Source organism: Pseudoalteromonas porphyrae, assembly GCF_001298125.1.
Lineage (GTDB): Bacteria > Pseudomonadota > Gammaproteobacteria > Enterobacterales > Alteromonadaceae > Pseudoalteromonas > Pseudoalteromonas neustonica.
Window position 1 is genome coordinate 1 of the sequence record NZ_LHPH01000023.1, and the last position, 57,671, is coordinate 57,671.

Genomic DNA, 57,671 nt, shown 5'->3' on the forward strand with positions numbered 1-57,671 from the left:
GGCTGAGGCTGAGTTTAAGTAAATGCTCGCAGTAACTTTTACAGGTACTTTGTGAATAACCAAGATAGGCTATTTCAGTTTTGACTTGTTCAATGAGTGTATTCATTACTTACCTCCAAATATGGGATAACCCCAAGGTAAGTGTGGCTCAAATGATAAGAATAGGATCTCCGCGTAGCGGCTTAGTTCAACAATTAAATAGTGCGCTCATCGGGCATATTTCTGCCGACTTAACGCTCATTTATCTACTTTATATAGTTTTAACAAATTACCTAAGGTATTACTATCACTAAGTTTTCTAAAACTTTAAAGCAAAGTTAAACAGAATAATATGCGCGCGCCGCTCATTTTCATGAATATATGCGCAAAGGGCTATTTGGCCAATTAATTAACTACGATATTTATCCAATCTCGATGGCCGCTTATCACTCAAAGCCGTCATTTAGTTTAATCTTTCACCGTTGGGTTTCGTTGCCCTCAACCTAACCCACAGTAGTGAATTAAACGCCGAGTTGATTGGGCTTTTCCTAGGGCGTGTTGACCTTTCGTGATTGATTTTGCAGCTGTATGTTTGGTTTTTAGGCAAGGCAGAGCCTATGTAGTGTGGTTATTCCCCATTAATAGGCGATAACGCAGCATAAATGCCAAACATGCGCTACCCTCCGGGTTCTTTCTAGGGACAATTAACTCTTTGTTGCTCGGTTTTTACTTAGCCCACTAGGTTACAAACCTCGCGCCGCGATTAAATTTCCCCTAGATTGAACAAATTTCAATCCACAAAGGTCAACACGCCCTAGCGCCCAGAATCTAGCAGCTAGGCTATTTTTCTTCCCAATTTAATGACTAGCTTGCAAGCAATTAAGCCACTCATCGGGTTCGGCTAAAATAAACTCTAAGTGGTGGTTCTCTTTGGTGGTTATTTTGATTCCCGCGGTGGTTATGGGGATTAAACCGCCAGCTTTACCTGAACATTTCTCAACGCGGGAAATATTATTAAGTTTGATGGCATAACTGCCTAAATTAAGTTGTTTATTTAGGGCTTCAAAATGCAGTAGGTTATCAGTGAGTGTTAAACGACCATCTGCTTTAGCAACACCCAGTTGTAATGTTGCATAACAGCGTTTGAGCTGTGTGAGTTTGGATTGTGCTGCTTTCATTATTCATTCCATCGATTTTTTATTTTATTCAGTGTAAGTTGCACAATTAGATGTGTCAATTATGTAAATTAATTGTTTTTATTTGTATTTTAAAATAAGCACTTACAAAAAGTTTTTTGCTCTGTGGTGTTGTTTTTTCTGCTTATTTACTTTTAAAAAAGCATAAACGACTAACGCCATTTGCATGGCTAATGCACAAAGAGTAAGTAATAGCTCTATGCGGTTAGCAGCCCTCGTTGGTAAATATAATTCGATAAACCATGCGAGGATAAGCATAAAAATAAGTGATGCATGTAAATAACGCTGTAACATTATTTTAAATTGCAGATGCTTCCAGCGGCTAAATACTAAAAGTAATGTACTCGCTAATGGGGTTAATAATATACAGCTAAACGCTGCCATTAATAATGGTTGCAAGGTGTGTGTTGTTATCATTATGTGTCGTGTCTTTATTTTGTGGTTATAGTCGCTTTGCAGTACAGCCATACAAAGCTATGTTTATATATTTTTTTAGCTAAAACGTTTTTAAACGTTAAGCTAAATAGTCATTAAGCGTGCGCCATTATAAGCTCTTTGGCGTTAGCTTTGGCGGTTTTACTAATGTTATCGCCACCAAGTAGGCGCGCTATCTCATCAATTCGGCCATGTTTATTCAGTGGAAGCATGGACGTATAGGTTTCTCCATTTGCAATTTCTTTCGCTACAAAAAACTGTTGATGCCCAGAGCTGGCCACTTGCGGTAAGTGAGTGACACAAATTACCTGAGTAGATTTGCCTAGTTGTCGTAAAAGCTTACCAACTGCTGATGCTGTGGGGCCTGAAATACCTACGTCAACTTCATCGAAAATAAGTGTTGGCGTTACTACTTTTTGTGCAATGATCACTTGAATAGCTAAGCTAATACGTGATAATTCACCACCAGAGGCAACTTTTGATAATGGTTGTAATGGTTGCCCTGGGTTGGTTGACACTAAAAACGAGACATTATCAAACCCTAGATTGTTAGGGGCTTTGTCTGGTTGCGGTGATAACGCAATTTCAAATACGCCATTTTCCATTGATAAATGCGCCATACTTGCACTGATCAATTCATTTAATGTTTGTGCAGAAATAAATCGGCTGTCACTTAAATTTTGTGCTGCAAGTTGGTATGCGTCAAATGCGTTGGCTATTTCGCTTTCCAGCTGAGCTAATCGGGTAGAGTTGTTGCTTATTGACTCAAGCTCTTGCGTTATATTTTGGTGAAACTCAACCAATTGCTCAGGTTTTATATGATGTTTACGCGCAAGGTCCATTATGCCTGCTAGGCGTGCTTCTACTTCATCAAGGCGGGCTGGATCAAGATCTGTTTGCTCGCCATAGTTGCGAATTTCACGGCTGGCTTCTTCAACTTGTACTGCTGCCTCTTCAAGTAATGCGGCAACACCTGATAAGCTTTCGTCAAAACTAGCAAGTTCAGCAAATTGCTGTGCACTGTGTTGCAGTAGTGAGCATGCATTTTGTTCTTCATTTTCATACAAGCTTTGCAATTCACGTTGGCACGCGTCGATGATGGTTTGGCTATGGCTGAGCTTATAATGTTCGGCTTCAATTTGTGTAAATTCATTTTCTTGTAAAGCAAATTCATCTAGCTCAGCCACTTGGTATTCAAGTAGTTGTTTTTGTGCAGCTTGCTGTAATTGTGCTTGTTCAAGAACCGTAAATTCTTTTTGTAAATTATGATAATTACGATAGTGCGTACGTACAGTATCCACTAATGTATGGTGTCCCGCGTAGGCGTCAAGTAGCTGTAACTGATGTTCGCTTTTTAGCAGATGCTGATGAGCATGTTGCCCGTGAATAGAAATTAAATGCTGACCGAGCTCTTTAAGTTGTGCTGCGGTGACAGGGCTGCCATTAATGTAACTTTTGCTTCGCCCGTTTTTGCACACTACACGTCGTAGTAGGCATTCTTGCTCATCATTAGAGAGTAAGTTTTGCTCTAAAAATTGCTTAGCGAAGGGCAGTGAGGTCAAATCAAACGCGGCACAAACTTCAGCGCGTTCAGTGCCAGGACGAACGGCTGAGGCTTCAGCACGTTCACCTAAACACAGTGATAACGCATCAATAGCGATAGACTTGCCGGCACCTGTTTCACCAGTTATAGCGGTCATGCCACTGTGCCATTCAGTGCTTAAATTACTTACAATCGCAAAATTTTTAATTTCTAACCCAATTAACATACTGTTTATCCATCCAGTCAATTAACTGTTAATTTATACAGTGTTTTGGGTTTTTGCAAATAAATTTTTATTATTAAGCTAAGTTTATTTCTTGTGTGTCTATTTTAGGAGGTGAAATAGGAGGTGTAATTTCAGTTTGTTCTGTTGCGTTTGAATAGTCTTCGTTATCATTATTTTGCAGCTCAGGAGATTGTAATATTTTGATCAGGGAGGGAAGTATTTCACGATAAAACCCATGGTTATAAGCAATACCAGTTTGGGGTAAGTCTGCAACAAAGTAATCTAACTTTTCGGCTAATGCGTCACGCTCACCAGTCACATAGGTTTTTGCAAGTTCACTGCTTATGGTGCTTATTAATGACTCTATAATTCCTTCTAGGTACAATAAATTTTCATCAGTGTGTGGCTGTACAACAAAAAAATTACTGGCGATAACTTGAGTGCGTGCGATATATTTTGGGCGTAGTATTTTTGCGTCACTAAACTCATTGAGCTTCGCTTTCAAATTGTTTGTCACTTCTGTGACGCGTGCATTAAATAACTTTTTTTTCGCTTCGACCGCTTTTCGACGGTTATTCTCAATCACCAAATAACTGCCAAGCAGGGTGATAAGTAATAATATGGCAAAAAATACAACGTAAGTCATTGTGTCGAATTCCCTAATATGGGTATTAAATTAATTTTAGCTATTTTGCAATAAAGTATGGGAAACCGCAATAGTGTTAATACAAACGACTACCCCAATTTAATTTGGTGCGCAGTACGTGGTAATAAGAGTAATCTTTAGGGTGAATAAGACGTAGTTTTTTGTCTGCTTTTTTAATAACCACTTCGTCCCCGGGTAAAACAGCTAATACAACATGGCTATCACAACTAACTTGTAAGCTATCCGTATTTTCTAAACTGAGTTTTAAACGCACTTCATTATCAGCGTCAACAACTAAAGGGCGACTTGATAGTGTATGCGGAAACATTGGCACCAGTGACATTGCATTGAGCTCAGGGGTTAATATTGGGCCACCACCAGAAAGAGAGTAGGCGGTCGATCCTGTTGGCGTAGATACAATAAGGCCATCTGAGCGCTGCGAAAACACAAAGTCGTTATTAATGAAGGCTTCAAACTCAATCATATGGGCGACTTTATCGGCATGCAGTACCGCTTCATTGACTGCTGAATTAGCGCTTTTGAGTTCACCATGGCGGTATACTTCAACTTCTAATAAAAAGCGTTTTTCTTCAATATATTGGCCGCTTAATACTTGCTCTAAACTTGGTTCAAACTCTTGCGGATTCAAATCGGTCAAAAAGCCCAAATTACCCCGGTTAACGCCAATTACAGCCACATCAAAGCGTGCTAACACTCTCGCGGCACCAAGCATATTTCCATCACCACCAACAACAATCGCTAAATCTGCTTGCTCGCCAAGTTCGATCAATTTAACGAGTTTTTCTTTTGGAACGCCAGCTAGTTGATGCCCTGTACGTTGCTCCACAATAACATTAAAGCCAAGTGCGTTTAAAAATGTATAAAGTCGCTGTAATGTTGCAGCTGCGCCATCGTGATTTGCTTTTCCAATTAAGCCTATGGTTTTAAACGGTGATTCCATGATGTTTACGCAAATAGTTATAATATTACTAGAGTAACTCAAAAATGATCGCTTTGAAAACATCGGTGCCTTGAAATAACTTCTCTTTGCCCCGATATACCTTGTATGCAGCAAGATGTAGAAATTATGAATTTAAATCCCCGAGATCAACAAATATTTTCAGCGGTAATGAGCCTTTACTGTAATGGTGAAGGGCAGCCTGTGGCGTCTAGCCGTATTGCTAAACAAAAAGGCATGGCTGTGTGCTCTGCGACAGTGAGAAATGCCATGTCGCGTCTTGAAAAGATAGGCCTGTTGTACTCACCGCACACTTCCGCTGGGCGCGTGCCTACCAATGCCGGGTTCGATTATTGGTTGAATGAGTTTTTCCCATTGACTGAAATTGCTCAGTATTGGCAACCAGCACAGGCGCAACTAGTCGAAATGGCGCATGGTATTAGTCAGCGCTATCAAGTGTGTTGTTGCGTTGGATTACCACAGGTTAGTTCGCAACAAGTGTTTAGGGTTGAAGTGCTAGACTTTGATGGTAATGACTGGCTTATTTTGTTGCTTGATCGGGCAGGGCAAAGCCATAATATTTGTATTCATAAGCCAGATGACGCGTCAGATACAATACGCTATCAATTTGCTACGTGGTTAAATACAGTTTTTAGTCAACAAACGTTGATGGAAGGATTGTATCGAATGCAAGCAATGGCGAATACCGCACCACGAAACTGTCATGATTCATTAAATCAATGGACACGTGAATTAAGCCAAAAGTTAGGCTCAGACAACAGTATTGTTGTTGGCGAAAATTATTTATATCGTCAAATTGATTGTGAACAAAGTTTAAATATCGGTGTCTCATTTTTGAACTTTGTAGAAGATAAATTAGCGTTCAAAAATGGCGTGTCGGTTTTAAATACAGCGCAATTGCCTTTTACTGATTGCGATGAGTTAATGGTGATAAGTGTGCCGTATTTTCAAAATCATGAATACCAAAGTCGTTTTTGTGTAATTTGCCCTAAATCGGCGCAAATTGAAGCAATCATCCAAGAATTTAAATTAATCGAGTCACCTGACTCTTGAATCTTTTGATTCAATCCCCATAATTACCGCAATTGAAAAGAATTGGAGCATTTAAACTATGTCTGAGCAGACAAAATCACCAGAGCAAGAAGTTGAACTAAACGAAGAGCTAGAGCAGATGAAAGCAGAAGTTGAAGCCGCTGTAGAAGCTGCCGATGCACATGAGGGCGAAGAAGTAAGCCCTGAAGCTGAAATTGCTATGCTGTATGCAGAGCTTGAAGATGCTAAGCAAACAATCGCTGATCAAAAAGATGGTGTAGTTCGCGCTGCTGCAGATGTTGACAATATTCGTCGTCGTGCTGCACAAGATGTAGAAAAAGCACATAAGTTTGCACTTGAAAAGTTCGCTAACGAATTATTACCTGTTATTGATAACTTAGAGCGTGCTATTGAGTTTTCCGATAAAGAGAACGAAACCTTAAAGCCATTGCTTGAAGGTATTGATATGACAGTTAAGAGCTTTAATGATGCGGTTGCAAAGTTTGGTGTTGAAATTGTTAACCCACAGGGTGAGCAGTTCAACCCTGAGTTTCATCAAGCCATGTCTATTCAACCGAGTAATGATGTAACACCTAATACTGTTTTAGCTGTTATGCAAAAAGGTTATACATTAAATGGTCGTTTATTACGCCCTGCAATGGTAATGGTATCTAAAGCTGCTGACTAAGCAATGCTTAAAGTAACAAAATAAAAATGCCCGTTATAAACGGGCATTTTTTTTGTTTCGAGCTCGATGCCAAAGTTGGGCAATTAAAGTAAGTACCAGTGCGCTAAACATTAAACTTGAGAAGGGGACCGCACTTTGCGCATGCATAAGCGCGAGTATGGGGCCCACTAATGCGCCACTGCCAAATCTAAGCGTACCGATGACAGCCGTTGCTGTACCAGATTTTTCTTCAAATTCCATTAATATTAGCGCATCTGCGTTACTTGCTGTAACACCTAAGCTCATCATCAAAGGTGCAATTGCGGCTACAATAAAATACAACGATAAATGTAAAATACTAAAGGTGAGTAATGCGCCGCCTGATATAAAGCCTACCGTTAATCCGTAGTAGAGCATTTTTCGTGAGCCTATACGCGGCACTAGTCGAGTGTTTAAAAAATTACCCACCATTAATGCCATCACATTAAAAGCGAAGAGTAGCCCAAAAAGTTGTTCTGATACTTTGAAGTAGTCGAGGTACACAAAAGGCACCGCTGTTAGAAAGCAAAAGAAACCGAAAGACACAAACATTGAGCTTGCTATATCAGCGCGGGTATCTTTATTTTTAAAAACTGTTTTATAGCTATCAAAAAATAACGCAAAACCTTTTAAGGGACTTTTGAAAATAGGGATATCAATTAAATAAATTTGCACTAAAGCTAATATGGAAAAGCTGTAGCTGGCTAGCACTAAAAAGATGGTTTGCCAGTGAGAAAACCCTAAAATTAATGATCCAACAGTGGGGGCGACTAATGGCGCAACCATCATAATCATTGATACGTAAGACATTCCTTTTGCGGTATCTTTTTGGTAAATATGGCGGATGATCCCGGGCACAACCACGGTAGCAGCAGCGCCGGTAAAAGCTTGTACGACTCTTAAAAACCAAAATAGATGAATGTCACTGCAAAATGCCAGCGCTAACGAACTGGCACCAAATAAAGCCAACCCGACTTTTGCAAGTACTCTGCGTCCAATTTGATCCGCTATAGGGCCAAAAAATAGCATCCCAAGCGCATAACCGGCTAAATATAGGCTCAATGATATTTGTACATTTGGCATTGTGGTATTTAGATCGTTAGCAATGACTAACATTGCTGGTAAATACATATCAATAGCCAGTGGAGTGATGGCAACAATACTTGCTAATAAGGGAAGTAGAATACGTTTATTTAAATAGGCAGCTGAGGCTTGCATCACGAATCCATCCATCTGAAAAAGAAGCGCATTGTAGCAGTGCCGAACACCCTTGTGTACTTAGTTTGGCTGATATTGATTGCCTTTAACATCGGCGTAACATATGTTCCTTTTTATAGAACTTATGGTGATGTTAAATTGATAATTGGTTTGTTATTCTATAGGGAATCAAATTGTGATTTTTGGAAATACAATGAAAAAATTAGTTATAGCAATCCTTGCAACAGCGGTACTTGCCGGTTGTAAAACATCGCCGACAGGGCGCACGCAAATTGCACTTTACTCAGATCAGCAAATGAGCCAGATGGGTCAGCAAAGTTTTGTTGATATGAAAAAGAATCAAAAAATAAATAATGACCCAAGAGTTAACGCGTATGTGAAGTGTATTGCTGATGATGTCATTGCTGTTTTACCACAGCAATATGCAACTCAGGCTTGGGAAGTTGTTGTATTTGAAGATGATTCAGCGAATGCATTTGCATTACCAGGTGGTTACATTGGCGTGCATACGGGGTTATTAAAAGTTGCGAAGAACCAACATCAATTAGCAACAGTAATAGGCCATGAAGTAGGCCATGTAATTGCAGAACATTCTAATGAACGTGTTTCACAAAGCGCATTGCTCCAAACCGGTATGCAAGTTGGCGGCGCTGCACTTGATATGGGTAATGTACAATATCGTGGCGAAATTATGCAGGCATTAGGCTTAGGTGCGCAGTATGGCGTAATTTTACCATTTAGTCGCTCACACGAATCAGAAGCTGATGTAATCGGTTTAGATTTAATGGCGAAAGCGGGCTTTAACCCTCAGGAGTCCGTGACACTTTGGCAAAATATGAGCCAAGCAGGCAGTGGCAATACACCTGAGTTTATGTCAACTCATCCATCACCGAGTAATCGTATTAAAGAGCTGCAAAATAAAATGCCTGGTGCATTGAACGAGCAAAAAGTAGCGGGTAAAAACCCGCAGTGTAACCTGTAATATAACAAGCCTGTGAATCAATATTTACAGGCTTTTTTAAAATCAAAAGACACCGAAATGCTTATAACGGGGACGTTTTGATTACGGCTTATCATCAATGGAATAATAAAAATAGCGAGTTAACAATGAAAAAGAACATGGCATTTATTACAGTCGCGAGTGTACTCTTGTGTGCATGTAATAGCAGCCCAAAACAACAGACTAACCCGTCTAACCCCGTAGAACAAAACAATAAGGCTATTTCGCTTACGCTAGACACTGTTGATTTTGCTTCTGATACAGCAGGTGCGAAAGTAAAAGTGGAGTGTTTGATGTTAGAGCGTTTAACGACTGCTATTTTAAAATCATCACAAAGGTATCCTTTAGTCGTTAAAGAAAGAATAGCTGGAGTCGCTCAAACAGAATTTGTGCTAAAAGCAACGTACACAAACGTAAATGCGCACAGGTGGGTATTTCCATCTTTAAGGCCTAGTTCGTCGGCAACGGTTAAAGCTGAAATACTCAAAAATGATCAGGTTGTCGCCACTATTAGTAAAGAAATTGGCTCAGGTGCAGCGTTTGGAGCATGTGATCGACTTGAAAAAATAGCCTTAGCAGGTGGTCGCTACATTTCAAAATGGGCTGCAAAACAGAATTACAATTAAATCGCTTAATATTATTAAAAATGTGATTATCTTGTCAAAGGAGGTAATTCAGTAAATGAGTTATTTCCTTATCGTTATTACAGCTCACTAATTTAATGTAATTTACCCTCTTAAATATTTAATTTGCCTTTAAATACTTTATTTTGCACTAAATACAGGTACTTCTAGTGAGTTTTTCTGTGATTAGATATGTGCATAGCTGTATGTATATATTTACAATTTGAAACTCACTATTAACCTTTTGCTTACAGCGGGGTGTTTGCAAATTATAATGTAAAGCCTTTATAAAGCAGTCTATAAAAAAGGGGGGTTGCAAATTTAGTATGGATCATTATAACTTTTTCTATTTCATTTAACGCAGTAATTGTTGGGGGGCTTTAATTTAATCATAAACTTGTTTTGTTTGTAATACGCTCTAAGTTTAGCGTGTACCTTTTAGGTGCTTTTAGTTTTAACTTAATAAATATTATTACAACAATTAAAAAGCAGGAATGAAGATGAAGTTACGTCAATGTATCCCTTTGTTAGCCGCCGCACTTTGTAGCCAGTATAGTCAGGCAGAGGTGAATGAACTACAAATACTACAATACACCAGTGAAGCAAGAAAAAGCACAATAGGTGAGAGCGCTGATATTGATTTAAGTTTTTCCAATCAATATAAAACTATGGCAGACGGGGTTGTGGTTATAAGCCATGAAGTAAGCCACCCTGGGGCCGATTTTATAAAAGTGCACTTTAAAGATTTACACTTACAAGGCAATGCTAAACTGGTCGTGAGAAATGCAGATAATTCTGAACGATACGAATACACCGCAAGTAATATGCGATTTGCTACTTTTGATTCACGTGAAGGTGATGATGGTATCCATTCTTTTTCGTCTATGTCGGTCTCAAATGACAGCGCTATCATAGAGTATTATCCAGATCCCCTTGATGCTACTTCATTGACAGAGTTTGGCCATATAGATAACTATTTTTATGGTACAGAAAGCCACACAGCTCAGTACGATTTGAGTGACGTAGCGCCATCATCAACCTGTGGCGTAAATGAACGTCAAGATGTTCAGTGTTGGGCTAATACTCACCCAACAGAATTCGAGCGAAGCCGACCTATTGCACGCCTTGTTATAGGTGGGCGTAGTTTATGCACGGGCTGGCGAGTAGGTAGTGACAATAAAATGTTTACTAATAACCACTGCGTCGAAACCGCCGCTGAACTTGCATCAACTGAAGTGTGGTTTAATTATCAACATAAAAGTTGCAATGGGACGATTCGGGAGTCGGTTGTTAAAGTGTCAGGAAAAGACTTTTTAAAAACGGACGTCATGCTTGATTACACCTTATTTAGTGTTAACAACTTTTCTTCAATAACCCAGTTTGGGCATTTGGGCCTTGATGTTCGCAGCGGTATTAATGGCGAACGAATATATATACCTCAACATGGTGCCGGAAACCCTAAAGAGCTCGCTATAGAATCTGATCGCGATACTAACGGATTATGCCAAATAAATAATGCCTCAGTGAATGGCCGAGGCACTAACACAGATATGGGCTATTACTGTGACACAATAGGAGGGTCTTCGGGCTCACCTGTTATCGCAGCATCGAGTAATAGGGTAATTGCGTTGCACCACTTGGGCGGTTGTTACAATAAAGGTGCAAAAATTAGTAGAATTTGGCCACAAGTATCTACTTTTTTCAATGGCGTGGTACCCGTTGGAGATAACGCAGGAACAACGCCGCCAGCTGTTGCACGTTTTAGTTATCAATGTAATTTTGAGCAATGCAGTTTTGATGCAACAAACTCAAGTTCATCAGGAACGGTAAACCGTTTTGATTGGCAATTTGGCGATGGCCAAACAAGTAATGGTGTAACTGCCGTACATACATATAATGCAGCGGGTAATTACGACGTTACATTATCAATTCGCGATAGCAATAATCAAACAAACACGATTACAAAACAAATCATTGTCAGCAGCGACTCTCAGCCTCCAGTAAATAAATTAACCAAAGGGCAGACGATTAGTAATCTAGCCGGTAATAAAGGCTCAGAAATACGTTATTTTATCGATATTCCATTTCAAGCAACGAACATAAAAGTTACCACGTCAGGTGGTTCAGGTGATGTTGATTTATATGTTAAAAAAGGCAGTAAACCAACGTCAGCTAGCTACGATTGCCGTCCGTATCGAAATGGCAATAATGAAACATGTAGCTTAAATACTGGCCAAGGTCGATACCATATTATGCTTAAGGGGTATGCCAGCTTTAGTAATGTCAGCATCTTAGCAGATTATGATATGCCTACAACGACACCTACGCCTCCACCAGGATCAGGTAATGGCTCAAGTTCAATCATTACCTCACGTGCTTATGGGCACCCGGGTTTATGGAATAAATATACGTATACAGTTCCTGCAAACAAAAGTAGCGTAACGATAGAAACGTCAGGACAAATAGGTGATGTTAATTTATACGTAAAAGTAGCGGGCGGGGTTAGTCTGACTAGTTATGATTGTAAGTCAGTAACGAGTGGTTCAGCACAGACATGCACAGTGCCTGTTACATCAGGACAGGTGCTTGCCATTGGGTTGTATGGTCAATCAGCATACGACTGGGTGAAAGTGTCAGCAAATACGCAATAACCATTGATGGGTTATATCAATCTGGGTAGATATGGGGTCTATTTAATTCGTTAAATTGTTCAAATATTTATGCTGATTGGTATTAATTAAGGTAGATATAAGCAACGTATTTTAATACGTTGCTTATATTATAATATTTGACGTTAAAAGGTCCATTCTACATGAAGTTGTGGCACAGACTCATTGGTATCAGTGCCTAGCTTGTTATGCCAGTATTGCCATTCTAAACCTATTAAGAGTGTGTCTTTTTTCATATCTATGGCATTGCCCAAATCCCAAGTAATAATTGGCTGCGCTAAAATCCACGCTTTAACATCATTGCCTAATTCATTTTCGCGTTCAGCAATGTATTCAATGTGGCCTGTAATATTAAAGTGTTGAGAACCAATCGTAAATGGATACCCCCACGCAATATCAAGCATCCAACTATTAGTTTCACTTGGTGCACCACCACGTGCAATACCTTCATTATCATCAATGTAGGCGGTCACTAAGGTCGATAAAAAGCTAAACCCGGGTGCTTGCCAATTAACTTTTACCCCGGGTAAGTATTTTAATACTTTAGCCTCTCCTGAGGCATTAAACCCAGCGGTTAAACCGACATCAGAAATGGCACCAAATGAAAAGTCATTACCAGATATTTTAGACAGGCTGAAAGTTGAATACCATTCGCCGTAAAAGTCACGATCTTGGTAATCATCTTCTAAATCATCATTTAAATAATCAATGAAGAAAAAGTTATCGCCGTAATCGTAACCAGATGCATGTTGTAGAGAAACATTGGTAGTGCCTGCTTCTAATGAAGTGAATGGGTTTGTAATATCACCACGATTTATATGTAACTGGGTTTTGCTCCAACTAGCTGCAAAGCTTGAAGTGCTTAGTATGCAAAGCGTAATTAAAGGTAAAGATGTTTTTAAGTTCATAACGTTATGCTTAATGGAAAATTCAAAGCAAAGTATAGCAGCTGCGCCTAGAATTGGGCGCAGCACGGGATTTATTATCTTTTATGCTTTATTTCGACGTAAGCAAATTACAGTGATGGCGGTAAACGCCAATATAAAACAGTAGTACGAGGAGGTTGATACTTCCCATGGGCTAATTTTAAATGTTGCACCTAACAGTAAAGCTTGTGCGCCATAAGGCAGCGAGCCTTGTGTTACACAGGCAAAAATATCCAACAAGCTTGCTGAGCGTTTACCACTAATTTTACCATCATCGGCTAGCTTCTTAGCGATAGGACCTGCAACAATAATCGACACAGTATTGTTGGCGATACACATATTGCTGGTCATTACTAATGCGGCAATACCAATTTGATCTGCTACCTTACGGTGCCATTTGGCAATTACCTTGGTGATAGCCTGAATTTTATGCGCTATATAATCAAGGCCGCCGTTAATACGGATAAACTCAGATAAGCCACCTATAAACATTGATAACAAGAATATCTCTTGCATATCGGTAAAGCCTTTATAAATATCTTTTACAAAGCTTGCGCCTTCATAACTGCCCGTAAAGCCCATGAGTGCGGCGAAAATAATACCACTAAATAACACCACAAAAACATTAAAGCCCATTACGGCTAACACTAAGATAAACGCATAAGGAAGCACTAACCAAATGTTGTAATCGCTCGTTTCAACAGCTTGCGCAGCTGGTGTTAAATAAAATAATAAGCCAATTGTTAGCGCTGCAGCAGGCAAGGCTATTTTTAAATTTTCGCGGAATTTATCTTTCATTTCACAACCTTGCGTACGTGTTGCGGCAATCGTCGTATCTGAAATAATAGATAAATTATCACCAAACATAGCACCAGATACAATCGTACCGGCCATCAATGCAGGGTCAATACCGGTTTTAATTGATACGGCATAGGCGATAGGGCCAATCGCGCCAATGGTGCCCATTGACGTTCCCATTGCTGTAGAGACAACCGCAGCAATTAAAAATAAACCAGGTAAAAGAAAGGCTGGTGGAATAAGCGATAAGCCCGCATTAACAACGGCATCAACACCCCCAGTGGCACCCGCTACGGCAGAAAACGCACCGGCAAGTAAATAAATCAAGCACATGGTAATGATGTTGTTATGGCCTGCGCCTTTTATAAAGGTTTCGACACTGTGGTTGATGGTATTTTTATTAAGGATAAACGCTAGCATAATCGCAGGTAAAATCGCGACGGGGGCAGGAAGTTGATAAAAGGCGTAATCAACCCCTTGTGATTGCAGGTATAAACCAGCACCTAAAAATAAGGCCACAAAGGTAAGTAGGGGGAGCAAAGATAATTTTGCTGTTGTTTTATTAAATGCTGGCTGCATCATATTCCTCGTTAGATAACTCATTACAACAGCCAAAACTTCCCTCTTTTAGCTGAATTTAGTTGTTTGTCTCATCAAAAAAGATAAGTACCTCAACAGCGCCCGCAAGCCAAAGACCAAATCGGCGCAAAGAAGGAAGTTTAAATGTATAGATGGCTAAAGTCTATGGGTATCTGTTATTATTATTTTAAAGGGTTACCTGACTATTACACGAGTTTTAGATAAAATCTAGCGAACTCAAACATGCATAGGTTAATAACATGAATCGAATCGGCGTATTTGGCGCAAATGGAAGAATGGGGCTGGCATTAGTCGAAGCCGCACATAAAAATAATAATGCAGAGCTTGGCGCAGCCTATGTCCGTAGTAGTTCGCCCTTACTTAATTTAGCGGTTAATCAGTTAAATAGTGCAGCGCCAGTTGCTATGGACTTTAGTGATGAGCGTAATGTTGAAGACATTGATGTGCTGATTGACTTCACATTGCCTGCCGGTATGCGTGAGCACTTAAAGACGGCCATCAAGCAAAAAATCCCAATGGTTATTGGTACTACCGGTTTAAATGATAATGACATGCAAACCTTACAAGCGGCAGCACAGCATATCCCGATCGTATTTGCGCGCAACTATAGCGTAGGTGTGAATTTACTGCTTAACTTAGTACAAACTGCCGCCACTAAATTTGGTGACGATTTAGACATTGAAATATTTGAAGCGCATCATCGCCATAAAATCGATGCCCCATCGGGCACTGCGTTAGCCATTGGAGAAGCCATTGCAGAGGCAAAAGGCTGGGTACATGATGATGTTGCGGTATTTGATCGTAGCCAAGTAGAAAAAGAAAAATCGCAAAATGAAATTGGTTATTCGGTGCTTAGAGGGGGGGATATAGTTGGTGAACATACCGCATATTTCGCAACTTCTGGCGAAAGGCTTGAATTAACTCATAAAGCCAGTTCGCGAATGACCTTTGCATTAGGCGCAGTAAGAGCTGCAGGCTGGTTGAAAAATAAGCCTGTAGGACTTTATGATATGCAAGATGTGCTTGACTTGAAGTAGTTTAGTTGCATTTTTGGGTGTTTGGTGGCTTTTTTAGCTAATAAGGCTTATTTCTGCTAATTATTGAAATAGGGTTAGACCTAAAAGCCAAATTGCTATAAAATAGCGCTAATTTGCCAAAAATTCATAATTGCGTGTTTCCAATCGCTATAAACGGGTAGTAAAGCAAATGACTTTACGCCCGTTTTTTACTGTTAGGAGGTTAACTTGACTAAATCCGCTCTGTTAGTTCTAGAAGACGGCACAGTGTTTCGCGGTACTGCAATCGGCGCCGACGGCATGTCTGTCGGTGAAGTAGTATTCAATACGTCTATGACTGGTTATCAGGAAATTCTGACTGACCCTTCATACGCGGAACAAATCGTAACTTTGACGTACCCACATATCGGTAATACGGGTACTAACAGCGAAGACGAAGAAGCGAGTCACATTTGGGCTAAAGGCCTTGTGATCCGTGATTTGCCACTGCTAGCAAGTAATTTTCGTAACGAGCAATCGTTAGATGATTATTTAAAAGAACGTAATATCTTAGGTATTGCAGATATCGACACCCGTAAACTGACTCGTATTTTGCGCGATAAAGGCGCTCAAAACGGTTGTATTGTTGCCGGTGACGAAGTAGACGAAAACCAAGCGCTCGCAGCTGCGCAAGCCTTCCCAGGCTTAAAAGGTATGGATTTAGCGAAAGTAGTCTCAACCAAGGAAAACTTTGAGTGGCGTGAATCAAGCTGGACATTAGGCGAAGGGTTCAAAACTCTAAACGCAGCCGATGAAAAGTTTCATGTTGTTGCTTATGACTTCGGTGTAAAGCGTAATATTTTACGTATGCTTGTAGATCGTGGTTGTAAATTAACCGTTGTACCTGCACAAACCTCGGCAGCTGACGTGTTAGCACTAAACCCAGATGGTATCTTCTTATCGAATGGCCCGGGCGATCCAGAACCGTGTACATATGCCATCGATGCAATTAAAACCTTCTTAGAAACTGAAACACCTATTTTTGGTATCTGTTTAGGTCACCAATTGCTAGCTCTTGCCTCGGGTGCAAAAACAGTGAAAATGAAGTTTGGTCATCACGGTGGTAACCACCCAGTGAAAGACTTAGACCGTGGTGTTGTGATGATCACAGCGCAAAATCATGGTTTTGCTGCTGATGAAACAACGTTACCAGATAACCTTCGTGCTACGCATAAGTCGTTATTTGACGGTACGTTGCAAGGTATCCATCGCACCGATAAACCAGCGTTTAGCTTCCAAGGTCACCCAGAAGCAAGCCCAGGCCCACACGATGCAGCCCCATTATTTGACCACTTCATCGATTTGATGCAAGCGCGTAACAACTAATTAGACCGGAGTAACAATGCCAAAACGTACCGACATAAAAAGCATTCTTATCCTAGGCGCTGGCCCGATTGTAATCGGCCAAGCCTGTGAATTTGACTACTCTGGTGCTCAAGCGTGTAAAGCACTCAGAGAAGAAGGCTATCGAGTTATTTTAGTTAACTCAAACCCTGCAACAATTATGACTGATCCTGATATGGCTGATGCGACGTACATCGAGCCAATTCACTGGGAAGTTGTAGAAAAAATTATTGAAAAAGAAAAGCCTGATGCAGTACTGCCTACTATGGGTGGCCAAACAGCATTAAACTGTGCACTAGAATTAGACAAACATGGTGTTTTAGCTAAACACGGTGTTGAGCTAATTGGCGCAACGGCTGATGCAATCGACAAAGCAGAAAACCGCGAACGTTTTGATGTGGCAATGAAAAGCATCGGCTTAGAATGCCCACGTGCTGAAATCGCTCATTCAATGGATGAAGCAAAAGACATCATCAAGCGTATTGGCTTACCGTGTATTATTCGACCTTCTTTCACTATGGGCGGCACCGGCGGCGGTGTAGCGTATAACTTAGAAGAGTTTGAAGAAATTTGTGAGCGCGGTTTAGACCTTTCGCCAACTAACGAATTACTGATTGATGAATCACTCATTGGTTGGAAAGAATACGAAACAGAAGTTGTTCGCGATAAAAACGACAACTGTATTATCGTGTGTACCATTGAAAACTTTGACCCTATGGGCGTGCATACAGGTGACTCGATCACTGTTGCACCAGCACAAACATTAACCGATAAAGAATACCAATTAATGCGTAACGCTTCTATGGCGGTTCTTCGTGAAATTGGTGTTGAAACAGGTGGTTCAAACGTACAGTTTGGTATTAATCCTGAAGATGGCCGTATGGTTATCATCGAGATGAATCCTCGTGTATCACGCTCATCTGCACTCGCGTCAAAAGCAACAGGTTTCCCGATTGCTAAAATCGCGGCTAAGCTTGCGATTGGCTACACGCTTGATGAATTACAAAATGATATTACAGGTGGTAAAACACCTGCGTCATTTGAACCATCGATTGATTACGTCGTAACAAAAATTCCTCGCTTTAACTTTGAAAAATTTGCCGGTGCAAACGATCGTTTAACGACGCAAATGAAATCTGTAGGCGAAGTAATGGCGATTGGTCGTAACCAACAAGAGTCGTTACAAAAAGCATTACGCGGTCTTGAAGTAGGCGCAACGGGTTTTAACCCAATTGTGGCACTTGATGACCCTAAAGCGAAAGAAAAAATCATCCGTGAACTACGTGAACCAGGTGCAGAGCGTATTTGGTACATCGCCGATGCAATGCGTCATGGTATGAGTGTTGAAGATGTTTACGAATTGACTAAAGTTAACCGCTGGTTCTTAGTACAAATTGAAGACATTTTAAAAGACGAAGCAAAAATTAGCGATGTAGGTATGGCTGGTTTAAATGCTGACTTCCTACGTAAGTTAAAGCGTAAAGGTTTTGCTGACCCGCGAATTGCTGAAATTGCCGGTGTATCTGAAGCTGAGATTCGTAAGAAGCGTCATTTATTAAACATCTTGCCAGTATACAAGCGCGTTGATACGTGTGCTGCTGAATTTAGCTCTGATACCGCTTACATGTATTCAACGTACGATGAAGAGTGTGAAGCGAACCCAACTGATCGTGATAAAATCATGGTTATTGGTGGCGGTCCTAACCGTATAGGCCAAGGTATCGAGTTTGATTACTGTTGTGTTCACGCAGCGCTTGCATTACGTGAAGATGGTTTTGAGACTATCATGGTTAACTGTAACCCTGAAACGGTTTCTACCGACTACGATACTTCAGACCGTTTATACTTTGAACCAATTACCCTTGAAGACGTGCTAGAAATCGTACGTGTTGAAAAGCCAGTTGGTGTAATCGTGCAATACGGTGGTCAAACGCCACTTAAACTTGCTCGTGAACTTGAAGCGAACGGTGTGCCAGTAATTGGTACTTCGCCAGATGCGATTGACCGTGCAGAAGACCGAGAGCGTTTCCAACAATTAGTTGAGCGTTTAAACCTTCTTCAGCCTGAAAATGCAACAGTGACTTCAACAGAAGAAGCGATTTTAAAATCAGCTGAAATTGGTTTTCCATTAGTAGTACGTCCTTCGTATGTACTTGGTGGCCGTGCGATGGAAATCGTGTATGACGAGCAAGACTTACGTCGTTATATGACCGAAGCTGTACAAGCATCAAATGAAGCGCCAGTATTGCTTGACCGTTTCTTAGATAATGCGATTGAAGTTGACGTTGACGCAATTTGCGACGGCGAGCAAGTGATTATCGGCGGCATCATGGAACACATTGAGCAGGCCGGTGTTCACTCAGGTGACTCAGCCTGTTCATTACCAGCACATTCGTTATCACAAGAAGTACAAGACGTAATGCGCAAGCAAGTGACTGATATGGCACTTGAGCTTGGTGTAGTTGGCTTGATGAATACACAGTTTGCTGTAAAAGAAGACAAAGTATATTTAATCGAAGTTAACCCACGTGCAGCACGTACAGTACCGTTTGTTTCTAAAGCGACGGGGGTTGCACTTGCTAAAGTAGCGGCGCGTTGTATGGCAGGTCAATCTTTAGCAAGCCAAGGTATTACTAAAGAAGTTATTCCACCTTACTACAGTGTAAAAGAAGTGGTATTACCATTTGCTAAGTTCCAAGGCGTGGATCCAATCCGTGGCCCTGAAATGCGTTCTACTGGTGAAGTGATGGGTGTAGGCGATACGTTCGCTGAAGCTTTTGCAAAAGCGCAATTAGGTGCAAGCAATACTTTACCACGCGGTGGTCGCGCGTTACTATCTGTGCGTAATAGCGATAAACCACGTATTGTAGAGCTAGCTAAAACCATGACAGATCTTGGTTTTGAACTAGATGCAACCGGTGGAACAGCTGCTGCACTTGAAGATGCTGGTATTGCGGTACGCCGTGTAAATAAAGTATTTGAAGGTCGCCCGCATATTCTTGATAGAATCAAAAATGGCGAGTATAGCTATATCGTTAATACTACCGAAGGTCGCCAAGCGATCGAAGATTCGAAGGTGTTACGTCGTGGTGCATTGCAACACAAGACTAACTATACTACGACCTTGAATGCGGCATTTGCTAACTGTACTGCTAACCAAGCAGACGACCGCAGCAAAGTGACGTCAGTTCAAGAACTACACCAGCGATTGAACTAAGGAAATGTGCCAAGGCCTTAATCGGCCTTGGGATTAAGTGAGAAAAGTATGCAGACAATTCCGATGACAGTTCGTGGCGCAGATTTAATGCGCAAAGAACTTAACGAATTAAAAACAGTTACCCGTCCAAAAATTGTTGCTGATATTGCAGTGGCACGTGAACATGGTGACTTAAAAGAAAACGCTGAATATCACGCAGCGCGTGAACAGCAGGGTTTTTGTGAAGGCCGTATTCAAGAGATTGAAGCAAAGCTTTCAAATGTACAAATCATTGATGTAACTAAGTTACCAAATACAGGTAAAGTTATTTTTGGTACGACAGTAACAATCGTTAATGTTGATACTGACGCTGAAGTTAAATACCAAATAGTTGGTGATGATGAAGCGAGTATTAAAGATAACCGTATTTCGGTAAATTCACCGATTGCCCGTGGTTTAATTGGTAAACAAGCTGATGATGCTGTGATCATTAAAACCCCGAAAGGCGACGTGGAATACGAAATCCTTGAGGTTGAGTACGTTTAATTACTTTACTGACTTTCACGTTTTATTAAAAACCGATGCTTAGCAATAAGCATCGGTTTTTTTATGCCTATGCTAACCTCGACATTTATTAATAAACTAGGTACGTTAGAAGTAATTGTTTCTTATACTTTAGGTTTTTTATGGAAAAGGTTATTTTCCCTACAGCATTACAAAGTGGCGATAAAATTGCAATCTGTGCGTTTTCTTCTGGTGTAGAAAGCCCTTTCCATAAACGCCTTGATATTGTATTGAATGGTTTAACACTGCGCGGCTACGAAGTAATAGAAGGGGAGTGTTTAAGGCAAAAAAATTGCTCTGCAAAGCAACGTGCAGATGAGTTAATGACTTTTTTGACTGATGATAGCATTGCCGCAATTATGCCACCTTGGGGTGGTGAGCTTGCTATGGAAATACTTCCACACCTTGATTTTAATGTGATTAAAAAGTCTCGCCCTAAATGGCTGGTTGGGTTCTCTGATATAAGTACACTTGCTTGTGTAATAACAGCGAAATGCGGTTGGGCCACATTGCACTGTACAAATTTAATGCAATTACATCCAGACGAACAAGATACTCATTGCTTACAAGTATTTAAAACGCTTGAGCTTGAAGCGGGCAATGAGTTTACTCAAACCCCTGCGGCCTTTTATCAAGGTGATGCAATTAATTATGCACAATCACCGGATGCGTTATTTTCACTGTCAAAGCCTAGCCAATGGCGTTGTCTCAATGTAAAAGACAACCGTGATGTTGAGCTTTCTGGGCGACTATTTGGTGGCTGTTTGGATACATTAGGTTTATTGCTTACGTCACCTTTTTTATCACTACATGAATTTAAAAAGCAGTTCGCGCCGCATGGTTTGGTCTTGTATCTAGAAAATGCAGAGCTTCAGCCGGCAGCTGTATTAAGGTTTATTATTTCACTTAAGCTAAATGATATATTTGGTCTTATTAATGGCTTAATTATTGGTCGAAGTGCGGTTATAAGTACAAAAGAGCAAGATATTGATTATTACCAAGCGCTGGAACTTGCACTCAGTGATCGTTTATTTCCAGTAATAATAGATGCAGATATTGGTCATGTAGCGCCCAATTTATGTTTAGTTAATGGAGCAAAAGTGAAGATCAGTGCAAGGCTTGAAAACACACTCGTTAAAAACGCTAAAATAATAACGTATTTAGAGTAGTACCTTCTTTTGTGAATATTAGTAAAACATGCGCGGCATAAAGCCCCGCCTACGGCAGGTTTAGATCTTTATGCATGTATCTGTATCGTAGGCGGGAGTTTACCTCGCGCAGCTCTAAGATTTGTATTATACCAATCAGCTAAATATTTGAACAATTTAACGAATTAAATCACGCTATAACGTCGTTAAAAATTTTTTATTTAGAACAACTAGATATAAAAATTTTTGCCTAGTTATAGCGCAATTTTCTTGTCATTAAATAGACCCCATATCTTCGCTGTTTGGTATTAACTGTTTTATGCTTAATTTAATGAGGCCTAAATTCGGATAATAAGTGACTTATTAGGGAAATAAGCCACTCTTTCATTTAACGTATGTAGAATCTATTAACCATACTGTAGTAGCGCGGAGGTTAATTATTTTGAATCCGACATTTGTTCCACTAACTCAACGTTGTATTTTTGTGCATTTAATTTTGGAATTATAGCGATGCATATTTGTAAGTTATAAAATGCTGATCACGTGCTCTTGGCCCAAACGTGATTTTGGTAATTTAGCATTATAGTCGGTTACCGTTTCATGATAGCCAATAGCAAGTGCAACATCACAAATGTATCCGTCGAGTTCATCTGCAAATATTTGGCTAATAAGATGTGGATCTACGCCTTCCATTGGTGTTGAGTCAATCCCTAAGCGCGCCGCGGTATGCATTGTGTTACCCAGTGCAATATATGTTTGCGCTTTTGTCCATGCTTCGTTATTGCCATTTTCATCGGTGTTAAGGTCAACAAATGCGTAAGCGCCAAATGCTTGTTCACGGTTCTCTGCTGGTGTACGACCATTTTTAATATCCGCATCAATAACTCTGGCGTAATCTTCACGGCTGTATTTAGGGTTGTGGGCAAATAAAATAATATGCGAGGCTGTTTTAACATGCGGCTGATTAAACTGAAATTTGTTTTCAAAAGTGTCATGCATACGTTGTTTAGCATGATCTGATTCAATCACAATAAATTTCCACGGCTGCGAATTGATAGATGAAGGTGATAGGCGCATTGCTTCATATAATACGGCTAAATCGTCAGCAGCAACACGTTTGGTTGCATCGTATTTTTTTGTTGTGTAACGAGTATTTAAGTCATTAATAATTGGGTGTGTCATATTTTTTCCTGTAGCGAATAGTTTAAATTAGCTAAACCTTGATTACTTAATAATCGTCATTTCATTAAGTGTAAATGACTCAATTGCACCATCAACAGCTTCAACATAGTCTTGAAGGTGTTGGTTGTTCATATGTGCTTGCCATAATTGGCGGGTTTGCCAGTTTCCATAAAACATAAAATGAGCGGGGCTATCATTATTTTGATGTAAGTCGTAATTGATACAGCCTTGCTCAGCGCGTGTTGTTTCAATAAGCTTTATTAATTGCACTTTTACTAAATCAATGTGTTCAGGTTTGGCAATAATATTTGCCACAATGGTCAGTTGTGCCACTTTAACTCCTACGAATGAATGTATCTAAGCTAGGTTTATTCTATACATGCATAGTAATCCTTGCTTTGCTTTAGATAAACACCATAATGATTGAATCATTATCAAATAAAAATAGATAATATGCAGATTGAAGATTTAAAACTGATTTTGAAAGTAGCGGAGTTTAGAAGTATTACGCGCGCCGCAGCAAAACTAGATATGCGTACAGCCACTGCCAGTGCAGCAATTAAACGAGTAGAATCAGCATTAGGCTGTGAATTATTTGTACGTACTACACGTCACCTAAGGCTTTCAAGTGCAGGCGAGCGGTACATTGTGCAGTGTGAGCAAGCGCTGACAATACTTGAGCAGGCAAAGCAAAACATTAAAGGTGAACACGATGAAATTGAAGGCGAGCTGAGGGTTGCATTGTCATCTGATCTTGGTCGAAATTTAGTGATCCCTTGGATAGATGAAATAATGGACAACTATCCTAAAGTGAGTTTACGTACTCACATAAGTGACAGTAACATAGATTTTTATCGTGATTCAGTTGATATAGCGCTTCGCTATGGCTCGCCTAATGATGCTAACGTGTATGGATTTAAAATTTGTACGGTGCCGCGTTTATTGTGTGCAACCAAAGAGTATCTTGCTGAGCACACTAACCCCATACATCCCGATGATCTTGAACAGCATCAAGGACTGTTTTATCAGCTACAAGACATTATCAATAATGTTTGGGAATTTACCGATGGCGAAAATAAATACAAAGTAAAAATGCAGGGAAGGCGAGCTTCAAACGATGGTGATTTAGTTAGGCGTTGGTGTGTTGGCGGTAAAGGACTTGCTGTAAAATCGGCGCTGGATATTGCAGATGACCTGCTTAATGACAGGGTCGTTACAGTTATGCCTGATTATCAACATACCTGCGGCGAGCTGTGGCTAATTTGCCCAAGTCGGCAATCAATTACGCCCGCAGTGCGGTTGTTGCGTGATGTATGCAGACAAAAAGCACACGAAACACTAAAACAGCTTGTTGAGAAGGGGATACTTGACACCAGTGTATTGGTAAACTAAAGCAACAAGTACACCCTAATTACGTGATCTTTGGATAATAAATTTATCGGCAGTTTCTTTTTTCGTTTATTTTAATAGCAGTTGTTTGATGGCTTTTTTTGCACTTTCACTCTCAGGGTTCAATGCAAGTGCAGTTTGATAGCTCCTTAATGCGAGTGTTGGCTTATTTGCAGTTAAATAAGCTTCTCCTAAACTGTCATGCGTGTTCGCAGAGTCAGGGTATTGCGCTGCATTGAGTTCAAAGATTGCAATGGCGGCATCAAGTTTTTTCATTGTCATTAATTCATAACCAAAGTAGTTGATGGTTCTTTCTCGAAGCGGGTTATTTTGCTCTTTTAGCTCACTATACTTACTTTTCAGTCCTGCAACTCCCCCAGCTAGTAAAGCATTATATAGTTGGCTATCAACATTTTCTGTGGCGATTTTATAGGGTTTGTCATAATAAATATTTAATAATCCTTCGGCCATCGGAGTTAATGGCGCTCCGCCAGTATTATTTAAAATAACCACCAATAATTGCTCCTCAGCAATACGACTAATAAATGCATTAAAACCATTAATCCCCCCTCCGTGTTGGATTTGAGTTAGTGGCTTGCCATACTTTTGAGTCTTTAATTGATTTACTTCCCAACCCAGTGCGTAATTACGTTGTGTTGAGGTGGTGTACATTTGACTTTTTAGCTCATTATTGAGCAGTTTATTTGTGTAAAGTGCTTGATCCCACTTAACTAAATCACGAGCAGTCGAGTACATAGAGCCTGCCGCATAGGGGATCGACATATCCAAATAAGCAGTATTAGTATAACCATCTAAGTTATTGTTGTAGCCACTAGCGCGATATTTGATGATATTACTACTTGAATCATAACCACTGTCGCTCATACCAAGAGGCGTTAAAATATTTGTTTGCAAAAGTTGTTGATACGTTTTGCCTGATGCTTTTTCAATAATTGCGCCCAATAAAAAGTACCCTGAGTTACTGTAGCGAAATTTACTGCCGGGTTCGAAGAGTAAATCATCACTGCATAGCAGTTTAATGAACTCATCTACGCTATACGGATTACGGCTATAGTTCTGGCGAAAGTTGTTAGCTTGAGTGTAATTAGTAAGCCCAGAGGTGTGGTTAAGTAATTGCCTGACGGTAATTTGCTGCGCGGTGTCTGGCCGGTAATCGGGTAAATAAGTAGCGATGGGTTTGTCTAGCTCTATTTTACCATCTTGTACTAGTTGTAAAGTCAGCATTGCGGTGAATTGCTTAGTGATTGAGCCAATACGAAATTTTGTATTGGGTGTATGTTTAATATCCCATTCAAAATTGGCATAACCATAGCTTTTTTCAAAAATCACTTTGCCTTGTTTTGCCACTAAAATATTGCCGTTAAACTGTTTTAAGTCATGGTATTTTTGGATAAAAGAATCCATTTTTTGCTGTTGATTATTGGCGTTTGCAGCACCAGAGAATAATGCGAGGGATACTATTAAAAAAGAGTAAAGTAACACGAGTTGTTTTGATAGCATGTGCGTCCTTATTTGTTTTTAGTTCGTTTTATCGTCTATTTGTAGCGTGGATTGTGTGCTAAGTAAATAATTATAATGTTGATTTTATGTACTAAATGCACGGTTGTTGTGATTATTAATATAAAAAAGCCCGCACTGTAAACAGTGCGGGCTAGTTGGTTGGGATGTTAAATTTTATGTATTGGTTGGCGTTACTGCAACAGGTTGACCATCGACTAGCGCTTCTTTACCACGCCATTTACGAATAACTCGTTTGGCATCTTCAAGCGCCACGTATTGGCATGGGATCAGTATTAAAGTGATAACCGTGGCAAACAGTACGCCAAACGCAAGTGACACTGCCATCGGAATAACAATCTTCGCTTGTAGACTGGTTTCCATAATGATGGGCATTACACCAATAAATGTAGTGATAGAGGTGAGTAGTATTGCTCTAAAGCGTCGTGCGCCTGCTTGAGTTACGGCATCTTTAATTGCAACGCCATCAGCGCGCGCTTTATTTACAAAATCAACCATAACCAGCGAGTCATTTACCACCACACCGGCCACCGCGATAATACCGAAAATTGACAAACCACTCATCGTCATACCCAGTACCATGTGGCCAAACATGGCACCTATGACACCAAACGGGATCACCGACATAATAATTAATGGCTGCGAGTATGATCGTAGCGGAATTGCTAAAAGTGCAAAAATAATCATCATTGATAAAGCAAAATCACGTACTTGCTCTGCAACGCTGTCCATCTCTTCTTGAATACGTCCAGCAACACTGCTCTGTACACCGGGGTAACTTTTTAATAATGAAGGTAAATATTCATCGCGAATTTGCTCTGCGATGGCAAACGGTTCAACTTGATCAGTATCAACAGATGCCCACACATTAATGGTACGTTTAGAGTTTTCACGGCGAATGCTATTCACACCATCAACTAATTTAACTTCGGCGACTTCAGCCAGCGGTACTTCCGCGCCACTTGGCGTAACAATACGTACACTGTCAATGTCGCTGATTGAGTTACGGGCATCTTCAGGGTAGCGGATCATCACCTTAATCTCTTCGCCATCGCGAAGAATGCGCTGTGCTTCAAGGCCGTAGTAGCTAAAGCTTACTTGGGAAGCAACATCAGCAAGGGTTAATCCCATACTGTAAGCAAGTGGTTTTAAATCAAGTTGTACTTCATCTGTTGCACTTTGCATTGAGTCATTTACATCACCCACGCCTTCCAATGTATTAAGTTTTTCTTTCAGTTTTGCGGCAACTTCTTTAAGTTTATCAACGTTTTTACCTTCAAGACGGAAGCTAATATCGCCATCATCTCGGCCCCCATTCATAATGCTATCTTGAATGGTTAATGTTTTAACACCAGGCAGAGGTGGCATTTGCTCACGCCAAAGTGCACTTAATGCAAAGGTATCAATAGGGCGTAGGTCTGGCTCAACCAATATCGCCATGATGCTGGCATTAGTACGACCGCGTAAGCTTACGGATAAATCACGAACCATAGCAGTGCCATATTGTTCTTTAAGCTGATTATCAACATTTATAATGACTTGCTCAATTTTACGCGCAGTTTCTAGTGTTGCTTGCTCTGATGATGCTAAGTTCATTTCGACGGAAATACGCGGAAAGTCATGAGGTATTTTAGGGTTAGCAACAAACTTAACGAGGCCACCTGCAAACATACCGCCGCTGACGATTAATACACAGACAAAGCCAATAATAACGGTATAGCGATAATGAATACAGCGACTAATAAACGGTGTGTAATAATTTTCTACAAAGCGTCTTAATCCGCCATCCATTACGTTACGTAAGCGGTGCAGTGGATTTTTAGGGTTTGGTTTACGTGGATTCATTGCGGCAATATGCGCAGGTAAAATAAGTTTTGACTCAATTAACGAGAAAATCAAACATAGAATAATAACGCCACCAATGGCTTTAGAAAACGCAGCACCTGGGCCTGTAGCTAAAGTTTGCGGTAAAAAAGCTGCAATGGTGGTTAATACACCAAAAGTGGCGGGCATAGCAACGCGTTTAACGCCGCGTACAACATTATCAAGACTGTGGCCGTACTTTTCTATTTCGGCACTGGCAGATTCACCTACGACTATCGCGTCATCAACGACAATTCCTAGCACTAATATAAAGGCAAACAGCGATGCTAAGTTAATTGTGACATCTAAAAAGCCCACTGGCATCATCAAAAATGCGCCAAGGAACGACACAGGTAAACCCATCATTACCCAAAAAGCTAAGCGCAGTGGTAAAAATAAGGCGAGTACCACCATAACCAAAATGCCGCCCCATACCATGTTATCGATCATCATATCTAATCGACCTTCAAGGTAGTAAGTTAGATCAACAATAGGGGTTAACTTTACGCCCGCAGGTAATGTATCGGCTTTATCTGCAAGGTATTGCTTGAGGACTTTAGCAATTTTAGTAATGTCTTGATCTTTTGACGCGTTGACTTCAAATGAGAGTGAGTTTTTACCATTGTATTTAGAGTATTGTAAGCCTTCTTCAAAGCCATCGTTGATGGTCGCAACGTCGCCTAAAAAGACTTGTGCGCCATCAGGGAGTAAAATTAGAGGAAGCTTTTCAAATTCATTACCACGGTACGCTTGTTTTTCAACCCGCATTGAAATATAGCCATTCTCAGAGCGTATTTGCCCCGCTGACATATTGGCTGAAAACGCGCGTACAGCCCCTGAAATATCCCTAAAGGTTAGGCCATATTCACGTAGTTTATCTGGACTGACTTCAATGCCTATTTCATAGTCTAAGCCACTGTTAAATTCAACGAGGTTTATTAATGGCAGGGCTTGGAGTTCATCTTTAATATTATTGCCCAGCTCTTTGAGCTGATGGTTCGACATATCGCCATACAGAGCGAGTATCATTACTTCTTGCTCAAACTTATCGTGACGAACAACAGGGCGTTCCATTTCAGCTGGAAAAGTGTTGATTGAGTCAACTTGCATCTTTATTTCATCGAGTACTTCTTGGGTGTCGTATTTTTCTGCGACTTCAATCCATGCCTGAGAAAAACTGCGGTTTGAGTAGGTGATTTTACGTTTTATACCTTCAAGGCCTTCAAGTGCTTCTTCGACCTTGATGGTAATGCCTTCTTCTACTTCTTGTGGTGCTGCACCAGGATACACCGCTTGCACGCTGATCCAGTTATTTTCAAACTGCGGAAACATTTGTTTACGAATAGAAAACGCTGTTAAAATACCGCCCACGAGAATAAAAATCATTAATAGGTTGGCTGCAACAGGGTTGCGAGCAAACCAAGCAATTAAGCCCTTTTCGCTATGAATGGTCATTTTTTATTCCTCTTTCAATGCAAGTTGGGTTGCACCAAGAGGCTTGTCAGCATCATTAATTTTTACCAGCATACCTTCACTTGGGTACTCAAGCGCAGAGGTTATTAGTTGCTGACCTTCCGTTAGGCCTTGTGATGCAATCACCATGCCGTTGTATTCTCTAACTATATCAATTGTTTTGAATGATAATGTTAAATCATCGTTGAGTACGACAATTTTGCCGTCCTTTACTAAATGGTGCGGTACAACAATCGCATTGTTTAATTCACGCCCTGAAATAGTCGCATTAATGTAAGAGCCAAAACGCAAAGGTTGCTCACTAGCATAAGGGGTTGCAATTTGTGCGACTAAATAGCTCATGCGGCTTTTTTGATCAATCACACCTTCACTGCGAACTACTTTTGCCTGCCATTGCGTTGGTTTCCCTGCAAAATCAGCACTAAGAGTGACTGTGGCGCCAATACCACCATTAATCAAATATTGCAGTTCTTTGTCTGCAACTGGAAGGCGTATTTCTGCAATGGAAGTTGAGCTTAATTCACCAAATTTATTACCTGGATTGACCACGCTGCCTAAACTAATATCACGCGCTGCAATAATTGCATCATAAGGGGCTTTGATATATGTACGCTCTAAATTACGTTTAGCTCGTTTTTCAGAGGCTTGCGCCGCACGATAGCGGGCTAGTTTTTCTGCTAGTTGTGGCTTACGTAAATACAACTGCGATGGAATTACTTGGCTTGAATTATCTTTGATGCGATCCCACTCAGCTTGTGCTACATGTGCTTGAGCACGTTCAATTTCTAAATCAGCGCTTGCTTGTGCCATGCCAGCCTGTGCTTCAATCAATGCAGCTTCATAATCATTTGGATCAATTCGTGCTAGAATATCGCCCTGTTTGACGAATCCGCCTTGAACAAATTGCTCAGAGACAAATACAACTTGCCCACTTACTTGGGCAACTAGCATGGTGTGATCTTTTGCTTTTACTACACCATAGGATTTTACATCCAAGTTTATTGGGTCAAGGTGGACAGCCGTTGTTGATACTAACGGGCGAGTATCAACTGCTGGTTTTTCTTCTGGTGGTTTCTTCATTGAAGAGAAGCCTGCAGCAAGTGCAATCCCGCCAACCAGTACCGCGATAGGTAGAATAATTTGTTTTTTAGTAGCCACAGGGCTTTCCTCATAATTAGGTGACAGAGTAATTATAGAGAATAAAATATTTTAAAACCGTATGAAGATGTAACAAGTCATTACACAGTTAACAAAGTAGATAAGTAAGGTACAAAAAGGGCAAGTATGAATACATTAACAATGACGTGTCGTTTAGGGTGTGGTGCGTGCTGTATTGCGCCAAGTATCAGCTCGCCAATTCCCGGCATGCCTAATGGTAAAAAGGCCGGAGAGCGTTGTATTCAGCTGGATGAAGGCAATTTATGCAAACTATTTGGCGATGAAAGTCGCCCTAAAGTATGCAGTGATTTTAGTGCTACTTTGGATGTTTGCGGTACCAGTAACGCACATGCTTTAACGTTGATCACAGAGCTAGAAGAGCTGACCTAACGTAAAATTTATACACACATTTTTTACGCGTCATTGGTTTGAAGAATGTTTATAGGGCGTTTTTGCTTAGGTTATATACCCAAGCCACCTCAAGATACAGAATTCAGCGTTTCACAGGAGCTTAATATCAAGGCGTTACTTTGCAACAATGGCCATCCTTTTTAAGAAGTAACAACGATGAGAGTAAGTCCCTGTGAAACGCCCAACGGGTTGGTTTTAAAGCGATTTATACTGCGTTAACTTTATAAAGCATTGATTTCAATAATAAAGCCACTATTACTTGCAATCAATACCTTGCCTAAATCGCTTTAAATTCCTACTGAAACAGCATCTTGAGATGGTTTGGTATAGGAACTAAAGCCTCCTTTGCGAAGGCTTTATATGCTGTTACCAGCTGTAGGTTGCACTGAGTGTATATTGTTCACCACGTCCTGGGGTGCCTGGGATCTCTTCAAATGATTCGCCCCACACGTTATCCGCTGCAAGCGTAATAAAAAAGTTTTCAAATTGATGTGGCGTTATTTTTAAGGTTAGGTGCGTAAATAACGCGTCATCATCACCATTTCTAAGCGTGTTTTCGTGTTGTTTACGCCATTCATTATCAATGCGAAACTCAAGTAAATCGCTTGGGGTCCAAATCGCGCCAAGGGTTAGCCTGTGATCAGGGTAGTTTAATGCGTAAAAACTGGCATCTATGTCTGCAACGCCATAATCTTCTGATTTATTTAAGAAGGTGTAGCTTGCAATAACTTCTGCGGTATCAAAATGTTTAGTGGCAAAAAATTCAACGCCAGATGTATCAATATCAACCGGGTTTGCAAAGCGAGCTGATGTTGAATTTAAACTGTAGGTCCAATCAGTTAAATTTTCATCTTGGCGATAAAAGAGGGCAGAGTTAAACACCCAATTTTGCTGCTCAAAAAGTAAGCCTAGTTCTAGGTTTTTAGTTACTTCACGTTCAAGCGAATAGTTACTTCTAAATAAGCCTCCAGAGTCACTACCGCCAATGGCAGTATAACCAGCCACTTGGCTTGCTTGTGCGTACGATAAATAAAGTGCTCGTTCAGTACCATCTTGGGTTACTGTATTCCAAGTAACATCACCAATGAGTGAAATGTCAGAATCGTCTCTATTTGTATCGTCAAAAGTGGCACCAAGGCGCATAGTAATGCTTTGATTAGTTTCAAGTGTTACTTTATATTCAGGTAAAATACTGACCTTATAGTAACTGCGCGACGTAAAGTTATTTTCTAAAGTCGTTGATTCAATCGAATCTTCAATATACTGCGCAGAGTAATTGAGCGCGAATGAATCATTGCGAGCATGACGACCTGAGAGCGCCAGTGATTTTACTTCGCTCTCATGAAACGCCTCGAACATAGATGGGTTTTCACGTGAAAAAACATAATGGTCGTTATGTTTACGATAATATGCAGATATTTCAAACTCACTGTCGGCTGCGTATTCTTGCTTATGGTTTAGCATCACTAAGCGGGTTTCAAGATCTTCGGTTTCATTTACATTAAATGGCGTATACATATTTGGCCAGCCAAAAAACTTTTCTTGATAGCCAAAGAACAGGTCGGTTTGTGATTGAGGGCCGGTTAATTGTACACGTGTTGATGCGCGGCTAAAGTCATGATCGCCATTATCAATTGAGCCATCGCTTTGAGAGTGAGAAAACTCACCTTCAACTCCCACACGCCACTCATTAACTCCCTCTAGCGGTAGGCTAACAGCGCCATGTAAGCTTTGTCGATTAAAATCATTATTACCAGCACCAAGCGATACACTACCTCCTGTGTTAATTGGTTTCCAACCAAAAGAGACCGTTCCGACTGAACTATTGACACCATAAAGTGCGTTATCTACCCCTGTTATGACTTTAGGGCTCGTTAACATCTGTGGCGCAATAGGAATTTCAGCAAAGTAATGGCCTGACTGTGGATCAAATAAAGTGGCGCTGCCGACTCTAAAACCAGTGTTTTCAAAAATACCGCCGCGAATAGTCACATCAGCTTGCGCTTCAGCCATATTGCGTGATTGTAAATCAACCCGAGGGTCGTATTCTAAGTTAGAAACTGGAGAGTCGAAGGTACCGACAGGTTCTTTGTTCGCTGTTGGTGACGCTTCAATAGTGATTTTTTCTATACTTTTTGTATCGGTCTCGTCTGCTGCGAATGACAACGTTGATATACTACATAATAAGGCTGGTAGAGTGAGGTGTACCGTTCGGATCATCTTAAGTTCTCTTTTTCGCGTAGTCTACAAAGTAGCGCTTAGGGGCTAATATTTAATAACTTTGATTGTGGCGCCATTGTATCTTAATGCGAGAAAATTGCATTTACTTATACTTTATAAACACAACATATTGCTTCAATATTTAGGCGTTTTAATCACTTAGCGAATGGGGTGGCTATACATGTAAAAGGATTTTGAACTAGGGGCGTGAGCAATCATCAAAGGCTGAATATAGCTAGGGTGTGTTGACCTTTAGTGATTGATTTTGCAGCAGTCTATTTGGTATTTAGGCAAGACAGTACCTATGGTGATTGGTGTTTCTCATAAATAGGCGATAATGCAGTATAAATGTCAAACAGGCGCGCTGTCCAAAGGGTTCTTTCTAGGGGCGTGAGCAGGACGCGGGTTTACTTAGCCCGCTCGATTCCAAACCTCGGTAACCTGATATTTGTTAGAGGCTGCAAAGTCAGTTAAAGTACGTGCCTTGTTATAAACAAGGCTTGCAATTATGTTTAGATTTAGCGTGCGAAAGGGTCTGCATTTATTTTATCAACGTACCAGTTGCCTTTTTTACGTACCATTTTTACACTGCGCATATCATCGACTTTATTCCCATTAAGATAGCCGGTAAAAATGAGGTTAATATTTGCTTTGTCACCATATTGCTCTCTCAAGCTCATATTGGTCATATCAACTTCAATCGTCACCTCATCAAATTGCATGTTAATTAAGTTTCGTGCAAATTGTTTAGCGGTGCCGTAGGACTTCATGATCCTAGCCATTTTTGGCGTAGCCATACTACTGGCTTTAGTAAGATCTTTTTCGTTATATAACACATCAAAGAATAATGCGGCGCTATTGCCTGGTGTATTGTTTTCACCTTTTGGTGAATCTTCACTACCACAACCGTTTAAAAGTAACATAAGCGTAATAGTGCAAAGTGTAATAAATGATTTCATTCTGATTTTAGAAACTTATTAGTGATGATTTAGTGTGTGACTAAACAGTGCAGATGTAAAGTTTACTGTAAACATTAATGGCAATAGATATAAAAAGTAATAAAAAAGACTGTGTAAAAAGCATGTCAGATACCGCGCACAGTATTTCAAAGTTTGCACAAACATGTGTTATTCGTTAAAAATGTTATTCACACTGGTGGTTAAGCCGAAGTGTCGCGCAAGGAGGTATAGAGCAGTTTATAGAAATACTCAGTGAGTTAGTCACAGCTGAGATACAAAAACGACCATTAGCGCATTGTTTATAAATAATAAAACTATAAAGTTACCAATAAATGAATGGCTGTATTAGGCAGGAGTATACAGTATGAGAAAAAAACGAAAAAATGGATTAACTACAGGCGTTTTAAATACTCAGCCTTACATGGATTTAGGTTTTGTATTGTTAATTTTTTTTGTTATGTTGTTTTCTTTTCAAAAAGAGACCGCAGTTGAGGTAATTAAAGGCACAATGCTTGATAATTGTGGTAGTTATCGCAACTGGTGCGCGCACAACCCAGCCATTAGAGTCTCATTGAATCGCAGTGGATCGTTGCGATTTTCACATGATAAAACAACATACAATCTCAGTGAAAAAGAAGCTATAAACCAACTGATTTTTGAGATGCTCTCTGAGCTCCCGACTGATCGAGTGTGGTTATTTGTAGCGGATGATGTGCCATTGAGTTTGAGTCTTGAAGCTACTGATATATTCAAAAAGCAAGGGATTACGCATATTGTCTGGGGTAATACCAATCGGCATAAATATTTGAACAATTTAACGAACTAAATCACGCTATAACGTTGTTGAAATTTTTATTTAGAACAACTAGATATAAAGATTTTTGCCTAGTTATAGCGCAATTTTCTTGTCATTAAATAGACCCCATATCTACGCAGATTAGTATAATCTATAAAGCGATAGGAAATGCTAATTTTGGAGCCTGATTAAGCATGTAAATCCAGTCTCTAAAAGTGAATCAAGAAAGCTGCATTTACATTGTGTTGTTTACCATTTGACCTGCTTGATGGTCGCAAATAACAACTTGATCTCTGCCTTTAGCTTTTGCAATATATAAACGCTTGTCAGCTTGATCTAACAATGTCTTAATAGATGCATTCGCATCATAACTGCTACTGATCCCTACACTTACTGATAAATCAATAGAGTTACCTTTAAAGTGTAAGCTATGTTCCCTTATGGCATCACACAAGCGCTGTGCAGTTTCTTTAGCTTGATATAACGATTGATCTGGGAGCAATAAGGCAAACTCTTCACCACCAATACGCGCAGCAATATCGTGGTCATTCAGCTGTGCCATAATATGTTGAGCAATCCATTTTATTGCGGTATCACCCGTGCTGTGACCATATCTATCATTCACTCTTTTAAAATGATCTATATCGATCATAACAACAGCAAAAGATTGTTGATGTGCAATACCTTGTTTTAGCAGTGCTTGTCCTTGCATAAAAAACCCACGACGATTTAACAAGCACGTTAACGTATCGTGGTTGACAAGGCGTTGAAGTTTTTCTTCAATATTTACAAATAATAAAAATGGTAATACTAGGGCTGTAGCAGTTGCCAAAATAATGTGGTTGATCAAAATAGCCTGTAGAGGTTGATGAAAATCAAGCACTGTATTTGTTATATGCGGGGCTGCTAGCATCATACTTTGTATGTACATAATAATACTGTGGCTAATAAAACACGCTGAGAGTATTTTTTGCTGTATAGGAGCGGCGCATTTCATTTTATGTACTAGATAAGCTGCGTACATAAAGAGCGTTGCAATAATAATGCTAGTGACCATTTGCCCAGCGGTAACCGCGTAAATAGGGAGTAATATAATAGCACTTACAAAAATTAAGGTTAAAAAATGACGGCTAGTACGGCTATGAGTATGAGTCACTTTTTGTAAACCAATAATCGCCAATACAGGGCTAATTATTATACACAAATCAGCAAGGTAGTGGGTAATAAATGTATTGTCTAAAACAATACGTAAACAAGCAAAAATTTGTGCAACAACAAACACAGCACAAGAAGCCCCTAAATATAAGTAACACCGTTGTTTTTTATAATTATAAACGGTAATAAAAAAGCCGCCGATGAGTATATTCAACAGCAGCGATATGCTAATTACAGTAGGTAAATGAAGCATTAATAATTTGCTCAGCTCGATTGACCGATTTAAGTCAATAATTACAATTGTGATGCAAGTATTATTTATTAGCGTTTAAATAGCAAGGTAGTATTAAATTATTGTTTTTTGATTCCTCATCTTATGGTTATTTATTATCATCCCAATAGGTTTTCTAATGCTAGGTCCAATGTAGGGTAACTAAAATTATAGTGGCTATTAAGTGCTTTTTTCGGTTGTACATATTGACCGTAAAGTAATAAATCAGCCATTTCACCCATTGCTAATTTTAGTATCCATGCAGGCATTGGAATTTTAGCGGGGCGGTTCAATGCTTTCCCTAAATGTTGACTAAACTCGGCATTTGATACTGGCGCTGGTGCGGTCATATTAATTGCACCACTGAGTTGTGAATGCGTGAGCATGTGGATAATTAGATTAATCATATCCTCAATATGTATCCATGACATACCTTGGCGACCACTGCCAATAGGTCCACCTAAACCCAGTTTAAAGGGGGGCAGCATTTTTGCTAAAGCACCGTTATTATTTGCTAAGACGATACCGGTACGTAGTAAGCATACGCGGGTATCAGTTGACTGAGCACTCAGTGCTGCTTGTTCCCAATCATTACATAGGCGGTGGCTAAATTCAGGTGTTACATCAACAAACTGCTCGTCAATGTGGGTGCTGGATTGCCTGCCATAAAACCCTATAGCACTGCCTGATATAAACGTATGCGGTGGTGTATGGCATTGCTTTATCGCATTACTAATTTGTTGGGTCAGTGTAATACGACTATTACGCAGAATACACTTTTGTTTATTACTCCAACGTTTATTTACAATGGGTTCACCCGCCAAGTTAATAACACAATCTAGGTCGTTAAAATCAACGCTAGTGAGGTCATCAATGTAATGAATGTTTGGTCCAAGTTGTTGCGTTGCTTTACTTATATTGCGAGTAAGTACTGTTAGCTTATGGTCCTTGTTCAATGCGGAGCATAAATAGCCGCCGATTAAGCCAGTCGCGCCAGTGATCAATATGTGCATAAGAGGTTTCTTTTTAGTAGCAATATTAATGTTATACGAAAGATAGACGGCTTTGATCACTTTGCAAATATTTCATTTGATTAACTTTTCACATACACTAACCGCAGTTTTTATTTTCAAGGATTATAGTTTGGCTGGATTAACTGGAGTAAACAAAAGTTTAGTTATTTTCGCGGCATTAGTAATTGGTTTAGCAGGTATAAAAGCAGCAAGTGTTATTGTTATCCCGTTTGTATTAGCTGGATTTATTGCCATTATTTGTAATCCTTTATTAAGTTTTTTTGGTCGCTATAAAATACCTAAAGGTATTGCCATTATGCTTGTCATGCTAATGGTAGTGGGTGTCGGTGTAAGTCTTGGTGGCCTAGTTGGTCAATCACTCACTGATTTTTCACAAGATTTACCACAATATAAAGCACAACTTAAAGAAGAGTTTATTTGGCTGGTGGATGTCGCTGCGAGCTATAACATATTAATTAATAAAGAACAGCTCATAGCGATGTTTGATCCCGGAAAAATGATTGATGTTGCCACAGGTATGTTAACTGGGCTTGGTGGGGTGATGGCAAACCTGTTCTTAATTATTTTGACCGTAGTATTTATGTTATTTGAAGGGCCAATGTTAAGCCATAAAATTCATATGGCGTTAGATGATCCTGATATGAAGATGAAGCAGATAGACCGCTTCTTAAATTCAATTAACTCATATTTAGCGATTAAAACGGTGGTGAGTCTTGGTACGGGTTTACTGGCAGCATTATTATTGTGGACTTTGAACGTTGACTACTTTGTGTTGTGGGGGGTAATCGCCTTCATGTTTAATTATATCCCTAATATCGGTTCTATTATTGCTGCTATTCCTGCGGTTCTCCTTGCATTAATAACCCAAGGCCCTTTAATCGCTGGTTTTGTTGGGGCGGGTTACTTAACAATTAATACAGTTATGGGTAATATTGTTGAGCCAAAGTACATGGGTAAGGGGCTTGGTTTATCTACATTGGTCGTGTTTTTGTCATTGATTTTTTGGGGCTGGCTATTAGGTACGGTTGGCATGTTACTGTCTGTACCATTAACAATGATAGTGAAAATCGCACTCGAGACCAGTGAAGAAGGCCGATGGCTAGCAACTTTATTAGGAAATGGTGAAGAACTAGAAGGGTCAAAAGAATAGCTTTGACTAAAATTGTAACCAACACGTTACCTGTGTTGGTTACTTAGGTGCGCATTACGCTACCTATAAAGGTTGTTTTAAAGTGGCTATGTATTGATCTAACAGTAAAATCTCACAGCGTTTATATACTATTGCCGCTTGGGTGGCGTTGGGCATCTTTTGCAGATAGCGCCAACGGCAGCTGTCTTCTAAAAAGCGAGTGTGAGAAGTTAAACTACGAGTAAATATAGGTAAAAGTTGCGTGTTCCCCGTATCCTCTTGAATTTTTTCTAAATCTAAGTTGAGCTTATTGATCCACGTTTTTTGTGTTCTCTTTAAGTTAGCAATGTTTCTATCTAAACATTGAATATACTTTTTAGCTTCATTGGTAGTCGCTTTATCATCTAAGATACAGTCATCCATACTTAAAGCATTTTCAGTAAAGAGCAGTATTAATGCACATAGTAAAGTTAAGCTATTATTTTTTATCATTATAATTAAACTCTAATATAAAGTTAGCACCATTTAAGGTGTGAGAATCTAAAATGGTAAGTGTCCCGTTATACGATTTTACTAAATCTGACACAATTGCCATTCCTACACCATGGCCATTTTCATATGTATCTAAGCGAGTTCCGCGAGTGAGTAAAGACTCACGTTTATCAATAGGTACGCCAGGGCCATCATCACTTATAGCAACGCTGAGGTTTTTATCTTGTATTACATGGATAGCCACTTGTGAACGACACGCTTTACATGCGTTATCAATTAAATTACCTAATAGTTCAAGCAAATCGGTTTTATCACCTAAAAAGTACTGCTTGTCAGTGACATCGCAAGTAAAAATAATATCTTTGTCTCGGTAAACTTTGCTCATAGCACTGAGTATTGAATCAATAACAGGCTTGATCATGGTTTGTTTTTTCCATGTATCAGCTGCACCAGTTGCAGCTCGCTTTAATTGATGTTCGATCATTACGTTGATACGATCAAGTTGTTCTTGAGCATCAGCGTCATTGGCCAGTGGGCTTGATTTTAACACGGCCAAAGGCGTTTTAAGCGCGTGTGCTAAGTCACTTAAAGAAGCTCGATAACGCTCTTTTTGACGTTGTTGGGTCTGCAGTAGTAGATTTAAATCAGCTTTTATTGTTTGCAGCTCTATGGGATATAGGCCTTTTATCTCTTGAATATCACCCGATTCAATGGCTTTTATCTCTTTATCAAGACGCTGTAGCGGACGTGCGCTCCAAACAAACCCAATAGCCATTAATGCTGCTATTGCAACACCCATTACATACATCCAATTGACGAGTGTTTGTTTAAAACCGTCCATTAAACGCAGTAGGGCATCATTACGCTTTAATAATATAAAGCGCGCTTGTTCCGATTGATCAATATTACCTAAAATGACCGTTAGACTTAATTGCCAATAAGCAGTCCCTTTGTACTCAATACGGCGAAAATCAGCAGAGCCAGCACGTGCTTCGATACTTTGTGGGGCAAAATTTACATTAACCGCAGACTCAGAATGCCAAACGGGCTGTTCATCGCGATAGATCATTGCATACGTATCAGAATTTAAACGGTTCAGTTCTGGGGCTAAAATGGTACTGGGCATAATAATGCCGCGTTCCGTAAAATCAACCTCTGAAATTAATGAGTATAAATGGGCTTCGAGGGTTTTTTCGGTGGCTTCGATTAATGACGCGTAGTACGCCTTACCAATTGAGAAAAATAAAATAGGTAAGGCGACCAATAAAACAAAGACAAGGATAAATCCTTGCCTTATTTTAAGCGATATTTGCGACGCTACCACTGGCTTTTGAGCCTGTAACCACGTCCACGTAGGGTTTCTACCGGGTTTAGTGTGCCATCAGGGTCGAGCTTTTTACGTAAGCGCAGTACGAATACTTCAATGACGTTTGAATCTAAATCAAAATCTTGATCATAAATATGCTCGGTTAATTCAGATTTAGAGATTACTTTTTGAGGGTTAACCATTAAATACTCAAGAACTTTGTATTCATAGGCCGTCAGGCTTAATTCTCTGTCATCAACCCATACTTGTTGTGAGCGCGTATGAATTTTAATTGGTCCAGCAGTCATTTCTGGATTTGCTTTACCTGCACTGCGTCGAATGAGGGCATTACAACGTGCAATCAATTCTTCAACATGAAATGGTTTTGTTAGATAGTCATCAGCGCCCGCATCAAGGCCTTCTACTTTATCTTGCCAACGATCGCGTGCAGTTAATATAAGTATAGGAATGGTAATCCCTTGCGCTCGCGCTTTGTTGATAAGTTCAATACCATCTATTTTTGGTAAACCTAAATCAACGACCGCCATATCAAGAGGGTATTCAGTGATATGGAATAAACCAGCTTCGCCGTCATGACATAGATCAACACTATAGCGTTCTTTTTCTAATGCATTGCGTAGATTATCTGCTAGGTGTAAATCATCTTCAATTACTAAAATTCGCATTTTTTAATCCTTTTTCGCTTCGCCGGTTTTTTTATTTACGTGAATGTCGACAACATGGCCGTCAGCTTTTAATATTCTTACGGTATAAACGTCATTTTGTACGGTAATTTTGAGAGTTTTACCATCTTCTATTTTTTTAGCAAGCTCAACCGCTTGTTTTTTTGTGATGGGTGTTTTATTTACCTGAGAGTCAGCATAACTATTATTCGAAAAAGAGAACGAAAATAGTGTAAAAATGACGACGCCAAGGGCTAATAACATACGCATGATGGGCAACTCCTAAACCAGACCTTGTTAGTTTAATGAACCAACTAGCTAAAACTCAAGTAAAAATCATGAAAAACATGATTTAAGCTGGATGAGTTTAATTAACAACTCGTGAACAAACACTGAACTGTGCAGCTCAAATTGCAATTATGAGACTAGGGATATACCCAAGCCACCTCAATATGCGCGTTTCAGTTGGAATTAAAAGCGATTTAGGCACGCCCGTTATAGCGCAGTGTTCTTGTCATTAAATAGACCCCATATCTACGCTGATTGGTATAATAGTGGTTCTATTGTTCAAATCAATAACGCCCGTATAATTCGCTTTTAAACCAACTCGGTGAAGCGCTGAATTCTGCATCTTGAGTTGGTTTGGGTATAATTTTAAGGTTTAAGCTGGGAATACTTTTTTAAAGGGTTTAACAACAGAATTGTCATATACCCCACCACTGACATAAGGGTCGGCAGCAGCCCATTCACGTGCAGCTTCTAACGAGTTAAATTCAGCAATAACTAAAGAGCCTGTAAAACCAGCTTCACCTGGGTCATCATTATCAACTGCAGGAAGAGGGCCTGCAGTGAGTAATCTGCCTTGTTCATTTAGCTCTTGTAAACGTGCTAAATGGGCTGGTCGGGCTGCCTTTCTAAACGCTAAGCTCTTGTCAACATCAGTTGAGTAAATCATATACAGCATAGTGTGTTCTCTACATTTTAATATTATTGAAATTGTTTCGATATTAGCACAGCAGATCTGTTAGGCGAATAAATTGCGATTACTTAACCTTTGATTTGTTGACTGTGTGGTTTACAGCCACATTATACTTTTAAACTGAATATGCTTGAAAAGCCCAGCACAACACTGTTAGAGTCGCTGGGATGTTAAAAAATAATAATAAGGTTTTTAAATGAGCGATAATCGTGAGCACTTTAGCTCTCGCCTAGGTTTTATATTAGCAGCGGCAGGCTCTGCAGTTGGTATAGGTAACTTAGTTGGGTTTCCTGTCTCGGCAACAAAAAATGGTGGTGGTGCATTCTTACTTATTTATGCACTGTTTGTCGTTTTTATTTGTTTACCCGTAATGATGGCTGAGATGGCAATGGGCCGCCAAGCACAAAAAGATCCATTAAATGCATATAAGTTGCTCTCTGGTAATGATAAAAAGTGGACGTTTGCAGGCTTTTTAGCTGTATTAACCCCCTTTATGATTGCTGTTTTTTATATGGTTATCACCGTGTGGATATTTGGTTATTTGAGTCAAGTAGCACTCGGTAATTTAGATATGTTGGCTGACCCTAAAAGTTTTGGGGTATTTATAAATAGCTCAAGCGTGTTCGGTTATATGGCGGTTGTGGCGCTAATTGTTAACTTGATTCTTGTCGGTGGTGTTAAGCAAGGGATTGAAAAGGCAGCGAAATTTTTAATGCCCGCGTTGTTTGTATTATTAATCGCGTTGGTTGTTTATGTACTGACCCTTGATAATGCTATGGCAGGTGTTAAATACTATATTATCCCTGACTTTACTAAAATGAACGCGAGCGTACTCAATGGTGCATTAGCACAAGCATTCTTTTCATTGTCTTTAGGTATGGGTATTTTAATGACCTATGCATCGTATATTTCTAAAAAAGACGACATTGTAGGCAGTGCTAAAATGGTTGCGGTAACAGATTCGTTAGTTGCATTTATTGCCGGCTTAATGGTGTTACCAGCAATCTTTAGTTTTAATCCTGAGACAGACCCAACTAAGCTTTCAGATTCTTCTGTATCAATGATTTTTGAATTTTTACCAAAAATATTGTTAGCACTACAAACTGATATTGGTTATGTAGGCGCATCAATTGTTGCGTTTATCTTTTTCTTATTAGTATTTTTTGCGGCGATAACATCATTAGTATCAATCGTTGAAGTACCAACGGCAACATTATGTGATCGTAAAGGTATCAGCCGTAAAATGGCGTTGCTTATCTTAACGGGTAGTATTGGTGTACTGACAGTATTGTGCACAATGTCATTTGGTATGGTTGAAGGATTAACATCATTTACCAACTATGGCGGTGGTTCAAAAAGCTTATTTGATATTGTGTATGATGTGTTTTACGACACAATTTTACCGCTTAATGGTTTGATGGTATGTTTATTTGTTATGTACCGCTGGAAGAAAGTTCGCTTAAGTGAAGAATTAAGCCAAGGTTGCCCTAGTTATGCGGGTAGCTTTACTGAAAAGTACGTAAACTTTTCTCTTTCTACGTTTATTCCTGTGATATTAACAGTAATATTGGTAAATACTGTTGCGACGAAATTTTTTGCAGTGAGTATATTTGGTTTTTAAGTTAGGTAGTTTTTGATTCAAAAGCCGCGCTATTTAGCGCGGCTTTTGTTTAAGGCACTATTGCAGAATCTAAATATTGTCCTATCCCCAATGTAAACATCCACAAGCCCCACAAGCTATGCTCAATTACACACACAAACGTCGAACGGCTTTGTGCATAGGTGAACGCAAATAATAAACCGCCAATAAATGCGAGTATTACAGCCACCCAATTAGCATAAACAATATGCGCTAATGCAAACACCGTGGCACTGACGAGAATTCGCACCGTTTTGTTTGGCATAATGCGCTTATATCGATGAAAAAAGTAGGTTCTAAATATTAATTCTTGTGGCATCACAGACAAAACAGGATAAAGAATGAGTAACATTAACCAGTCTTGAAGTGAGTTTCGTGGCATAACAAACCAATTTCCTTGATTAATTATTCCGTAGAATACGCCAGAAAATAGAGCACCTATAAAAAAGAAACTAAACAACCGACGTTTAACAGCCGAAAATTGGCCAAGGCTGGTAATCCTAAAGCGTTTAAAGTGAGGATCACCAAGTAAGAGCATGCCGCATACACTCATTAATATAATAAGTGCGGGGATCAGCCAGTTTGCTAAATAAGCACGCAGATAAAACCCAATTAAAGGCAAGCAAATAAATATAAGTGTAAATTCAAACCAGCGGTATTGATTGGCGTTCAAGGTCGTCTCAGCGTGATTTTGTATCCTAGGCTAACAAGTAAAGACGACAGATTTATGACGTTAAAGGTGTTTACTATCGACTTCGTCATCTTCATCAGGTAAGTATTTATACAATATGATCATAGTGGTAAAAATACTGATAAAAGTAATCCCCATTAAACCAAATACTTTGAAGTTAACCCAAAAATCGAGTGAGAAGTTATAGGCAATGTAAATGTTTAATGCTGATATTCCGGCAGTAATGGCCATCCATAACATGTTGAGTTTATCCCAGAGAGACTCTGGTACGGCAACCTCTTGCTCTGATTCAAATGCTGTTTGCAAAACTGAACTCAGTGCTTTCTTGACTAAGTTTTTGCCAAAAAAGTAGCGGCTGATGAGTAAGCTTAAAGAAATTACCGCATAAATAATGGTCGCTTTAAATTTAACAAACTGTTCATCATGAAAAACCAGTGTCAGCGTGCCCAAAATGATGGCAATGGCAAAAAATAGCCATTGGCGTACAGGGACATTACCTGTTTTAAAATAAGAGTAAGTCACCTGAATCAATGTGGCAGCCATTAATAGGGCTGTTGCCCAGTAGATATCAGTCAATTTAAAGACCACAAAAAATAAAATAAGCGGAATGAATTCAATTATTGCATGCATAGAATGCCCGTAATTTTAATACCAATTTGATAAAACTTGTATAACACCAAAATAATTGCAGTGGTTGTATCAACTTATTGTGTTCTTTACAAGGTTGACTTAGGGGTAACTAACCCTTAGCCTGCTTGGCTTTGTATTCGACCATTACCAAAATCCGTGAACCTAGTTAGGTTTAGCGGCGTCTTTAGGAGCATTTTATGAATAAAGCAGAACTTATCAGTGCCATGTCAGCACACAGTGAATTAACTAAAAAAGACTCTAAAGCAGCTTTAGAGAGTATGTTAGCGGCTATAACTAAGTCATTATCAGAAGGCGATCAAGTGCAAGTTAATGGTTTAGGTACGTTTGCGTTAAGTTATTATCCGGCAAGAGCAGGGCGTAATCCGCAAACGGGCGCAGTGATTGAAATTGAAGGCGCTAACAAGCCGGTTTTTAAGCCCGCCAAAGCGCTAAAAGATAACCTTTGAGGCATTGTTAAATAAAAAGGGCCTATTCAGGCCCTTTTTTAATGAATGGTGTTTTAACGTACTGTAGCCGCTTTCATCGTAGCTACAAACTCTTTTAAACCACTTAACATAGCTTGCGGGTTATCAAGGTTTGTTTCAATAATTTTAACCACCGCAGAGCCTGAAATAGCGCCAGCAGCGCCAGCAGCCAAGGCTGCCTTTACATCTTCCGGCGTTGAAATACCAAAACCGAGTAATGCTGGTGCACTGTGATACTCTTTTAGTTTAGTAACAATAGAGTTCGCTGGCATTTGTGCTTTGGTCTCAGTACCTGTCACACCAGCACGTGAAAGCAAATAGGTATAACCGCGGCCATAAGATGCACATTGACGTAGTGTGTCATCAGGCGCATTTGGTGTGGCGATAAAAATTGGGTCAATGTTATTACTCATTGCAGCTTGTCGAAACATTTTAGATTCGTGAAGTGGTACGTCAGCCACTAAAATTGAATCAACACCGACCGCTTTGGCATCTTTATAAAAAGCTTCTAGGCCCCGTTTAAACACCAAGTTTGAATATAACAGTAAGCCAATTGGAATATCTGCATTGTATTGGCGCACTTGCTTAATGATATCAAAACAATCTTGCGTGTTAATGTGTACATCAAGGGCGCGAATGTTTGCCGCTTGAATAACCGGGCCATCAGCAATAGGGTCTGAAAATGGGATCCCTAATTCAAGCGCATCTGCGCCACCATCAATTAAACTTTTAATTATTTCAACACTAAGCTCTTTATTTGGGTCACCTATAGTCACAAATGGGACAAATGAGCCTTGATTTTGCTCGCTTAATGCTGCAAACATTTTGCCGTAGCGGTCGGTTTTTTGGTCAGTTTGGCTCATGCGTTTTCTCCTTTTGAAAGTACATCCATAACATGTGCTAAGTCTTTATCACCACGGCCACTTAAATTGACCACTAAAATGGACTCCTCAGTTAGCTGCTCCGCATACTTGAGTGCGTAAGCAAGCGCATGGCTTGATTCTAGCGCAGGAATAATCCCTTCATTTTTAGCCAGTAGCTGAAATGCTTCAAGTGCTTCTGTATCTGTAATACCCACATACTGAGCCCGGCCAGTTTCATGTAAAAATGCATGTTGTGGGCCCACTGCAGGGTAATCAAGACCTGCTGAAACAGAGTATGATTCCTCTATCTGGCCATCATCGTTTTGCATAATATAAGTATATGTACCGTGTAAAATACCTTTGGTGCCTTTGCAAATTGTTGCGCCATGTTCGTGAGTATCAAGGCCTTTACCCGCAGGCTCGACCCCGATTAATTTAACACTAGGTTCGTCAATAAAGTCAGTAAACATACCAATGGCGTTAGAGCCACCACCAACACAGGCTAGTACAGCATCAGGCAAACGACCTTCTGCTTTTAATATTTGTTCTTTTGCTTCTTCACCAATTACCTTTTGAAACTCACGGACAATGGTTGGGAATGGGTGAGGGCCTGCGGCTGTGCCCAGTAAATAGTGTGCTTCTTTATAATTTGCTGACCAGTCACGCAGCGCTTCATTTACAGCATCTTTAAGTGTGCCAGAGCCTGCGGTTACAGGAATAACTTCTGCGCCCATTAGTTTCATTCTGAATACATTAGGTTGCTGACGTTCAACGTCTTTTGCGCCCATGTAAATACGGCACTTTAAACCCAGTAGTGCGCATGCAAGTGCTGTGGCTACCCCGTGTTGTCCGGCACCCGTTTCAGCAATAACTTCTTTTTTGCCCATGCGCTTTGTTAATAATGCTTGACCTAATACTTGGTTGGTTTTATGCGCGCCACCATGGAGTAAGTCTTCACGTTTTAAGTATAGTTTTACTTTTGGGTTTTTAATTAAGTTACGGGTTAATGTAAGCGGTGTAGGGCGACCGGCATATTCATTAAGTAACTTTTCAAGTTCAACTTGAAAAGCCGGATCTGTTTGTGATTTATTGAACTCATTTTCTAGTTGTTTTAGCGCTGGAACAAGCAATTCTGGGACAAACATGCCGCCAAATTCGCCAAAGTAAGCTGGATTATTCATATTAACCTCAATATTTGCGGATGCTGATAAACGCATCATTTAATTTTTGTTGGCATTTTTTGCCTGCGCTTTGCTCAACCCCAGAGTTTAAATCTAGGCCATGAGCACCTTGGTATAAAGCGCCTTGAATATTGTCTGCATTTAAACCACCTGCGAGCATAAACGGCTGTTTTACATCTTTTAAAATTGCCCAGTCAAATGTTTTACCTGTACCGCCAGCTTGTGTATCACTGTGGGTATCGTATAGGTGACGATCAACGCCACTAATAGGTTCAGGCAAGCTATCTTTAATTGCTTGAGCTTTCCAAATTTGACAGCCACGCGGCAGTAAAGGGCGCAGTGTATTTATGTAATCATTGTCTTCTTGGCCGTGTAATTGCACTGCAGATAGCTTTAAGCTTGTTGCATGCTCAGCGACATTTGTAATGCTTTCATTTACAAATACACCCACATAAGCGAGCGGGGCGCTTTGAGTTATTTGTAAGGCGCAATCAAGGTCAACATAACGCGGTGATTTAGGCGCAAAAATTAATCCACCAAATACCGCACCACTTTTATAAGCATTAATGGCATCTTCACTGCGAGTTAAACCACAGACTTTGTTTTCACCTAAAATTACGCGACGACACGCGCGTTCTAAATCACGTTCAGCCATCAATGAACTGCCAATTAAAAAGCCATTACACAAAGGTGCTAAGCGTTTTACATCTTGATGGGTATAGATACCAGATTCAGAGATCACGACTTTGTCATCAGGAATAAGTGTACGCAGTCTTTCGGTTGTAGCTAAATCAGTACTTAAATCACGTAAATCACGGTTATTAATACCGATGATCTGTGCATCAAGTGCTAATGCACGCACTACTTCTTCTTCATTGCTCACTTCAGTCAAAATAGCCATGTTTAAGCTGCGCGCTACGCTTGCCAATAGTTGATACTGTTTATCATCAAGCACTGATAACATTAACAATATTGCATCGCCACCATAAATTCGAGCCATGTAAACTTGGTATTCATCAATAAAGAAGTCTTTACAGATCAGTGGCTGTTCAACTTGGCTGCGTACAAACTCTAGGTAATCAAAACTTCCTTGAAAGTATTTTTCATCTGTTAATACACTAATACAGGTGGCGTAGTTTTTATAAACATTTGTAATTTCAGCTAAGTCAAATGGCTCTCTAATTAGGCCCTTCGAAGGAGAAGCTTTTTTACACTCTAAAATAAACTGTGTACCAGGTGCTGCTAAGGCTTTATAAAAATCACGATTTGTTGGTACTGCTTGTGCTTTAAAGCTCTCAAGGGGGCGCTTTGCTTTACGCTCAGCCAGCTCTATTTTCTTATCTGCGACGATTTTGTCTAATACGTTAGCCATTGGTTACCTCTGAGTTTGTTACGGCTTTATGGCTTTGCTCTACAATAGTGTTTAATGTGTTTAAGGCGCGACCACTTTTTAAAACCTCAACGACGTGTTGTGCGCCTGCTTTAAAGTTTTCGACTTTACCAGTGAGATACAACAGTGCGGCAACATTGACGATAATTGCTGCATTATGCGCATCCGTCCCTGTGCCTGCTAAAATGGCGCGACTGGCATTGGCGTTATATTCTGGACCTTCACCGGCGAGTTGTTCAAGTGAATAGTTTGCAAGACCAAAATCAGCAGGGCTGAGTGTGTACTGGCGAAGTTCTCCATTATTAAGCTCTACAACGGTCGTTTTACCATGCAAGGCGATTTCATCGGTGCCGGAACCATGAACTACCATAGCGCGCTTTGTACCGAGGGTTTTTAGTGTTTGCGCCATCGCTAAGCATAAGTTTTCGTCGTATACACCGAGCAATTGCACTTCAGGTGCTGCGGGGTTTGCTAAAGGCCCTAAAATATTAAAAATAGTACGGGTTTTTAACGTTGTCCGTACTTCCATCGCATGGCGTACGCCACTGTGGTAATGCGGCGCAAACAAAAAGGTAAACCCAGTTTGTTCTAAACACGCAACGGCTTGATCTGGTGTCATATCAATATTAATACCCAGCGCTTTTAGTAAATCGGCGGAGCCTGAGTTACTCGATACACTGCGGTTACCGTGTTTAACCATATTAATCCCGCAGGCGGCTGCAACAATGGCCGCGGTAGTACTAATATTAATGGTGTTTGAGCCATCGCCGCCAGTGCCGCAACTGTCAGCTAACATTGCTAATTTTGTATTAAAAGGAACGGCATTAGCACGCATGGAAGCAGCTGCGCCTGCAATTTCGTCACTTACTTCACCTTTGAGTTTCAATGCGACTAATAATGCTGAGAGCGCAATATCATTTACTTTACCTTGCATTATCGCATCAAATAACTGTTGGCTTTGGCTAAAGCTTAATGATGTTTGTGTAAGTAACACATCAATGAGGGCACTTGTGTTGTGCGTGGCTGATTGTTGATTTACTGACATAAAGTCCTCTACTGCTTTGCGTTAGCTAAAAATTGCATACTTTGTTGAAGTAGCGCGGCGCCATTTGGCGTCAAAATAGACTCAGGATGAAATTGATAACCCAAAGCATTATCTTGCGCATGATAGATTGCCATTGGAATTGCTTCATAGTTAGCAATTACTTTTACACTATCAGGTACCTGCGTTGCCATAAGTGAATGATATCGGGCTACTGGTATACGCTCCCCCATACCTGCAAAAACGGGGTGTTCACCAAGTTCAATGATTGACGACTTACCATGTACGGTTTCGCCAGCATGGCCAATAACCCCACCATAGCTTTGTGTCAATGCTTGTTGGCCAAGACAAATCCCCAGCATGGGGAAGTGTCCTTTACATAGTTCAATCAATGCCATTAAACAGCCTGCGGCTGAGGGCGTACCTGGACCGGGTGATAGCACTAAAATGACCGGCTTAGTTTCGTTGCACATTTTTTCAAAAATAACCTGTGCATCTATGTTGTTACGATATACCACTAAATCGCTGCCTAACATAGAAAGTTCGTCGACTAAGTTATAACTAAATGAATCAAAGTTATCTAAAAAGTAGATTTTTACATCCGTTAGTTTATTGTTAGTTACGCTCATTTTAGTGTCCTTGATACGTCGATTGAATCGCTGTGATAACTGCTTGTGCTTTAGCGCGAGTCTCGTTTGCTTCAGATTGCGGGTCAGAGTCATGTACCACACCAGCACCTGCTTGAACGTAGGCTATGTTATTTTTTACAAAGGCTGAGCGAATAACAATACAGCTATCCATTGCCCCATCACCAGTAAGGTAACCTACCGCGCCACCGTAACTTCCTCGACGTTTACCTTCAGTTTGACGTACTAGCTCTGCGGCACTGACTTTAGGTGCGCCAACAAGTGTACCCATATTCATACAGGCTTGATAAGCATGCAAGGCATCAAGGTCAGGTTTTAAAGTCCCCACAACGCGAGACACTAAATGCATGACTTGAGAATAGCGGTCTACTTTTAATAGTTCTTTGGCATGACGAGTACCGGGTACGCTAATACGGGCTACGTCGTTACGTGCTAAATCGACCAGCATCAAATGTTCAGCACGTTCTTTTTGATCATTACGTAGCTCAAGCTCAATACGGCTATCTAAATCAGGATTAATTTGACCATTGGCAAACTTACCTCTGGGGCGGGTGCCTGCAATTGGATACACTTCAACTTGTTGTGACTGTGCACAAAACTTTAAAGCTGACTCCGGAGATGCACCAAACAAAGCAAATTCACTATCGCGCATGTAAAACATATACGGGCTTGGGTTTTGTTTTTTTAGTTGGCTGTAAGCATGTAGCGAGTTTGCACATGGCAGTGAAAAAGTGCGCGATGGAACAACTTGAAAGATGTCACCATCAACAATGTGTTTTTTCAAACTTTTGACCTGTTGGCAGTAAACTTCGTCGCTGATATCAACAGTTACATCACTGGCGCCCATTGTTTGTGTTGCACTAAAATTATCAGCTTGGTCGCATAATGTATTTAAGCGTTCAAGCTTCTTTCCTACCTCAAAGCAATTAGCATGAACATCAGGGCCGTTAAACACATTTCCAATGAGCTCCGTTGTTTTAGCTTGATGATCAATAATGACAAGGGTTTCGGCTAAATAAAATACATAATCAGGGCAGCTGTTATCGCCATCAGGAACATCACTTAGTTGTTCAAAGTTGGCCACCATATCGTAGGCAAATACACCGCCTAAGAATAGCGAAAAAGGATTGTTAGTGGTGCTGTTAATATTATTTATACAGCAGCGTAGAGCACTAAATGCGTTATCGGCGATAAGCTTAGTGGCTTCATCAATGTCGCTATCACAGCCCTTATACTCAATAGTCAGGGTTTGTTCGCTTAGTTGAGTGTGGCAATTTTCTAACTTACTTTGTAAATAAGGCAATAATTGCTGACCATTATTAGATTGCGCTGTTACCGTAACTGTTTTGCCCGCGCAGATAATTTTAAGCGCACAATCGACTAAAATTAAACTCTTAACACTGTCTTTAGAATCAATTTCGGCTGACTCTAATAACAATGAGTTGTCTTTATCAAGCAGCCCGTAAAGAGCTAATGGGCTATGGATGTACTCTCGCACTTGGGTGATGCTGGTAACTTCACCTGGCGTTGTTGTTATATGACTAAAAATCAAACCTCATTCCCTCAAAAAAATAAACCCCGCAAGCTATGCTATGCGGGGTTTGAATAACGATATCTATGTTTTAGATAGACCATTACCGTCCCGCTATACCAGGCGCCACCACCAATGATGTGTAAGAGTTGCTACGTTATTCATGTTTGTTACCCTAAAATTTAAATATAAAAAAACCCGCAATAAGCGGGTTTGAATGTGTTAGACACGACAATTCGTCACCCGATAATTTACGAGTGCCACCACCAGATAGTGTTTTGGATTGAATTGGTCATTGTTTTTGTTCTTAATGTGTCTCAAGTGACTACAGTAAACCGTATCAACGGCGTTAATGTCAAGTATTTATTAAAAACAATTTATTAAAATTTTTTGTTATACTTAATAACAACTTTGGCACATTTAATATGAGCAGTCTTCTCTTTTGATAAAATACGATTTACACAGCCACACTACGCATTCTGACGGGCAACTAAGTGTTGAGCAGTTATTATTGCGTGCAGTTGAAAAAAATATAGATGTGTTTGCGATTACGGATCATGACACTATCGCTGCGGTGAAACCCGCTCAAGCCTATATAAAAAACGAGTCTCTGCCATTAACCTTGATCACAGGTGTTGAAATTTCCACCAAGTGGGAAAGTTTTGAGATCCATATTGTGGCATTAAATGTAGATATCAATGAAGAAGCATTGACCAGTTTACTCACTATACAGCAACAAAAGCGTGCTGCTAGAGCAATAGAGATTGGCCGACGCTTAGAAAAAAATGGCTTTGATGGCATTTATGAACAAGCGCAGGAGCTTGCTGGTGATGCACAGATAACCCGCGCGCATTATGCAAGAGCGCTGATCACGCGTGGTGTTGCAACCACAATACCAGGCGTATTTAAAAAATACCTTGGTCGTGCAAAAACAGGGTATGTGCCAAGTGATTGGTGTGACATGAAAACAGCGATTACGGCAATTCACGCCGCAGGTGGCGTCGCTGTTGTTGCCCATCCTGGGCGTTATCAAATGTCGAATAAATGGCTGCGCAAATTATTAAGTCAGTTTAAAGATGCTGGTGGCGATGCAATGGAAGTTGCACAACCACAACAAGCACCCACTGAGCGACAGTTCTTGGGTGGATTGAGCCGTGAATACGGCTTACTGTGCTCGCAAGGGTCTGATTTTCATTTTCCTACTAGTTGGCTAGAATTAGGAAAAAACTTATATCTGCCAAAAGATTGCCAAGGCGTTTGGCAAACTTGGGAAGGGCAAGAAGGAGTAACACATGAGTGATTTTTTTCATATTCATCCAGATAATCCACAACCACGATTAATTAATCAAGCAGTCGATATAATTAAGAAAGGCGGGGTAGTGGTTTACCCGACAGATTCAGGCTATGCAATAGGCTGTAATTTAGGGAATAAACAAGCCAAAGAGCGTATTGAACGTATTCGTGGCATTGAGAGACACCACAATTTTACATTAGTGTGTCGCGATCTATCTGAGCTTTCGACCTATGCTCGCGTAGATAATCAATTGTTCAGGCTAATTAAGAATAATACTCCTGGGCCGTACACATTTATATTCAAAGGAACTAAAGAAGTCCCTAAACGGCTATTAAATGACAAGAAAAAGACCATTGGTATTCGTGTAATAGAGCATCCAATTACCTGTGCGTTACTCGCTGAATTAGGCGAGCCATTGATGTCGTGTTCATTAATATTACCCGATGAGCAGTTTACAGAATCTGATCCAGATGAAATTCGCGATCGCATAGGCCCTTTGGTTGATTTAATTATTCATGGCGGTTACTTAGCCGAACAAGCAACGACAGTGATTGATCTTTCAGAAGATACAGTTGAAGTGCTACGTGTTGGCTGCGGTGATACAACTCCATTTGAATAACCTTGTTAAACACCATGAGTGAGCGTGTCACTGAACAGGTAGCTCAAACACAAGAGCTGGCGCAGCGAAAGCTGCCGCTGGCTTTTTTGCATGGCAAAGAAGTAATGAATACGCCGCAAGACTTATATATTCCGCCTGATGCGCTTGAAGTTATTTTAGAAACCTTCGAAGGGCCGCTTGATTTACTTCTGTATCTAATTAAAAAACATAAACTCGATATTCTTGAATTGTCTATTTTTAGTATTACAGAGCAGTATGTCCATTATGTTGAAATGATGACCGAGTTTCAACTTGAGTTAGCAGGCGAGTATTTAGTAATGGCAGCCTTGTTAGCGCAAATAAAATCGCGCTTATTATTGCCCAAACATGAAGAACTGGAAGAAGAAGAAGATCCTCGGGCTGAACTAATACGCCGATTACAAGAGTACGAACAATTTAAGCAAGCCGCAGAAAATCTTGACGATATTCCACGCGTTGGTCGTGATATTTATATTGCACAGGCGCTGGTGCCAGAGCAAGATGAGCAAGCGCAGTTACTCCCTGATGTAGATCTAAAGGATTTATTGTTTGCCCTTAGCGATGTGATGGCACGAGCAAAAACGCTGGAACACCATCAAATCACAGCTGAAGCACTATCAACCCGTGAACGAATGAGCTTAATATTACAAAAACTATCACAAGCCAGTTCACAGCTTCCTTTCACTGACTTATTTACCTTTGACGAAGGGCGCAGCGGGGTGGTAGTGAGTTTTATCGCGATGTTAGAACTAATTAAAGAAGGGTTGATCAGTTGCCTACAAGTCGATCCAACCACACAAATATATATTGGCTTAGTTGAACAAAACTAATTTCACCCACTCAAAGTAATTGTCGTGAAGCTTTAACTCGCAAACCCGTAACAAGTTATGTGCATGTATGCACACAACTTGTTTGTTATTCGCTATTTTCTTTTAGTTAGGGACGGGCTATTCTGGCATTACTGGTTTAGGGAGTCTTTCTATGTTTAAAAATACTCACTCGAGTTATGGCTTAGTTACCATTGTTTTGCATTGGCTGATGGTATTGATAGTTATAGGTCTTTTTGGCCTAGGTTTATATATGGTCGAGCTTACTTATTACGATAGCTGGTATCGTGGTTCGATGGATTTACATAAAAGTATAGGGATCACACTTGCGGCATTATTGATATTTAGATTAGCGTGGCGGGTAATGGGCACACAGCCAAAACCTGTTGAAGGTTCAAGTAAAGTAGTGAATAAAGTCGCGCACTTTGCACATTTACTTATCTACATGTTATTGATTGGTATTGTTATTTCAGGGTATTTGATTTCGACTGCGGATGGTCGTGCGATTGAGGTGTTTACGTTATTTAGTATTCCCGCAATTGACTTATCGGTAGAAAATCAGGCAGATATTGCAGGTAAAGTTCATTACTGGGCGGCATGTAGTTTGATCGGCTTAGTAACGTTACATGCACTTGGGGCATTAAAACATCATTTTATCGATAAAGATAAAACCTTAATTAGAATGATCAAACCATTAAAGGATGATTAATAAATGAAAAAATTACTACTATCTGCTGCTGTTGCAGCAACATTATTTGGCGCAAGCACTGCACACGCAGCAGACTATGTGATTGACACTCAAGGCGCTCATGCATTTGTAAACTTTAAAATTAAACATTTAGGTTACAGTTGGTTACATGGTCGTTTTAATACATTTGATGGTGGCTTTAATTATGATTCAGCTAACCCAAATGCATCACAGATCATGGTAAATATTGAGACTAAAAGTATCGATTCAAACCATGCAGAACGTGATAAACATTTAAGAGGAAAAGATTTCTTAAATGTTGATAAGTTTCCACAAGCAAGTTTTAAAAGCACCAGTATTGTATTTGATGCTAAAGGCGATGAAGCAAAAGTTACTGGTGACTTTACATTACATGGCGTCACTAAAAGCATTACTTTTGAAATAGATAAAATAGGTGAAGGAAAAGATCCATGGGGTGGTTATCGTGTTGGTTTTGAAGGTGAAACCAGCCTGAAATTAGCTGATTTTGGTATTGATTATAATCTTGGGCCTGCATCAACACATGTTGATATTGGTTTATTTATTGAAGGCATACGTAAATAAGCAAAGTTTAGGCGCAGTAATATTTGGACAAATAGTTAGAAAAAACGCCTCACTTAGTTGAGGCGTTTTTGTTTGCTTGTAAACGTTGCTCAAGTAAGGGCTTTAAATTATCAGGTAACCAACGTATTAATACTTCGTGATAACTAGGCTGTTCTTTTATGATTGCCAGTGCGCTATTTAAAGTTTTTATGTGCTGCTTACCTTGTGCGGTATTAGTGCAGCCAATATAGCCAAAGCTGAGTTCTGACGCCTCGGTTAGTGGTAGCTGTATCAACTCATCATCAAAGCCCATAGATTTAGCTAAATAAAAATGCTCACTCGGATAGCCTAACAATATATCTATGCGTTTCTTTTTTAGCATATAAGTTAAGCTTGCGAGTGTATCTCGTCCCGGACGAATAATGATAGATGCATCAGCATTAGTATTTATTACGTCGTCTATCGTTTCTCCATAAGAACGGCTCATTGATATGCCTAAGGTGAGTTTGTATTCACTTAACAATTTTTTTAGTGAAATTTGAGCGTTAGGATCTAATTTTAGGCTGTGTAAGAGTTCTTTATGGATAGCGATGGAAGGTGATAAGCCAATAGTGGAAGCTTGCTCACTAAATGCTATATGTTCACGGCGATGCTCACTTTGATACAGCGAGAGCATACAATAGGTGTGATTTGGGTTCGAGACTTCGCGAACAGTTCTGCTCGAAGGTAAAATAACTCGCTTAAAGGTATAGTTTGGTAGTTGTTCTTCAAGTAAAGAGATAACACTTTCGTCACGTCCTGTACCCGCATATTGATCATTAAAAATATAATATGGGGCGAAGTCGGTGACTACCCAGTCAATTGTTTTAGCGTGTACCGTGGTGCTAGATAATAAAAATAAAAATAGAGTTAGATACACACCTGTCATTATTTATACCACTAAAAAATGATTACTATCAGTAAGTGTAGCAGTTAGTTAAATAGTTTCTTGGAAAAAGCAAAACGCCAGCAAAGGCTGGCGTAATTCAATAGCAATAATACAATTCAATATAAATTAATTGGATTTCAGCCATTTAACAAACTGACGTGCGTCACTTGCTTTTGTAAACAAGGCATTCTTTAAACCTTGCGTATCAGAAAAAATAACACGTTGTTTATTTACTGAAATTGATTGCACTGGATGTGCGATTTGGATCATAGATCCGTTGTAATTATAAGACATAATAAAACTCACTTTTTTCTTGTTATCTTTTCTATGTCGCTAATTTCATATTAGCAGTTAAAACATGATTAGATAGACTGTTTCGTGTTTAGCTTCATTATAGTGTTGACGATCTTTATGACATTTATGCGACTATTTAAAAAATATGTCGTAGTTTGACTTGGGGTTCTCGCCGTACAATAACTTAGCTTTAAAATATACGTTTTGCGGGGCTTACTGGATCAGGGTAAAGAGGTTAACCGCGAGGCTTTTTTAGGACCAAGAAGAGACTTTACCTAAGTAAATTTGTTTAGGCAAGCATTTTTGTTGTTTTATAGTTTTTTAATTATAAATACTGTATTTTGAGGCACGAAAAAGCGAGGACAATAGATGAATTACATTATTGTGAGTGATATTTTTG

The 57,671-nt window shown here is 39.9% G+C and carries 54 protein-coding genes (1 of these 54 running past the window's edge); 22 read left to right on the forward strand and 32 right to left on the reverse strand.

What is annotated here, in order from left to right; translation table 11 throughout:
- Positions 1-836 precede the first annotated feature (836 nt).
- The 5 genes from ADS77_RS16770 to nadK form a co-directional block, all read right to left on the reverse strand.
- A complete protein-coding gene (locus ADS77_RS16770) occupies positions 837-1,157 on the reverse strand; it encodes a GRAM domain-containing protein (RefSeq protein ID WP_054455445.1) in 321 nt (106 codons plus the stop codon).
- Positions 1,158-1,259: 102 nt separating this feature from the next.
- Complete coding sequence (locus ADS77_RS16775; RefSeq protein WP_054206219.1) at positions 1,260-1,592, reverse strand: hypothetical protein; 333 nt, start codon at positions 1,590-1,592, stop codon at positions 1,260-1,262.
- Between the two features lie 113 nt (positions 1,593-1,705).
- Positions 1,706-3,379: a DNA repair protein RecN gene (recN, locus tag ADS77_RS16780; protein ID WP_054455448.1), complete on the reverse strand. Its 1,674-nt coding sequence runs from the start codon at positions 3,377-3,379 to the stop codon at positions 1,706-1,708.
- A gap of 73 nt (positions 3,380-3,452) precedes the next feature.
- Positions 3,453-4,025: a hypothetical protein gene (locus ADS77_RS16785; RefSeq protein WP_054455450.1), complete on the reverse strand. Its 573-nt coding sequence runs from the start codon at positions 4,023-4,025 to the stop codon at positions 3,453-3,455.
- Between the two features lie 76 nt (positions 4,026-4,101).
- Positions 4,102-4,986: an NAD(+) kinase gene (gene nadK, locus ADS77_RS16790; protein ID WP_054206283.1), complete on the reverse strand. Its 885-nt coding sequence runs from the start codon at positions 4,984-4,986 to the stop codon at positions 4,102-4,104.
- A gap of 105 nt (positions 4,987-5,091) precedes the next feature.
- Here nadK and ADS77_RS16795 point away from each other — a divergent pair, with 105 nt between their 5' ends.
- Both ADS77_RS16795 and grpE read left to right on the forward strand, forming a co-directional pair.
- Complete coding sequence (locus ADS77_RS16795) at positions 5,092-6,057, forward strand: HrcA family transcriptional regulator (RefSeq protein ID WP_054206222.1); 966 nt, start codon at positions 5,092-5,094, stop codon at positions 6,055-6,057.
- A gap of 58 nt (positions 6,058-6,115) precedes the next feature.
- Positions 6,116-6,724: a nucleotide exchange factor GrpE gene (grpE, locus tag ADS77_RS16800; protein WP_054455452.1), complete on the forward strand. Its 609-nt coding sequence runs from the start codon at positions 6,116-6,118 to the stop codon at positions 6,722-6,724.
- A 33-nt stretch (positions 6,725-6,757) separates the two neighbouring features.
- Here grpE and ADS77_RS16805 read toward each other — a convergent pair whose 3' ends face one another.
- The gene (locus ADS77_RS16805; protein WP_054455454.1) at positions 6,758-7,960 is read right to left on the reverse strand and encodes a Bcr/CflA family efflux MFS transporter; all 1,203 of its coding nucleotides are present in this window, start codon (positions 7,958-7,960) and stop codon (positions 6,758-6,760) included.
- Positions 7,961-8,153: 193 nt separating this feature from the next.
- On the opposite strand from ADS77_RS16805, the gene ADS77_RS16810 reads away from it, so the two are divergent.
- From ADS77_RS16810 to ADS77_RS16820, 3 genes are all read left to right on the forward strand, one after another.
- Positions 8,154-8,942, forward strand: coding sequence for a M48 family metallopeptidase (locus ADS77_RS16810; protein WP_054206225.1), 789 nt, complete (start codon positions 8,154-8,156; stop codon positions 8,940-8,942).
- A 125-nt stretch (positions 8,943-9,067) separates the two neighbouring features.
- Positions 9,068-9,586, forward strand: a complete 519-nt coding sequence (locus ADS77_RS16815) for a hypothetical protein (RefSeq protein ID WP_152960638.1) — start codon at positions 9,068-9,070, stop codon at positions 9,584-9,586.
- A 497-nt stretch (positions 9,587-10,083) separates the two neighbouring features.
- Complete coding sequence (locus ADS77_RS16820) at positions 10,084-12,234, forward strand: pre-peptidase C-terminal domain-containing protein (RefSeq protein ID WP_054455456.1); 2,151 nt, start codon at positions 10,084-10,086, stop codon at positions 12,232-12,234.
- A 143-nt stretch (positions 12,235-12,377) separates the two neighbouring features.
- Here ADS77_RS16820 and ADS77_RS16825 read toward each other — a convergent pair whose 3' ends face one another.
- Both ADS77_RS16825 and ADS77_RS16830 read right to left on the reverse strand, forming a co-directional pair.
- Complete coding sequence (locus ADS77_RS16825; RefSeq protein ID WP_054206228.1) at positions 12,378-13,160, reverse strand: nucleoside-binding protein; 783 nt, start codon at positions 13,158-13,160, stop codon at positions 12,378-12,380.
- Between the two features lie 81 nt (positions 13,161-13,241).
- Positions 13,242-14,555: a Na+/H+ antiporter NhaC family protein gene (locus ADS77_RS16830; RefSeq protein ID WP_054206229.1), complete on the reverse strand. Its 1,314-nt coding sequence runs from the start codon at positions 14,553-14,555 to the stop codon at positions 13,242-13,244.
- A 260-nt stretch (positions 14,556-14,815) separates the two neighbouring features.
- On the opposite strand from ADS77_RS16830, the gene dapB reads away from it, so the two are divergent.
- The 5 genes from dapB (at position 14,816) to ADS77_RS16855 (ending at position 21,904) form a co-directional block, all read left to right on the forward strand.
- Complete coding sequence (dapB, locus tag ADS77_RS16835; RefSeq protein WP_054455458.1) at positions 14,816-15,613, forward strand: 4-hydroxy-tetrahydrodipicolinate reductase; 798 nt, start codon at positions 14,816-14,818, stop codon at positions 15,611-15,613.
- Positions 15,614-15,820: 207 nt separating this feature from the next.
- Positions 15,821-16,957, forward strand: a complete 1,137-nt coding sequence (gene carA / locus ADS77_RS16840) for a glutamine-hydrolyzing carbamoyl-phosphate synthase small subunit (RefSeq protein ID WP_054206231.1) — start codon at positions 15,821-15,823, stop codon at positions 16,955-16,957.
- 16 nt (positions 16,958-16,973) lie between these two features.
- Positions 16,974-20,192: a carbamoyl-phosphate synthase large subunit gene (gene carB / locus ADS77_RS16845; protein ID WP_054206232.1), complete on the forward strand. Its 3,219-nt coding sequence runs from the start codon at positions 16,974-16,976 to the stop codon at positions 20,190-20,192.
- Positions 20,193-20,240: 48 nt separating this feature from the next.
- On the forward strand, positions 20,241-20,717 hold the full coding sequence (gene greA, locus ADS77_RS16850; RefSeq protein ID WP_054206233.1) for a transcription elongation factor GreA: 477 nt from the start codon (positions 20,241-20,243) through the stop codon (positions 20,715-20,717).
- 140 nt (positions 20,718-20,857) lie between these two features.
- Positions 20,858-21,904 carry a S66 peptidase family protein gene (locus ADS77_RS16855; protein ID WP_054455460.1) on the forward strand — a complete coding sequence of 349 codons (1,047 nt, stop codon included), beginning with the start codon at positions 20,858-20,860 and terminating at the stop codon, positions 21,902-21,904.
- A gap of 504 nt (positions 21,905-22,408) precedes the next feature.
- Here ADS77_RS16855 and ADS77_RS16860 read toward each other — a convergent pair.
- Both ADS77_RS16860 and ADS77_RS16865 read right to left on the reverse strand, forming a co-directional pair.
- Positions 22,409-23,065: a nitroreductase family protein gene (locus ADS77_RS16860; protein ID WP_054206236.1), complete on the reverse strand. Its 657-nt coding sequence runs from the start codon at positions 23,063-23,065 to the stop codon at positions 22,409-22,411.
- A 42-nt stretch (positions 23,066-23,107) separates the two neighbouring features.
- Positions 23,108-23,398: a putative quinol monooxygenase gene (locus tag ADS77_RS16865; RefSeq protein ID WP_054455462.1), complete on the reverse strand. Its 291-nt coding sequence runs from the start codon at positions 23,396-23,398 to the stop codon at positions 23,108-23,110.
- A 120-nt stretch (positions 23,399-23,518) separates the two neighbouring features.
- Here ADS77_RS16865 and ADS77_RS16870 point away from each other — a divergent pair, with 120 nt between their 5' ends.
- Positions 23,519-24,457: a LysR family transcriptional regulator gene (locus tag ADS77_RS16870; protein ID WP_054206238.1), complete on the forward strand. Its 939-nt coding sequence runs from the start codon at positions 23,519-23,521 to the stop codon at positions 24,455-24,457.
- A gap of 66 nt (positions 24,458-24,523) precedes the next feature.
- Here the strand turns inward: ADS77_RS16870 and ADS77_RS16875 are convergent, their stop codons facing one another.
- From ADS77_RS16875 to ADS77_RS16885, 3 genes are all read right to left on the reverse strand, one after another.
- A complete protein-coding gene (locus ADS77_RS16875; protein WP_054455463.1) occupies positions 24,524-25,975 on the reverse strand; it encodes a serine hydrolase domain-containing protein in 1,452 nt (483 codons plus the stop codon).
- A gap of 174 nt (positions 25,976-26,149) precedes the next feature.
- The gene (locus tag ADS77_RS16880; protein WP_054455465.1) at positions 26,150-29,311 is read right to left on the reverse strand and encodes an efflux RND transporter permease subunit; all 3,162 of its coding nucleotides are present in this window, start codon (positions 29,309-29,311) and stop codon (positions 26,150-26,152) included.
- Positions 29,312-29,314: 3 nt separating this feature from the next.
- The gene (locus ADS77_RS16885; RefSeq protein ID WP_054206241.1) at positions 29,315-30,487 is read right to left on the reverse strand and encodes an efflux RND transporter periplasmic adaptor subunit; all 1,173 of its coding nucleotides are present in this window, start codon (positions 30,485-30,487) and stop codon (positions 29,315-29,317) included.
- A gap of 126 nt (positions 30,488-30,613) precedes the next feature.
- Here ADS77_RS16885 and ADS77_RS16890 point away from each other — a divergent pair, with 126 nt between their 5' ends.
- Positions 30,614-30,877 (forward strand): YkgJ family cysteine cluster protein, encoded by a 264-nt coding sequence (locus tag ADS77_RS16890; RefSeq protein WP_054455467.1) that lies wholly within the window; start codon positions 30,614-30,616, stop codon positions 30,875-30,877.
- A gap of 387 nt (positions 30,878-31,264) precedes the next feature.
- Here the strand turns inward: ADS77_RS16890 and ADS77_RS16895 are convergent, their stop codons facing one another.
- Entirely contained in the window at positions 31,265-33,118 is a 1,854-nt protein-coding gene (locus ADS77_RS16895; RefSeq protein ID WP_054455469.1) for a TonB-dependent receptor plug domain-containing protein, read from the reverse strand.
- 518 nt (positions 33,119-33,636) lie between these two features.
- A complete protein-coding gene (locus ADS77_RS16900) occupies positions 33,637-34,041 on the reverse strand; it encodes a hypothetical protein (protein ID WP_405631904.1) in 405 nt (134 codons plus the stop codon).
- 400 nt (positions 34,042-34,441) lie between these two features.
- On the opposite strand from ADS77_RS16900, the gene ADS77_RS16905 reads away from it, so the two are divergent.
- Positions 34,442-34,903, forward strand: coding sequence for an ExbD/TolR family protein (locus tag ADS77_RS16905; RefSeq protein ID WP_054206245.1), 462 nt, complete (start codon positions 34,442-34,444; stop codon positions 34,901-34,903).
- Between the two features lie 205 nt (positions 34,904-35,108).
- Here ADS77_RS16905 and ADS77_RS16910 read toward each other — a convergent pair whose 3' ends face one another.
- Both ADS77_RS16910 and ADS77_RS16915 read right to left on the reverse strand, forming a co-directional pair.
- Positions 35,109-36,281, reverse strand: coding sequence for a GGDEF domain-containing protein (locus ADS77_RS16910; protein ID WP_054455470.1), 1,173 nt, complete (start codon positions 36,279-36,281; stop codon positions 35,109-35,111).
- Between the two features lie 137 nt (positions 36,282-36,418).
- A complete protein-coding gene (locus ADS77_RS16915; protein WP_054455472.1) occupies positions 36,419-37,312 on the reverse strand; it encodes a TIGR01777 family oxidoreductase in 894 nt (297 codons plus the stop codon).
- A gap of 130 nt (positions 37,313-37,442) precedes the next feature.
- On the opposite strand from ADS77_RS16915, the gene ADS77_RS16920 reads away from it, so the two are divergent.
- Positions 37,443-38,483: an AI-2E family transporter gene (locus tag ADS77_RS16920; RefSeq protein ID WP_054455474.1), complete on the forward strand. Its 1,041-nt coding sequence runs from the start codon at positions 37,443-37,445 to the stop codon at positions 38,481-38,483.
- A 63-nt stretch (positions 38,484-38,546) separates the two neighbouring features.
- Here ADS77_RS16920 and ADS77_RS16925 read toward each other — a convergent pair whose 3' ends face one another.
- The 5 genes from ADS77_RS16925 to ADS77_RS16945 all read right to left on the reverse strand — a co-directional run bounded on the left by ADS77_RS16925 (position 38,547) and on the right by ADS77_RS16945 (position 41,907).
- A complete protein-coding gene (locus ADS77_RS16925; protein ID WP_054206249.1) occupies positions 38,547-38,954 on the reverse strand; it encodes a hypothetical protein in 408 nt (135 codons plus the stop codon).
- Complete coding sequence (locus tag ADS77_RS16930; protein ID WP_054206250.1) at positions 38,941-40,278, reverse strand: ATP-binding protein; 1,338 nt, start codon at positions 40,276-40,278, stop codon at positions 38,941-38,943. Before ADS77_RS16930 ends, ADS77_RS16925 begins: the two co-directional genes overlap by 14 nt.
- Entirely contained in the window at positions 40,272-40,946 is a 675-nt protein-coding gene (locus ADS77_RS16935) for a response regulator transcription factor (RefSeq protein WP_016709350.1), read from the reverse strand. The genes ADS77_RS16930 and ADS77_RS16935 overlap by 7 nt, the downstream gene beginning before the upstream one ends.
- 3 nt (positions 40,947-40,949) lie before the next feature.
- Positions 40,950-41,213 carry a PepSY domain-containing protein gene (locus tag ADS77_RS16940; protein WP_054206251.1) on the reverse strand — a complete coding sequence of 88 codons (264 nt, stop codon included), beginning with the start codon at positions 41,211-41,213 and terminating at the stop codon, positions 40,950-40,952.
- 391 nt (positions 41,214-41,604) lie between these two features.
- Entirely contained in the window at positions 41,605-41,907 is a 303-nt protein-coding gene (locus tag ADS77_RS16945; RefSeq protein WP_054206252.1) for a YciI family protein, read from the reverse strand.
- 211 nt (positions 41,908-42,118) lie between these two features.
- Here ADS77_RS16945 and ADS77_RS16950 point away from each other — a divergent pair, with 211 nt between their 5' ends.
- Entirely contained in the window at positions 42,119-43,543 is a 1,425-nt protein-coding gene (locus ADS77_RS16950) for a sodium-dependent transporter (protein ID WP_054206253.1), read from the forward strand.
- A 49-nt stretch (positions 43,544-43,592) separates the two neighbouring features.
- On the opposite strand, the gene ADS77_RS16955 is transcribed toward ADS77_RS16950, so the two are convergent.
- Both ADS77_RS16955 and ADS77_RS16960 read right to left on the reverse strand, forming a co-directional pair.
- The gene (locus ADS77_RS16955) at positions 43,593-44,234 is read right to left on the reverse strand and encodes a CPBP family intramembrane glutamic endopeptidase (protein ID WP_054206254.1); all 642 of its coding nucleotides are present in this window, start codon (positions 44,232-44,234) and stop codon (positions 43,593-43,595) included.
- A gap of 60 nt (positions 44,235-44,294) precedes the next feature.
- Entirely contained in the window at positions 44,295-44,882 is a 588-nt protein-coding gene (locus ADS77_RS16960; protein ID WP_054206255.1) for an inner membrane-spanning protein YciB, read from the reverse strand.
- A 197-nt stretch (positions 44,883-45,079) separates the two neighbouring features.
- Here ADS77_RS16960 and ADS77_RS16965 point away from each other — a divergent pair, with 197 nt between their 5' ends.
- The gene (locus ADS77_RS16965; RefSeq protein ID WP_054206256.1) at positions 45,080-45,349 is read left to right on the forward strand and encodes an HU family DNA-binding protein; all 270 of its coding nucleotides are present in this window, start codon (positions 45,080-45,082) and stop codon (positions 45,347-45,349) included.
- A 53-nt stretch (positions 45,350-45,402) separates the two neighbouring features.
- Here ADS77_RS16965 and trpA read toward each other — a convergent pair whose 3' ends face one another.
- Genes trpA through ADS77_RS16995 form a run of 6 tightly spaced genes read right to left on the reverse strand, consistent with a single transcriptional unit; the run spans position 45,403 to position 52,042 of the window.
- Positions 45,403-46,230: a tryptophan synthase subunit alpha gene (gene trpA / locus ADS77_RS16970; RefSeq protein WP_054206257.1), complete on the reverse strand. Its 828-nt coding sequence runs from the start codon at positions 46,228-46,230 to the stop codon at positions 45,403-45,405.
- Positions 46,227-47,411, reverse strand: coding sequence for a tryptophan synthase subunit beta (trpB, locus tag ADS77_RS16975; RefSeq protein ID WP_054206284.1), 1,185 nt, complete (start codon positions 47,409-47,411; stop codon positions 46,227-46,229). The genes trpA and trpB overlap by 4 nt, the downstream gene beginning before the upstream one ends.
- Before the next feature lie 7 nt (positions 47,412-47,418).
- Positions 47,419-48,783, reverse strand: coding sequence for a bifunctional indole-3-glycerol-phosphate synthase TrpC/phosphoribosylanthranilate isomerase TrpF (gene trpCF / locus ADS77_RS16980; RefSeq protein WP_054206258.1), 1,365 nt, complete (start codon positions 48,781-48,783; stop codon positions 47,419-47,421).
- Positions 48,776-49,846, reverse strand: coding sequence for an anthranilate phosphoribosyltransferase (trpD, locus tag ADS77_RS16985; protein ID WP_054455475.1), 1,071 nt, complete (start codon positions 49,844-49,846; stop codon positions 48,776-48,778). The genes trpCF and trpD overlap by 8 nt, the downstream gene beginning before the upstream one ends.
- 8 nt (positions 49,847-49,854) lie before the next feature.
- Positions 49,855-50,472: an aminodeoxychorismate/anthranilate synthase component II gene (locus tag ADS77_RS16990; protein WP_054455478.1), complete on the reverse strand. Its 618-nt coding sequence runs from the start codon at positions 50,470-50,472 to the stop codon at positions 49,855-49,857.
- 1 nt (position 50,473) lies between these two features.
- Entirely contained in the window at positions 50,474-52,042 is a 1,569-nt protein-coding gene (locus tag ADS77_RS16995; RefSeq protein WP_054206261.1) for an anthranilate synthase component 1, read from the reverse strand.
- A gap of 421 nt (positions 52,043-52,463) precedes the next feature.
- Here ADS77_RS16995 and rnm point away from each other — a divergent pair, with 421 nt between their 5' ends.
- From rnm to ADS77_RS17020, 5 genes are all read left to right on the forward strand, one after another.
- The gene (gene rnm, locus ADS77_RS17000; protein WP_054455480.1) at positions 52,464-53,321 is read left to right on the forward strand and encodes an RNase RNM; all 858 of its coding nucleotides are present in this window, start codon (positions 52,464-52,466) and stop codon (positions 53,319-53,321) included.
- Positions 53,314-53,934, forward strand: coding sequence for an L-threonylcarbamoyladenylate synthase (locus ADS77_RS17005; protein ID WP_054455482.1), 621 nt, complete (start codon positions 53,314-53,316; stop codon positions 53,932-53,934). The genes rnm and ADS77_RS17005 overlap by 8 nt, the downstream gene beginning before the upstream one ends.
- A gap of 14 nt (positions 53,935-53,948) precedes the next feature.
- Positions 53,949-54,782, forward strand: coding sequence for a segregation and condensation protein A (locus tag ADS77_RS17010; protein WP_054455484.1), 834 nt, complete (start codon positions 53,949-53,951; stop codon positions 54,780-54,782).
- Positions 54,783-54,933: 151 nt separating this feature from the next.
- Positions 54,934-55,488, forward strand: a complete 555-nt coding sequence (locus ADS77_RS17015) for a cytochrome b (RefSeq protein WP_054455486.1) — start codon at positions 54,934-54,936, stop codon at positions 55,486-55,488.
- 3 nt (positions 55,489-55,491) lie between these two features.
- On the forward strand, positions 55,492-56,070 hold the full coding sequence (locus ADS77_RS17020) for a YceI family protein (RefSeq protein ID WP_054206265.1): 579 nt from the start codon (positions 55,492-55,494) through the stop codon (positions 56,068-56,070).
- A 49-nt stretch (positions 56,071-56,119) separates the two neighbouring features.
- Here ADS77_RS17020 and ADS77_RS17025 read toward each other — a convergent pair whose 3' ends face one another.
- Both ADS77_RS17025 and ADS77_RS22525 read right to left on the reverse strand, forming a co-directional pair.
- The gene (locus ADS77_RS17025) at positions 56,120-56,977 is read right to left on the reverse strand and encodes a TIGR02285 family protein (protein WP_054455488.1); all 858 of its coding nucleotides are present in this window, start codon (positions 56,975-56,977) and stop codon (positions 56,120-56,122) included.
- A 126-nt stretch (positions 56,978-57,103) separates the two neighbouring features.
- Positions 57,104-57,271 carry a hypothetical protein gene (locus tag ADS77_RS22525; protein ID WP_167349706.1) on the reverse strand — a complete coding sequence of 56 codons (168 nt, stop codon included), beginning with the start codon at positions 57,269-57,271 and terminating at the stop codon, positions 57,104-57,106.
- 369 nt (positions 57,272-57,640) lie between these two features.
- Here ADS77_RS22525 and ADS77_RS17030 point away from each other — a divergent pair, with 369 nt between their 5' ends.
- Positions 57,641-57,671 carry the 5' end (the start) of a hypothetical protein gene (locus ADS77_RS17030; protein ID WP_054455491.1) on the forward strand. 521 nt of this gene lie beyond the right edge of the window, so only the first 31 of its 552 coding nucleotides appear in the window; it begins with the start codon at positions 57,641-57,643; its stop codon lies off the right edge, out of view.

What these genes read in the sequence shown, in the direction of transcription:
- trpA (WP_054206257.1), bottom strand. Translation starts at nt 46,230, where the DNA reads ATGAGCCAAACTGACCAAAAAACCGACCGCTACGGCAAAATGTTTGCA.
- ADS77_RS17005 (WP_054455482.1), top strand. Translation starts at nt 53,314, where the DNA reads ATGAGTGATTTTTTTCATATTCATCCAGATAATCCACAACCACGATTA.
- ADS77_RS16785 (WP_054455450.1), bottom strand. Translation starts at nt 4,025, where the DNA reads ATGACTTACGTTGTATTTTTTGCCATATTATTACTTATCACCCTGCTT.
- ADS77_RS16905 (WP_054206245.1), top strand. Translation starts at nt 34,442, where the DNA reads ATGAGAAAAAAACGAAAAAATGGATTAACTACAGGCGTTTTAAATACT.
- ADS77_RS16855 (WP_054455460.1), top strand. Translation starts at nt 20,858, where the DNA reads ATGGAAAAGGTTATTTTCCCTACAGCATTACAAAGTGGCGATAAAATT.
- grpE (WP_054455452.1), top strand. Translation starts at nt 6,116, where the DNA reads ATGTCTGAGCAGACAAAATCACCAGAGCAAGAAGTTGAACTAAACGAA.
- ADS77_RS16935 (WP_016709350.1), bottom strand. Translation starts at nt 40,946, where the DNA reads ATGCGAATTTTAGTAATTGAAGATGATTTACACCTAGCAGATAATCTA.
- trpB (WP_054206284.1), bottom strand. Translation starts at nt 47,411, where the DNA reads ATGAATAATCCAGCTTACTTTGGCGAATTTGGCGGCATGTTTGTCCCA.
- ADS77_RS16950 (WP_054206253.1), top strand. Translation starts at nt 42,119, where the DNA reads ATGAGCGATAATCGTGAGCACTTTAGCTCTCGCCTAGGTTTTATATTA.
- ADS77_RS16870 (WP_054206238.1), top strand. Translation starts at nt 23,519, where the DNA reads ATGCAGATTGAAGATTTAAAACTGATTTTGAAAGTAGCGGAGTTTAGA.
- ADS77_RS16805 (WP_054455454.1), bottom strand. Translation starts at nt 7,960, where the DNA reads ATGCAAGCCTCAGCTGCCTATTTAAATAAACGTATTCTACTTCCCTTA.
- ADS77_RS16940 (WP_054206251.1), bottom strand. Translation starts at nt 41,213, where the DNA reads ATGCGTATGTTATTAGCCCTTGGCGTCGTCATTTTTACACTATTTTCG.
- ADS77_RS17025 (WP_054455488.1), bottom strand. Translation starts at nt 56,977, where the DNA reads ATGACAGGTGTGTATCTAACTCTATTTTTATTTTTATTATCTAGCACC.
- ADS77_RS16890 (WP_054455467.1), top strand. Translation starts at nt 30,614, where the DNA reads ATGAATACATTAACAATGACGTGTCGTTTAGGGTGTGGTGCGTGCTGT.
- ADS77_RS16830 (WP_054206229.1), bottom strand. Translation starts at nt 14,555, where the DNA reads ATGCAGCCAGCATTTAATAAAACAACAGCAAAATTATCTTTGCTCCCC.
- ADS77_RS16880 (WP_054455465.1), bottom strand. Translation starts at nt 29,311, where the DNA reads ATGACCATTCATAGCGAAAAGGGCTTAATTGCTTGGTTTGCTCGCAAC.
- ADS77_RS16770 (WP_054455445.1), bottom strand. Translation starts at nt 1,157, where the DNA reads ATGAAAGCAGCACAATCCAAACTCACACAGCTCAAACGCTGTTATGCA.
- ADS77_RS16875 (WP_054455463.1), bottom strand. Translation starts at nt 25,975, where the DNA reads ATGCTATCAAAACAACTCGTGTTACTTTACTCTTTTTTAATAGTATCC.
- ADS77_RS16825 (WP_054206228.1), bottom strand. Translation starts at nt 13,160, where the DNA reads ATGAACTTAAAAACATCTTTACCTTTAATTACGCTTTGCATACTAAGC.
- ADS77_RS16900 (WP_405631904.1), bottom strand. Translation starts at nt 34,041, where the DNA reads ATGTTACTTTTAAACGGTTGTGGTAGTGAAGATTCACCAAAAGGTGAA.
- ADS77_RS16965 (WP_054206256.1), top strand. Translation starts at nt 45,080, where the DNA reads ATGAATAAAGCAGAACTTATCAGTGCCATGTCAGCACACAGTGAATTA.
- ADS77_RS22525 (WP_167349706.1), bottom strand. Translation starts at nt 57,271, where the DNA reads ATGTCTTATAATTACAACGGATCTATGATCCAAATCGCACATCCAGTG.
- ADS77_RS16910 (WP_054455470.1), bottom strand. Translation starts at nt 36,281, where the DNA reads ATGCTTCATTTACCTACTGTAATTAGCATATCGCTGCTGTTGAATATA.
- ADS77_RS17010 (WP_054455484.1), top strand. Translation starts at nt 53,949, where the DNA reads ATGAGTGAGCGTGTCACTGAACAGGTAGCTCAAACACAAGAGCTGGCG.
- ADS77_RS16895 (WP_054455469.1), bottom strand. Translation starts at nt 33,118, where the DNA reads ATGATCCGAACGGTACACCTCACTCTACCAGCCTTATTATGTAGTATA.
- ADS77_RS16775 (WP_054206219.1), bottom strand. Translation starts at nt 1,592, where the DNA reads ATGATAACAACACACACCTTGCAACCATTATTAATGGCAGCGTTTAGC.
- ADS77_RS16795 (WP_054206222.1), top strand. Translation starts at nt 5,092, where the DNA reads ATGCAGCAAGATGTAGAAATTATGAATTTAAATCCCCGAGATCAACAA.
- greA (WP_054206233.1), top strand. Translation starts at nt 20,241, where the DNA reads ATGCAGACAATTCCGATGACAGTTCGTGGCGCAGATTTAATGCGCAAA.
- recN (WP_054455448.1), bottom strand. Translation starts at nt 3,379, where the DNA reads ATGTTAATTGGGTTAGAAATTAAAAATTTTGCGATTGTAAGTAATTTA.
- ADS77_RS16815 (WP_152960638.1), top strand. Translation starts at nt 9,068, where the DNA reads ATGAAAAAGAACATGGCATTTATTACAGTCGCGAGTGTACTCTTGTGT.
- ADS77_RS16925 (WP_054206249.1), bottom strand. Translation starts at nt 38,954, where the DNA reads ATGATAAAAAATAATAGCTTAACTTTACTATGTGCATTAATACTGCTC.
- ADS77_RS16820 (WP_054455456.1), top strand. Translation starts at nt 10,084, where the DNA reads ATGAAGTTACGTCAATGTATCCCTTTGTTAGCCGCCGCACTTTGTAGC.
- carB (WP_054206232.1), top strand. Translation starts at nt 16,974, where the DNA reads ATGCCAAAACGTACCGACATAAAAAGCATTCTTATCCTAGGCGCTGGC.
- ADS77_RS16915 (WP_054455472.1), bottom strand. Translation starts at nt 37,312, where the DNA reads ATGCACATATTGATCACTGGCGCGACTGGCTTAATCGGCGGCTATTTA.
- ADS77_RS16945 (WP_054206252.1), bottom strand. Translation starts at nt 41,907, where the DNA reads ATGCTGTATATGATTTACTCAACTGATGTTGACAAGAGCTTAGCGTTT.
- dapB (WP_054455458.1), top strand. Translation starts at nt 14,816, where the DNA reads ATGAATCGAATCGGCGTATTTGGCGCAAATGGAAGAATGGGGCTGGCA.
- ADS77_RS17015 (WP_054455486.1), top strand. Translation starts at nt 54,934, where the DNA reads ATGTTTAAAAATACTCACTCGAGTTATGGCTTAGTTACCATTGTTTTG.
- ADS77_RS16860 (WP_054206236.1), bottom strand. Translation starts at nt 23,065, where the DNA reads ATGACACACCCAATTATTAATGACTTAAATACTCGTTACACAACAAAA.
- nadK (WP_054206283.1), bottom strand. Translation starts at nt 4,986, where the DNA reads ATGGAATCACCGTTTAAAACCATAGGCTTAATTGGAAAAGCAAATCAC.
- ADS77_RS16810 (WP_054206225.1), top strand. Translation starts at nt 8,154, where the DNA reads ATGAAAAAATTAGTTATAGCAATCCTTGCAACAGCGGTACTTGCCGGT.
- ADS77_RS16960 (WP_054206255.1), bottom strand. Translation starts at nt 44,882, where the DNA reads ATGCATGCAATAATTGAATTCATTCCGCTTATTTTATTTTTTGTGGTC.
- ADS77_RS17020 (WP_054206265.1), top strand. Translation starts at nt 55,492, where the DNA reads ATGAAAAAATTACTACTATCTGCTGCTGTTGCAGCAACATTATTTGGC.
- trpD (WP_054455475.1), bottom strand. Translation starts at nt 49,846, where the DNA reads ATGTCAGTAAATCAACAATCAGCCACGCACAACACAAGTGCCCTCATT.
- ADS77_RS16990 (WP_054455478.1), bottom strand. Translation starts at nt 50,472, where the DNA reads ATGAGCGTAACTAACAATAAACTAACGGATGTAAAAATCTACTTTTTA.
- trpCF (WP_054206258.1), bottom strand. Translation starts at nt 48,783, where the DNA reads ATGGCTAACGTATTAGACAAAATCGTCGCAGATAAGAAAATAGAGCTG.